Source organism: Rhizobium sp. N324 (assembly GCF_001664485.1).
Lineage (GTDB): Bacteria > Pseudomonadota > Alphaproteobacteria > Rhizobiales > Rhizobiaceae > Rhizobium.
Window position 1 is genome coordinate 4006726 of sequence record NZ_CP013630.1, and the last position, 57671, is coordinate 4064396.

The 57671-nt window shown below is 62.4% G+C and carries 48 protein-coding genes and 1 pseudogene (2 of these 49 only partly in view); 28 read left to right on the forward strand and 21 right to left on the reverse strand.

Features of this window, described 5'->3' with window-relative positions; genetic code table 11:
* The 11 genes from AMK05_RS19345 to AMK05_RS19395 form a co-directional block, all read left to right on the forward strand.
* Positions 1 to 612: the 3' portion of a transglutaminase family protein gene (locus tag AMK05_RS19345; RefSeq protein WP_064840719.1), read on the forward strand. Its footprint begins 2715 nt before the window's first position; only the last 612 of its 3327 coding nucleotides appear in the window; the start codon falls outside the window, past its left edge; the stop codon is at positions 610 to 612.
* Between the two features lie 30 nt (positions 613 to 642).
* Entirely contained in the window at positions 643 to 3060 is a 2418-nt protein-coding gene (locus tag AMK05_RS19350; protein ID WP_064840720.1) for a circularly permuted type 2 ATP-grasp protein, read from the forward strand.
* Between the two features lie 5 nt (positions 3061 to 3065).
* Positions 3066 to 3944 carry a transglutaminase family protein gene (locus AMK05_RS19355; RefSeq protein WP_064841450.1) on the forward strand — a complete coding sequence of 293 codons (879 nt, stop codon included), beginning with the start codon at positions 3066 to 3068 and terminating at the stop codon, positions 3942 to 3944.
* A 183-nt stretch (positions 3945 to 4127) separates the two neighbouring features.
* Positions 4128 to 5285, forward strand: a complete 1158-nt coding sequence (locus AMK05_RS19360) for a VWA domain-containing protein (RefSeq protein WP_442966242.1) — start codon at positions 4128 to 4130, stop codon at positions 5283 to 5285.
* A 274-nt stretch (positions 5286 to 5559) separates the two neighbouring features.
* Positions 5560 to 8022 (forward strand): glycogen/starch/alpha-glucan phosphorylase, encoded by a 2463-nt coding sequence (locus AMK05_RS19365; RefSeq protein WP_064840722.1) that lies wholly within the window; start codon positions 5560 to 5562, stop codon positions 8020 to 8022.
* Positions 8019 to 10226 carry a 1,4-alpha-glucan branching protein GlgB gene (glgB, locus tag AMK05_RS19370; RefSeq protein WP_064840723.1) on the forward strand — a complete coding sequence of 736 codons (2208 nt, stop codon included), beginning with the start codon at positions 8019 to 8021 and terminating at the stop codon, positions 10224 to 10226. Before AMK05_RS19365 ends, glgB begins: the two co-directional genes overlap by 4 nt.
* Before the next feature lie 18 nt (positions 10227 to 10244).
* Positions 10245 to 11507, forward strand: coding sequence for a glucose-1-phosphate adenylyltransferase (gene glgC, locus AMK05_RS19375; protein ID WP_064840724.1), 1263 nt, complete (start codon positions 10245 to 10247; stop codon positions 11505 to 11507).
* Positions 11508 to 11510: 3 nt separating this feature from the next.
* Positions 11511 to 12953 (forward strand): glycogen synthase GlgA, encoded by a 1443-nt coding sequence (gene glgA, locus AMK05_RS19380; protein ID WP_064840725.1) that lies wholly within the window; start codon positions 11511 to 11513, stop codon positions 12951 to 12953.
* A gap of 6 nt (positions 12954 to 12959) precedes the next feature.
* Positions 12960 to 14591: an alpha-D-glucose phosphate-specific phosphoglucomutase gene (locus AMK05_RS19385; protein ID WP_064840726.1), complete on the forward strand. Its 1632-nt coding sequence runs from the start codon at positions 12960 to 12962 to the stop codon at positions 14589 to 14591.
* 12 nt (positions 14592 to 14603) lie between these two features.
* A complete protein-coding gene (gene glgX, locus AMK05_RS19390) occupies positions 14604 to 16583 on the forward strand; it encodes a glycogen debranching protein GlgX (RefSeq protein WP_064840727.1) in 1980 nt (659 codons plus the stop codon).
* An 89-nt stretch (positions 16584 to 16672) separates the two neighbouring features.
* Positions 16673 to 17161 (forward strand): MaoC family dehydratase, encoded by a 489-nt coding sequence (locus tag AMK05_RS19395; RefSeq protein WP_064841451.1) that lies wholly within the window; start codon positions 16673 to 16675, stop codon positions 17159 to 17161.
* 15 nt (positions 17162 to 17176) lie between these two features.
* Here the strand turns inward: AMK05_RS19395 and AMK05_RS19400 are convergent.
* From AMK05_RS19400 to AMK05_RS19420, 5 genes and pseudogenes are all read right to left on the reverse strand, one after another.
* Positions 17177 to 17576, reverse strand: a pseudogene (locus AMK05_RS19400) (VOC family protein).
* A 47-nt stretch (positions 17577 to 17623) separates the two neighbouring features.
* Positions 17624 to 18172 (reverse strand): sarcosine oxidase subunit gamma, encoded by a 549-nt coding sequence (locus AMK05_RS19405; protein WP_064840728.1) that lies wholly within the window; start codon positions 18170 to 18172, stop codon positions 17624 to 17626.
* Positions 18165 to 21158, reverse strand: a complete 2994-nt coding sequence (locus AMK05_RS19410; protein WP_064840729.1) for a sarcosine oxidase subunit alpha — start codon at positions 21156 to 21158, stop codon at positions 18165 to 18167. Before AMK05_RS19410 ends, AMK05_RS19405 begins: the two co-directional genes overlap by 8 nt.
* On the reverse strand, positions 21155 to 21496 hold the full coding sequence (locus tag AMK05_RS19415; RefSeq protein WP_064840730.1) for a sarcosine oxidase subunit delta: 342 nt from the start codon (positions 21494 to 21496) through the stop codon (positions 21155 to 21157). The genes AMK05_RS19410 and AMK05_RS19415 overlap by 4 nt, the downstream gene beginning before the upstream one ends.
* A gap of 109 nt (positions 21497 to 21605) precedes the next feature.
* Complete coding sequence (locus AMK05_RS19420; RefSeq protein WP_064840731.1) at positions 21606 to 22859, reverse strand: sarcosine oxidase subunit beta family protein; 1254 nt, start codon at positions 22857 to 22859, stop codon at positions 21606 to 21608.
* Between the two features lie 295 nt (positions 22860 to 23154).
* Here AMK05_RS19420 and AMK05_RS19425 point away from each other — a divergent pair, with 295 nt between their 5' ends.
* Entirely contained in the window at positions 23155 to 24177 is a 1023-nt protein-coding gene (locus tag AMK05_RS19425) for a FecR family protein (RefSeq protein WP_064840732.1), read from the forward strand.
* 6 nt (positions 24178 to 24183) lie between these two features.
* Here AMK05_RS19425 and AMK05_RS19430 read toward each other — a convergent pair whose 3' ends face one another.
* Positions 24184 to 26355, reverse strand: a complete 2172-nt coding sequence (locus AMK05_RS19430; RefSeq protein ID WP_064840733.1) for a CHASE2 domain-containing protein — start codon at positions 26353 to 26355, stop codon at positions 24184 to 24186.
* Positions 26356 to 26572: 217 nt separating this feature from the next.
* On the opposite strand from AMK05_RS19430, the gene AMK05_RS19435 reads away from it, so the two are divergent.
* The 5 genes from AMK05_RS19435 (at position 26573) to AMK05_RS19455 (ending at position 32033) form a co-directional block, all read left to right on the forward strand.
* The gene (locus AMK05_RS19435) at positions 26573 to 28192 is read left to right on the forward strand and encodes an adenylate/guanylate cyclase domain-containing protein (RefSeq protein ID WP_064840734.1); all 1620 of its coding nucleotides are present in this window, start codon (positions 26573 to 26575) and stop codon (positions 28190 to 28192) included.
* 175 nt (positions 28193 to 28367) lie between these two features.
* On the forward strand, positions 28368 to 28580 hold the full coding sequence (rpsU, locus tag AMK05_RS19440; RefSeq protein ID WP_003585885.1) for a 30S ribosomal protein S21: 213 nt from the start codon (positions 28368 to 28370) through the stop codon (positions 28578 to 28580).
* Positions 28581 to 28715: 135 nt separating this feature from the next.
* Positions 28716 to 29582, forward strand: coding sequence for a tetratricopeptide repeat protein (locus AMK05_RS19445; RefSeq protein WP_064840735.1), 867 nt, complete (start codon positions 28716 to 28718; stop codon positions 29580 to 29582).
* Between the two features lie 255 nt (positions 29583 to 29837).
* A complete protein-coding gene (locus AMK05_RS19450) occupies positions 29838 to 31490 on the forward strand; it encodes a sensor histidine kinase (RefSeq protein WP_064840736.1) in 1653 nt (550 codons plus the stop codon).
* Between the two features lie 60 nt (positions 31491 to 31550).
* Positions 31551 to 32033 carry a DUF992 domain-containing protein gene (locus AMK05_RS19455; RefSeq protein ID WP_064840737.1) on the forward strand — a complete coding sequence of 161 codons (483 nt, stop codon included), beginning with the start codon at positions 31551 to 31553 and terminating at the stop codon, positions 32031 to 32033.
* Between the two features lie 52 nt (positions 32034 to 32085).
* Here AMK05_RS19455 and AMK05_RS19460 read toward each other — a convergent pair whose 3' ends face one another.
* The 6 genes from AMK05_RS19460 to AMK05_RS19485 all read right to left on the reverse strand — a co-directional run bounded on the left by AMK05_RS19460 (position 32086) and on the right by AMK05_RS19485 (position 38912).
* On the reverse strand, positions 32086 to 33483 hold the full coding sequence (locus AMK05_RS19460) for an NAD(P)(+) transhydrogenase (Re/Si-specific) subunit beta (protein ID WP_064840738.1): 1398 nt from the start codon (positions 33481 to 33483) through the stop codon (positions 32086 to 32088).
* Between the two features lie 7 nt (positions 33484 to 33490).
* Positions 33491 to 33889, reverse strand: coding sequence for a proton-translocating transhydrogenase family protein (locus AMK05_RS19465; RefSeq protein ID WP_007631757.1), 399 nt, complete (start codon positions 33887 to 33889; stop codon positions 33491 to 33493).
* The gene (locus AMK05_RS19470; protein ID WP_064840739.1) at positions 33889 to 35037 is read right to left on the reverse strand and encodes a Re/Si-specific NAD(P)(+) transhydrogenase subunit alpha; all 1149 of its coding nucleotides are present in this window, start codon (positions 35035 to 35037) and stop codon (positions 33889 to 33891) included. The genes AMK05_RS19465 and AMK05_RS19470 overlap by 1 nt, the downstream gene beginning before the upstream one ends.
* A gap of 201 nt (positions 35038 to 35238) precedes the next feature.
* Entirely contained in the window at positions 35239 to 35463 is a 225-nt protein-coding gene (locus tag AMK05_RS19475) for an aa3-type cytochrome c oxidase subunit IV (protein ID WP_049734747.1), read from the reverse strand.
* Between the two features lie 249 nt (positions 35464 to 35712).
* The gene (locus AMK05_RS19480; protein WP_064840740.1) at positions 35713 to 36465 is read right to left on the reverse strand and encodes an N-acyl amino acid synthase FeeM domain-containing protein; all 753 of its coding nucleotides are present in this window, start codon (positions 36463 to 36465) and stop codon (positions 35713 to 35715) included.
* A gap of 143 nt (positions 36466 to 36608) precedes the next feature.
* Entirely contained in the window at positions 36609 to 38912 is a 2304-nt protein-coding gene (locus AMK05_RS19485; RefSeq protein ID WP_064840741.1) for a putative bifunctional diguanylate cyclase/phosphodiesterase, read from the reverse strand.
* A gap of 327 nt (positions 38913 to 39239) precedes the next feature.
* Between AMK05_RS19485 and AMK05_RS19490 the strand changes: the two genes are divergently transcribed.
* Both AMK05_RS19490 and AMK05_RS19495 read left to right on the forward strand, forming a co-directional pair.
* Positions 39240 to 39779: a TRAP transporter small permease subunit gene (locus tag AMK05_RS19490; protein WP_064840742.1), complete on the forward strand. Its 540-nt coding sequence runs from the start codon at positions 39240 to 39242 to the stop codon at positions 39777 to 39779.
* Positions 39780 to 39798: 19 nt separating this feature from the next.
* Positions 39799 to 41289 (forward strand): TRAP transporter large permease, encoded by a 1491-nt coding sequence (locus AMK05_RS19495; RefSeq protein ID WP_064840743.1) that lies wholly within the window; start codon positions 39799 to 39801, stop codon positions 41287 to 41289.
* Positions 41290 to 41376: 87 nt separating this feature from the next.
* Here AMK05_RS19495 and AMK05_RS19500 read toward each other — a convergent pair whose 3' ends face one another.
* Positions 41377 to 42483 carry a TRAP transporter substrate-binding protein gene (locus tag AMK05_RS19500; protein WP_064840744.1) on the reverse strand — a complete coding sequence of 369 codons (1107 nt, stop codon included), beginning with the start codon at positions 42481 to 42483 and terminating at the stop codon, positions 41377 to 41379.
* A 292-nt stretch (positions 42484 to 42775) separates the two neighbouring features.
* On the opposite strand from AMK05_RS19500, the gene AMK05_RS19505 reads away from it, so the two are divergent.
* On the forward strand, positions 42776 to 43555 hold the full coding sequence (locus tag AMK05_RS19505; protein ID WP_064840745.1) for a gamma-glutamyl-gamma-aminobutyrate hydrolase family protein: 780 nt from the start codon (positions 42776 to 42778) through the stop codon (positions 43553 to 43555).
* Between the two features lie 35 nt (positions 43556 to 43590).
* Here AMK05_RS19505 and AMK05_RS19510 read toward each other — a convergent pair whose 3' ends face one another.
* The 3 genes from AMK05_RS19510 to AMK05_RS19520 form a co-directional block, all read right to left on the reverse strand.
* Positions 43591 to 44547 carry a 2-hydroxyacid dehydrogenase gene (locus AMK05_RS19510; protein ID WP_064840746.1) on the reverse strand — a complete coding sequence of 319 codons (957 nt, stop codon included), beginning with the start codon at positions 44545 to 44547 and terminating at the stop codon, positions 43591 to 43593.
* Positions 44548 to 44575: 28 nt separating this feature from the next.
* Positions 44576 to 45598, reverse strand: coding sequence for a LacI family DNA-binding transcriptional regulator (locus AMK05_RS19515; RefSeq protein WP_003590238.1), 1023 nt, complete (start codon positions 45596 to 45598; stop codon positions 44576 to 44578).
* 119 nt (positions 45599 to 45717) lie between these two features.
* Positions 45718 to 46230, reverse strand: coding sequence for a MarR family winged helix-turn-helix transcriptional regulator (locus AMK05_RS19520; RefSeq protein WP_064841452.1), 513 nt, complete (start codon positions 46228 to 46230; stop codon positions 45718 to 45720).
* Positions 46231 to 46315: 85 nt separating this feature from the next.
* On the opposite strand from AMK05_RS19520, the gene AMK05_RS19525 reads away from it, so the two are divergent.
* From AMK05_RS19525 to cysE, 5 genes are all read left to right on the forward strand, one after another.
* Entirely contained in the window at positions 46316 to 47101 is a 786-nt protein-coding gene (locus AMK05_RS19525) for a creatininase family protein (RefSeq protein ID WP_064840747.1), read from the forward strand.
* A gap of 147 nt (positions 47102 to 47248) precedes the next feature.
* Positions 47249 to 48352 carry a CobW family GTP-binding protein gene (locus AMK05_RS19530; RefSeq protein WP_064840748.1) on the forward strand — a complete coding sequence of 368 codons (1104 nt, stop codon included), beginning with the start codon at positions 47249 to 47251 and terminating at the stop codon, positions 48350 to 48352.
* Complete coding sequence (locus AMK05_RS19535; protein ID WP_064840749.1) at positions 48352 to 49341, forward strand: WD40 repeat domain-containing protein; 990 nt, start codon at positions 48352 to 48354, stop codon at positions 49339 to 49341. The genes AMK05_RS19530 and AMK05_RS19535 overlap by 1 nt, the downstream gene beginning before the upstream one ends.
* A gap of 177 nt (positions 49342 to 49518) precedes the next feature.
* On the forward strand, positions 49519 to 49965 hold the full coding sequence (locus tag AMK05_RS19540; RefSeq protein WP_064841453.1) for a GNAT family N-acetyltransferase: 447 nt from the start codon (positions 49519 to 49521) through the stop codon (positions 49963 to 49965).
* A gap of 86 nt (positions 49966 to 50051) precedes the next feature.
* Entirely contained in the window at positions 50052 to 50870 is an 819-nt protein-coding gene (cysE, locus tag AMK05_RS19545; protein ID WP_064840750.1) for a serine O-acetyltransferase, read from the forward strand.
* 71 nt (positions 50871 to 50941) lie between these two features.
* On the opposite strand, the gene AMK05_RS19550 is transcribed toward cysE, so the two are convergent.
* From AMK05_RS19550 to odc2, 3 genes are all read right to left on the reverse strand, one after another.
* On the reverse strand, positions 50942 to 51970 hold the full coding sequence (locus AMK05_RS19550) for a serine hydrolase domain-containing protein (RefSeq protein ID WP_064841454.1): 1029 nt from the start codon (positions 51968 to 51970) through the stop codon (positions 50942 to 50944).
* A gap of 224 nt (positions 51971 to 52194) precedes the next feature.
* Positions 52195 to 52785: a GNAT family N-acetyltransferase gene (locus AMK05_RS19555; RefSeq protein ID WP_064840751.1), complete on the reverse strand. Its 591-nt coding sequence runs from the start codon at positions 52783 to 52785 to the stop codon at positions 52195 to 52197.
* 94 nt (positions 52786 to 52879) lie between these two features.
* Positions 52880 to 54013 (reverse strand): ornithine/lysine decarboxylase, encoded by a 1134-nt coding sequence (odc2, locus tag AMK05_RS19560; protein ID WP_038691369.1) that lies wholly within the window; start codon positions 54011 to 54013, stop codon positions 52880 to 52882.
* A gap of 528 nt (positions 54014 to 54541) precedes the next feature.
* Here odc2 and AMK05_RS19565 point away from each other — a divergent pair.
* From AMK05_RS19565 to AMK05_RS19575, 3 genes are all read left to right on the forward strand, one after another.
* Positions 54542 to 55435, forward strand: a complete 894-nt coding sequence (locus tag AMK05_RS19565) for a LysR family transcriptional regulator (protein WP_064840752.1) — start codon at positions 54542 to 54544, stop codon at positions 55433 to 55435.
* A 130-nt stretch (positions 55436 to 55565) separates the two neighbouring features.
* Entirely contained in the window at positions 55566 to 56207 is a 642-nt protein-coding gene (locus AMK05_RS19570; RefSeq protein WP_064840753.1) for a DUF1007 family protein, read from the forward strand.
* On the forward strand, positions 56201 to 57277 hold the full coding sequence (locus AMK05_RS19575) for a nickel/cobalt transporter (RefSeq protein ID WP_064840754.1): 1077 nt from the start codon (positions 56201 to 56203) through the stop codon (positions 57275 to 57277). The genes AMK05_RS19570 and AMK05_RS19575 overlap by 7 nt, the downstream gene beginning before the upstream one ends.
* A gap of 2 nt (positions 57278 to 57279) precedes the next feature.
* On the opposite strand, the gene AMK05_RS19580 is transcribed toward AMK05_RS19575, so the two are convergent.
* Both AMK05_RS19580 and AMK05_RS19585 read right to left on the reverse strand, forming a co-directional pair.
* Complete coding sequence (locus tag AMK05_RS19580; protein WP_064840755.1) at positions 57280 to 57486, reverse strand: hypothetical protein; 207 nt, start codon at positions 57484 to 57486, stop codon at positions 57280 to 57282.
* Positions 57483 to 57671, reverse strand: the end of a protein-coding gene (locus AMK05_RS19585) for a GNAT family N-acetyltransferase (RefSeq protein ID WP_064840756.1). 507 nt of this gene lie beyond the right edge of the window; the window shows 189 of its 696 coding nt (coding positions 508–696); its start codon lies beyond the right edge, outside the window; it ends in the stop codon at positions 57483 to 57485. The genes AMK05_RS19580 and AMK05_RS19585 overlap by 4 nt, the downstream gene beginning before the upstream one ends.

A 57671-nucleotide genomic window follows, 5' to 3' on the forward strand; every position in this document is an offset into this window, starting at 1 on the left:
GACCTTCGCCAAAACGGCTTCGACGTCAGCCCGGAATGGTTCAAGGCCCAGCTCGAATTCCGCTTCCCCTTCTGCGGCGAAGTCGAATACGAGGGCTCGAAACTGGAACTGCGCCAGGCACTGGAGCCTTGGCACGTCATGGGCGAAGAGGGCGCGCCGGGCGGCACCGTCCGCTACGTCGACAGTTCCGTCGAGCGCCTTCAAGTGCGGCTCGAAACAAGCAATGCGGCGCGCTACACCGTCACCTGCAATGGCCGCACCCTGCCGCTGACGCCGACCGGCACATCAGGCGTGTCGGTGGCCGGCGTCCGTTACAAGGCTTGGCAGCCGGCCTCCGGCCTGCATCCTGTGCTGCCGATCAACACGCCTTTGACTTTTGACATTTATGATACATGGTCGAAGCGTTCGATCGGCGGCTGCATCTATCATGTTGCCCATCCGGGCGGCCGGACCTATGACACCTTCCCGGTCAACGGCAACGAGGCGGAAGCAAGGCGGCTCGCCCGCTTCGAGCCGTGGGGACATACGGCGGGCGGCTATATTCCGCGCGCCGAGACGGGTTCGCTGGAATTCCCGCTGACGCTGGATCTGCGGCGGCCTGCTGGAATTTGAGGCCGGGGGTGAGGGATAGCTCGGGTTTTGATGGGTAAGAGGCCGGCAGTAGAGCGCAGGGAAGAGACCGTAGACCGCACCGGCAAACGTGCGGCCTTCGACTATGCGCCGCTTCCCGACACCGCCGACGAGATGGTTGACAACAAGGGCAGGGTTCGCCCGGTCTGGCAGCATTTCCTCTCGCATCTGAGCGCGATGCCGGAAAAGGATCTTGCCGAGCGTTTCGCCCGCGCCGACCGCTACCTCCGGGATGCCGGCGTCTTCTACCGTGCCTATGGCAGCAAGGGCACCGGCGAACGCGCCTGGCCGATCTCGCATATCCCGGTGCTGATCGACGAACGCGAATGGCAGACGCTGTCGGCCGGCCTCGTCCAGCGCGCCGACCTGCTGGAGGCGATCGTCGCCGATATCTACGGCGACAACCGGCTGGTGGAAGAAGGTGTGCTGCCGCCGGCGCTGATGGCCGCCAATCCCGAATTCCAGCGCCCGCTCGCCGGCATCCGGCCGGCCTCCGGCCATTATCTGCATTTCTGCGCCTTCGAGATCGGCCGCGGGCCCGACGGCAACTGGTGGGTGCTGGCCGACAGGACGCAGGCGCCGTCGGGCGCCGGTTTCGCGCTGGAAAGCCGCGTTGCCACGACCCGGGCCTTCTCGGATATCTATGCCGAAACCCCGGTCCACCGCCTCGCCTCCTTCTTCGGCGGCTTCCGCGATGCGCTGCAGGGCATGAAACATTCGGGCGACGACCGCATCGCCGTGCTGACCCCGGGCCCGGCCAACGAGACCTATTACGAGCACGCCTATATCGCGCGCTATCTCGGTTTCATGCTGCTTGAGGGCGAGGATCTGACGGTCGTCAAGGGCCGCGTCATGGTGCGCACCGTCGCCGGCCTGAAGCCGATCGGCGTGCTCTGGCGCCGTCTCGATTCGGCCTTTGCCGATCCGTTGGAACTGAACCAGAATTCGCATATCGGCACACCCGGCCTCGTCGAGGCGCTGCGCGCCGAAAGCGTGACCATCGTCAATGCGCTCGGCACCGGCGTTCTCGAGACCCGGGCGCTTCTGGCCTTCATGCCGACCATCTGTCGCCGTCTGCTGGGGCAGGATCTGCAGCTGCCTTCGATCGCCACCTGGTGGTGCGGCCAGGAGGAGGAACGCGAGCACGTCGCCAGGAATATCGAGAAGATGGTGATCGGCCCGGCCTATTCCCGCGCCCCCTTCTTCGACGACGACGGCGAATCCGTGCTCGGCTCGTCGCTGCGGGCGACCGCCAAGGATTCCATCACCGACTGGCTGAGTTCGGACGGCCCGAAACTTGTGGGACAGGAGGTCGTGACGCTGTCGACGACGCCCGCCTGGGTGGACGGCAAGCTGGTGCCGCGGCCGATGTCGCTGCGCGTCTTTGCCGCCCGCACGGCGAACGGCTGGCAGATCATGCCCGGCGGTTTTGCCCGCATCGGCTCCGGCGCCGATGTCGCGGCGATCGCCATGCAGTCGGGCGGCGCGGCCGCCGACGTCTGGATCGTCAGCGACAAGCCGGTCGAGCGCCACACGCTGCTGCCGGCCGAGGGCAGCTTCACCCGCAACATGCCGGGCAGCCTGCCGAGCCGGGCGGCCGACAATCTGTTCTGGCTCGGCCGCTACATCGAGCGTGCCGAAGGGGCGCTGCGCATCCTGCGCGCCTGGCATGCGCGTTACGCCGAAGCCGCCGATCCGAGCCAGCCACTGCTCGCCGACGTCTCCGCCTACCTCGCCGCCGTCGATATCGATACTGCCGAACCCGTGCCGGAAACGCTGTTGCGCAACATCGACAGCGCCGTGTATTCGGCGAGCAACATCCGCGACCGCTTCTCGCCGGACGGTTGGCTGGCGCTCAACGATCTCGCCAAGACCGCCCGCCGCTTTCACGTCACCGTCGCTGCCGGCGACGACGCCAGCCACGCGATGACGATCCTGCTGCGCAAGCTCGCCGGTTTTGCCGGCCTGGTGCACGAAAACATGTACCGTTTCATGGGCTGGCGCTTCCTCTCGCTCGGCCGCTATATCGAGCGCGGCCTGCACATGACGCGGCTGCTCGGCCACATGTCCGGCCCGGAAGCGCCCGACGGCGCGCTCGACATGCTGCTGGAGATCGGCGACAGCGTCATGACCCACCGCCGCCGCTACAACGTCAACACGGCGCGGCTGACCGTCACCGACCTGCTGGCGCTCGATCCCCTCAATCCGCGCTCGGTGCTCTTCCAGGTGAACGAAATCCACCACGAGGTCGAGCAACTGCCGAACGCCCTGATCAACGGCCAGATGTCGCCCTTCTACCGCGAGGCGATGCGGCTCCACTCGGGCCTGGCGGTCATGACGCCGGAGGGCATGGGTGCCGAAGTCTATCAGCGGCTCGAACGTGAATTGGAGCAGCTTTCCGATCTGCTCGCCCAGACCTATCTCGGGTGACGGCGATGCTTTACGATCTTTCGCTGCGCATGGGTTACAGCTACGACGTGCCGGCCTCCGGCGCCCGCCACATCATGCGCCTGATGCCGCTATCGCTGACCAACCGGCAACGGCTGGTCGCCGGCTCGATCACCATCTCGCCGACGCCGGACGAACAGTCGCATTTCGTCGATTTCTTCGATCATCCCGCCACCGCTTTCATGCTGCGCGCGCCGCACGAGACGCTCGACATCCGCATGCAGGCCCGCGTCCAGGTGGAAAGCCAGCCGATCGCCGCCGATTTCTCGCCGCTGCTGGCCGACCTGCCGGAGGAAATAGCCGGCATCTGGTCTCTGGCGCCGGATTCGCCGCACCACTTCCTCGGCGACAGCCCGCGCCTGACCCAGACGCGCGAGATCGCCGACTATGCGCGAAGCTGCGCCATGCCTGATCTGACGGCGATGCAGATCGCCTATGCGCTCTGTGCCCGCATCCACAAGGATTTCAGCTACGACGCCGACGCGACGACGGTGGACACGACGCCGATCGAGGCATTCAGGCTGAAGCGCGGCGTCTGCCAGGATTTCACCCACATTATGATCCTGGCGCTCCGCAGCCTCGGCATTCCGGCGGGTTACGTCTCGGGTTTCCTGCGCACCATCCCGCCGCCCGGCAAGGAACGCTTGGAAGGGGCGGATGCCATGCATGCCTGGGTCAGGATCTGGTGCGGCGAGACCATCGGCTGGATCGAACTCGATCCGACCAACGACATCTCAGCCGGCACTGACCACATCGTCGTCGCCTACGGCCGGGATTATTCCGACGTCGTCCCCGTCATCGGCGTGTTGAAAAGCTATGGCGGCCAACGCGCCGTCCAGGCGGTCGACGTAATCCCGCTGAAATAATCCCAAAACTGGAAAAATCTGCCGATTCGTTAGAATTGAATGGACGCCGTAAGGACGACGTAAAGAAGTAGCGACGCCTAATGTAACCCACAGGGTCCATTTCGGGTGAACATGATGAGCACCTTCTCTTTGTACCCCTGCCTGCGTCGCATGTTGAGCGATCGAGGCGGGAATTTCGGTATCATGACGGCTATCCTGCTGCCCGTTCTTGTCGGAGCTGCCGGCATGGCGATCGACTATTCGAATATGGCGCTGTCGAAGCGCGAGTTGCAGGAAGCCACGGACTCGGCGGCTATCGCCGCAGCGACTGCGCTCGCCAATGAGAAGACCGACGAGGCCGGCGCGAAAAGCCTTGCGAAGGATTTTGTCGCCGGACAGATGGCACAGGTTCTTGCGAAGAACTCCATTCAAGGCTCGATCAAGGATAAAACGAACGTCAACGTCACGACCACGGCAAATGGTACAAAGAGCAAGATCTTCAAGGTCGATGTCAACACCTCCTTCGACCTCCCGCTCAGTCCCCTGATGCGCGTCTTCGGTAAGGCGACGCAGACCATCAGCGCGACAAGTAGCGGCGAGAACGGCCAGACCGATACACAAGGCGCACTCTCGATGTATCTGGTCCTCGATCGCTCCGGTTCGATGTCTTTCATAACCGATCAGAAGAAAACGAAGCCGTCGAAATGTGACAACTACACACAAGACAGTTGGCCGGATCCGGACAAAGATTTGAAGTCCTACTGCTATATCCGCAAGATAGAGGCGTTACAGACAGCGGCTGCTGGGCTTTTCACCGAACTTAACAAAGCCGATCCAACGAGCGAACTCGTGCGTGTCGGCGCTGTCTCCTATACGGACAAACAACAAGCGGCCAAAGCGATCAATTGGGGCACTGCGGACGCCGCGAGCTACGTCTCGGCTCTCCCCTATTTGCCGACCGGCGGCACAGATGCGAGTGATGCGCTTGATACGGCCTACAAGGCTCTGAAGTCCTCGACCGAGGGCACCGATACGGAGACCCAGAAGCACAAATCCAAGAATCACAACAGTTTCCAACGATATATTATCCTGATGACCGACGGTGAAATGACGGGCAACGGTAGTTCGTGGAATAGTTCACTTGACAAGGAAGTCCGCGATCTCTGCACTGTGGTAAAAAGCGATGGCATTACCATCTTTACCATTGCCTTCATGGCTCCGCAGAGGGGCAAGGATTTGCTCCAGGCCTGCGCAAGCAGTACCGCGAACTATTATGCTCCCGACAACATGGCCAAGCTGGTCGAAGATTTCGGCGACATCGCCGCAAAGGCTACAAGCTCGATCACCCGTCTGACGAACTAAGTCACGAAGTCGGTGGGGGTCGATACAAAGCCGCGCCGGAACAAACCCGCGCGGCTTTTCGTTATCGCTATCCCATCCATCTGATCGGGAAAAGCGTTTGAAATCAATTCCCTCGAACCCGGTGATTCTGAAGGTTTCGCAAATTTTTCGTTTGCTCAAATCCTTTGTTGCAAGTGCTTAGTAACGATGCATAAACTGTCGTCGGCACAAGCGACAAATCGATTAAATCAGGCATAACATCCTGAAACCAAATTAAAATTGGCGAGATCTGACAATGAATACCGTTTCCAAGCCGATTATTCCCTCCCCCGCCCCGCGCAGCTCGAAGCCGGAAATTCTCGCCGAAGAAATCATCGAACGCCTGACCTACCGCATCGGCAAGGACGCCAAGGTGGCAAAGCCGCACGATTGGCTGACCGCGACGATCCTGGTGGTGCGCGACCGCATCATCGACAAGTGGATGGCCTCCACCCGCGAGGTTTATGCGACCGGCGCCAAGCGCGTCTATTATCTGTCTCTCGAATTCCTGATCGGCCGCCTGATGCGCGATGCCGTCTCCAATCTCGGCCTGATGGAGGAGGTGCGCGATGCGCTCACCTCGCTCGGTGTCGACGTCAACGTCATTGCCGGCCTGGAGCCGGATGCCGCCCTCGGGAATGGCGGCCTCGGCCGTCTCGCCGCCTGTTTCATGGAGAGCATGGCGACGGTCGACGTCCCCGCCTATGGCTACGGCATCCGCTATGTGCACGGCCTCTTCCGCCAGCAACTGGCCGATGGCTGGCAGGTGGAACTGCCGGAAAACTGGCTCGCCCACGGCAATCCCTGGGAGTTCGAGCGCCGCGAGAGCGCCTATGAAATCGGCTTCGGCGGCGCCGTCGAATTCATCACCACCCATGACGACCAGCCGCGCTACGTCTGGAAACCGGCCGAGCGCGTCATCGCCGCCGCCTTCGACACGCCGGCCGTCGGCTGGCGCGGCAAGCGCGTCAACACGCTACGCCTCTGGTCGGCGCAGCCGATCGATCCGATCCTGCTCGATGCCTTCAATGCCGGCGACCACATCGGGGCGCTGCGCGAAAGCAACAAGGCCGAAAGCCTGACCCGAGTTCTCTATCCGGCCGACGCCACCCCGGCCGGCCAGGAACTGCGCCTGCGCCAGGAATTCTTCTTCTCGTCGGCTTCGCTGCAGGACATCCTGCGCCGCCATCTGCAGCAATATGACGATTTCACCTCGCTGCCGGATAAGGTGGCGATCCAGTTGAACGACACCCATCCCGCCGTCTCCGTCGCCGAACTCGTGCGTCTGCTCTGCGATGTTCACGGGATGGATTTCGACCAGGCCTGGGAAATCACCCGCCATACCTTCTCCTACACCAACCACACGCTGCTGCCGGAAGCGCTGGAAAGCTGGGCGGTGCCGCTGTTCGAGCGTCTGCTGCCGCGCCACATGCAGATCATCTATGCGATCAACGCCAAGATTCTGCTCGACGCGCGCAAGGGCAAGAACTTCTCCGATGGCGAAATCCGCTCGATCTCGCTGATCGATGAAAGCGGCGACCGCCGCGTGCGCATGGGCAACCTCGCTTTCGTCGGCTCGCATTCGATCAACGGCGTCTCGGCCCTGCATACCGACCTGATGAAGGTCACGGTCTTTGCCGACCTGCACAAGCTCTATCCCGACCGCATCAACAACAAGACCAACGGCATCACGCCGCGGCGCTGGCTGCAGCAGTGCAATCCCGGTCTCACCGGCCTGATCCGCGAGGCGATCGGCGACGAATTCCTCGACGATGCCGAGAAGCTGCGCCCGCTCGAGGCGCACGCTTCGGATCCGAGCTTCCAGCAGCAGTTCGCAGCGGTGAAGCGCGCCAACAAGGTGGCGCTCTCCAACCTCGTCGCCAGCCGCATGGGCGTCAAGCTCGATCCGTCGGCGATGTTCGACATCCAGATCAAGCGCATCCACGAATACAAGCGCCAGCTTCTGAACATCATCGAGGCCGTCGCGCTCTACGACCAGATCCGCTCGCATCCCGAGCTCGACTGGGTGCCGCGCGTCAAACTCTTCGCCGGCAAGGCGGCGCCGAGTTATTACAACGCCAAGCTGATCATCAAGCTGATCAACGACGTCGCCCGCACGATCAACAACGATCCGTCGGTGCGCGGCCTGCTGAAGGTCGTCTTCGTGCCGAATTACAATGTTTCGCTCGCCGAGGTCATGGTTCCGGCCGCCGACCTCTCCGAGCAGATCTCGACCGCCGGCATGGAAGCATCCGGCACGGGCAACATGAAGTTCGGCCTCAACGGCGCGCTGACCATCGGCACGCTCGACGGCGCCAATGTCGAGATGCGCGACAATGTCGGTGAAGACAACATCGTTATCTTCGGCCTTACGGCGGACGAGGTCTCGAAGGTCCGCAGCGACGGCCACAATCCCCGCGCCATCATCGAGGGGTCGCGCGAACTCGCCCAGGCGCTCTCAGCCATCGGCTCGGGCGTCTTTTCGCCCGATGACCGCAATCGCTACACCTCGCTGATCGACGGCATCTATTCCCACGACTGGTTCATGGTCGCGGCCGATTTCGACGCCTACGCCCAGGCCCAGCGTGAAGTCGATCAGATCTGGACCAATCAGTCCGCCTGGTACACCAAGACGATCAACAACACGGCGCGGATGGGCTGGTTCTCGTCCGACCGTACGATCAGGCAATATGCCGACGAAATCTGGAGAGCCGGATGAAAACGCCGAAAAACGTCCCTGAAGTAACGCTTTCCTGGGAAATTTCGGCAGATGAAATCGCGGCGATCCTTGCCGGCTCGCATTCCAATCCCTTTGCCGTCCTAGGGGTGCACCAGGCAGGCGACGCTTTCGTCGCCCGGTGTTTCATCCCGGGTGCGGAGGAAGTGACCGCCATGATGCTCGACGGCAGCGTCATCGGCGAACTGAAACAGCTCCATGCCGACGGCTTCTTCGCCGGCCTCGTTTCCCTTACCAAACTCCAGCCGGTGCGTTACCGCGCCCGGCGCGGCGATGCCGAATGGGCCGTCACCGATCCTTACAGCTTCGGTCCGGTGCTCGGGCCGATGGACGATTATTTCGCTCGCCAGGGCTCGCACCTGCGCCTGTTCGACAAGATGGGCGCCCACCTCATCAAGCATGACGGCGCCCAGGGCATCCATTTCGCCGTCTGGGCCCCGAACGCGCAGCGCGTTTCCGTCGTCGGCGATTTCAACAATTGGGACGGCCGCCGCCACGTCATGCGCTTCCGCTCCGATAGCGGCATCTGGGAAATATTTGCCCCTGATGTACCGATCGGCGTTGCCTACAAATTCGAGATCCGCGGCCAGGACGGCGTGCTGCTGCCGCTGAAGGCCGATCCCTTCGCCCGCCGCAGCGAACTGAGGCCGAAGACCGCCTCGATCACCGCCGTCGATCTGGAGCAGGAGTGGGAAGACGAAGCCCATCTGAAGCACTGGCGCGAGACCGACAAGCGCCGCCAGCCGATCTCGATCTACGAGGTGCATGCCGCCTCCTGGCGGCGCCGGGACGACGGCACGATGCTTTCCTGGGACGAGCTTGCCTCCAGCCTCATCCCCTATTGCGCCGACATGGGCTTCACCCATATCGAATTCCTGCCGATCACCGAACATCCCTATGACCCCTCCTGGGGGTACCAGACGACAGGCCTCTACGCACCGACCGCCCGCTTCGGCGAGCCGGAGGGTTTTGCCCGTTTCGTCAACGGCTGCCACAAGGTCGGCATCGGCGTTATCCTCGACTGGGTGCCGGCGCATTTTCCGACCGACGAGCACGGCCTCGGCTGGTTCGACGGCACGGCACTCTACGAGCACGAAGACCCGCGCAAGGGCTTCCACCCGGACTGGAGCACGGCGATCTACAATTTCGGCCGCACCGAGGTCGTTTCCTATCTCGTCAACAACGCGCTCTACTGGGCCGAGAAATTCCATCTCGACGGCCTGCGCGTCGATGCCGTCGCCTCGATGCTCTACCTCGATTATTCCCGCAAACACGGCGAATGGATCCCGAACGAATATGGCGGCAACGAGAACCTCGAAGCGGTCCGCTTCCTGCAGGATCTCAACATCCGTCTCTACGGCAATCATTCCAATGTCATGACCATCGCCGAGGAATCCACCTCCTGGCCGAAGGTCTCCCAACCCGTGCATGAAGGCGGCCTCGGCTTCGGCTTCAAGTGGAACATGGGCTTCATGCACGACACGCTGAGCTATATGAGCCGCGATCCGATACACCGCAGGCACCATCACAACGAGCTCACCTTCGGCCTGCTCTACGCCTATTCGGAAAATTTCGTCCTGCCGCTCTCGCATGACGAGGTCGTCCACGGCAAAGGCTCGCTAATTGCCAAGATGCCGGGCGACGACTGGCAGAAATTCGCCAATCTGCGCGCCTACTACGCCTATATGTGGGGCTATCCCGGCAAGAAGCTGCTGTTCATGGGTCAGGAATTCGCCCAGTGGAGCGAATGGAGCGAGGGGAAATCGCTCGACTGGAACCTGCTGCAATATCGCATGCATGAGGGCATGCGGCGCCTGGTGCGCGACCTCAACTTCACCTATCGCAGCAAGCCGGCGCTGCATGAGCGTGACTGCGAGGGCGAAGGTTTCGAATGGCTGGTCGCCGACGACCACCAGAATTCCGTCTTTGCCTGGCTGCGCAAGGCACCGGGCCAGAAGCCGGTCGCCGTCATCACCAATTTCACCCCCGTCTACCGCGAGAACTACACGATCCGCCTGCCGTCCGCAGGCCGCTGGCGGGAAATTCTGAACACCGATGCCGATATTTACGGCGGCAGCGGCAAGGGCAATGGCGGGCGCGTGCAGGCCGTCGATGCCGGCGGCGACATCACCTGCTCGATCACCTTGCCGCCCTTGGCGACAATCATGCTTGAACCTGAAAATTAGTACTGGTGGGAGGAGAAAATGGTAGAAAAGCGTGTTCAGCCACTTGCCCGCGATGCAATGGCTTATGTTCTGGCCGGCGGCAGGGGGAGCCGCCTCAAGGAACTCACCGACCGGCGTGCCAAACCCGCCGTCTATTTCGGCGGCAAGGCCCGCATCATCGATTTCGCCCTGTCGAACGCCCTGAACTCAGGCATCCGCCGCATTGGCGTCGCGACGCAATACAAGGCGCATTCGCTGATCCGCCACATGCAGCGCGGCTGGAACTTCTTCCGCCCCGAGCGTAACGAAAGCTTCGACATCCTGCCGGCCAGCCAGCGCGTTTCGGAAACGCAGTGGTATGAAGGCACCGCCGACGCCGTCTATCAGAACATCGACATCATCGAGGATTACGGTGTCGAATACATGGTCATTCTCGCCGGCGACCATGTCTACAAGATGGATTATGAATGGATGCTGCAGCAGCACGTCGATTCCGGCGCCGACGTCACCATCGGTTGCCTGGAAGTGCCGCGCATGGAAGCGACCGGCTTCGGCGTCATGCATGTCAACGACAAGGACGAAATCATCGCCTTCGTCGAGAAGCCGGCCGATCCGCCGCCCATTCCCGACAAACCGGATTTTGCGCTTGCCTCGATGGGCATCTACGTCTTCCACACCAAATTCCTGCTCGATGCGCTGCGCCGGGATGCCGCCGACCCGAACTCGAGCCGCGACTTCGGCAAGGACATCATCCCCTATATCGTCAAGAACGGTAAGGCGGTCGCCCACCGCTTCGCCAAGTCCTGCGTCCGCTCCGATTTCGAGCATGAGCCCTATTGGCGCGACGTCGGCACGATCGACGCCTATTGGCAGGCCAATATCGACCTGACGGCGATCGTTCCGGAACTCGACATCTACGACAAGTCCTGGCCGATCTGGACCTATGCCGAGATCACCCCGCCGGCCAAATTCGTCCACGACGACGAGGATCGCCGCGGCTCGGCCACCTCCTCCGTCGTCTCGGGCGACTGCATCATCTCGGGCGCCAGCCTCAACAACAGCCTGCTCTTTACCGGTGTCAGGGCCAACTCCTTCTCCAAACTCGAAGGTGCGGTCATCCTGCCGAACGTCAAGATCGGCCGGCGGGCCCAGCTCAAGAATGTGGTGATCGACCATGGTGTCGTCATTCCGGAAGGCCTTGTTGTCGGCGAAGATGACGAACTCGACGCCAAGCGCTTCCGGCGGACGGAAAGCGGCATCTGCCTGATCACTCAACCGATGATCGACAAGCTGGATATCTGACTTATGAAAGTTCTTTCGGTTTCATCCGAAGTCTTCCCTTTGATCAAGACAGGGGGCCTGGCCGATGTGTCAGGCGCCCTGCCAATCGCTCTCAAAGCCTTCGGGGTCGAGACCAAGACCCTTCTGCCCGGCTATCCCGCCGTCATGAAGGTCATTCGCGACCCGGTCGTCAGGCTCGAATTCCCCGATCTGCTCGGCGAGCCGGCGACCGTGCTTGAGGTCCAGCATGAGGGCCTCGATCTGCTCATCCTCGACGCACCCGCCTATTACGACAGGCCGGGCGGCCCCTATGTCGATCCGCTCGGCAAGGACTATCCCGATAACTGGCGGCGTTTCGCCGCTCTTTCGCTCGCCGCCTCCGAGATCGCCGCCGGACTGCTGCCCGGCTGGCGGCCCGATCTCGTCCACACGCACGACTGGCAGGCGGCGCTGACCTCGGTCTATATGCGCTATTATCCGACGCCGGAACTGCCGAGCGTGCTGACCATCCACAACATCGCCTTCCAGGGCCAGTTCGGCCCCGAGATCTTTCCCGGCCTGCGCCTGCCGGCCCACGCCTTCGCCACCGACAGCATCGAATATTACGGCACCGTCGGCTACCTCAAGGGCGGCCTGCAGACCGCCCACGCGATCACCACGGTCAGCCCGACCTATGCCGACGAGATACTGACGCCGGAATTCGGCATGGGGCTCGAGGGCGTCATTGCCAGCCACATCGACAATCTGCACGGCATCGTCAACGGCATCGACACCGATATCTGGAACCCGGCGACCGATCCCGTCGTCCACACCCATTATGGCCCGACGACGCTGAAGAACCGCGAGGAGAACCGCCGCTCGATCGCCGAATTCTTCCATCTCGACAATGACGACGCCCCGATCTTCTGCGTCATCAGCCGGCTCACCTGGCAAAAGGGCATGGACATTGTCGCCAATGTCGCCGACGAAATCGTCGCCATGGGCGGCAAGCTCGTCGTGCTCGGCTCCGGCGACGCGGCACTCGAAGGCGCACTGCTTGCCTCCGCCAGCCGCCATCCCGGCCGTATCGGCGTGTCGATCGGCTACAACGAGCCGATGTCGCACCTGATGCAGGCCGGCTGCGACGCGATCATCATCCCTTCGCGTTTCGAACCCTGCGGCCTGACCCAGCTTTACGGCCTGCGTTACGGCTGCGTGCCGATCGTCGCCCGCACCGGCGGACTGAACGACACGGTGATCGACGCCAATCACGCCGCACTTGCGGCGAAAGTGGCAACCGGCATACAATTTTCACCCGTGACGGAAACGGGCATGCTACAGGCAATCCGCCGTGCGATGCATTTTTACGCGGACCGAAAACTCTGGACCCAATTGCAAAAGCAAGGCATGAAATCGGATGTCTCCTGGGAGAAGAGCGCCGAACGCTACGCTGCCCTCTATTCAAGCCTCGTCTCGAAAGGCATGTGAACTAAAATGAACAAGTCCGTACCCACCACGCCCTATCTGGACCAGAAACCCGGCACGTCGGGCCTGCGCAAGAAGGTTCCGGTCTTCCAGCAGCCGAACTACGCGGAGAACTTCATCCAGTCGATCTTCGATTCGCTGGAAGGCTTTCAGGGCAAGTGCCTCGTCATCGGCGGCGACGGACGCTACTACAATCGCGAAGTTATCCAGAAGGCGATCAAGATGGCCGCCGCCAACGGCTTCGGCAAGGTCATGGTCGGCAAGGGCGGCATCCTGTCGACGCCTGCCGCTTCCCACATCATCCGCAAGTACAAAGCGTTCGGCGGCATCATTCTGTCCGCCAGCCACAATCCCGGCGGCCCGACCGAAGACTTCGGCATCAAATACAACATCAACAATGGCGGCCCGGCGCCGGAGAAGATCACCGACGCGATGTATGCGCGCTCGAAGACGATCGACAGCTACAAGATCGCCGATTTCGCCGACGTCAATCTCGACCGCATCGGCAAAGACGAGCTGCCCGGCGGCATGATCCTCTCGGTCATCGACCCGGTCGAGGACTATGCCGCGCTGATGGAAGAACTGTTCGATTTCGGCGCCATCCGCAATCTGATCAGCCTCGGCTTCCGCATTGCCTTCGACGGGATGAGCGCCGTCACCGGCCCCTATGCCAAGGAAATCTTCGAAAATCGTCTCGGCGCGCCCTTGGGCTCGGTGCGCAATTTCATGCCGCTGCCGGATTTCGGCGGTCATCACCCGGACCCCAACCCGGTGCATTGCAAGGAACTCTTCGATGAGATGATGGGCGATGACGCGCCCGATTTCGGCGCCGCTTCCGACGGCGACGGCGACCGCAATCTGATCATCGGCCGCGGCATCTTCGTCACCCCGTCCGACAGCCTGGCGATCCTGGCCGCCAACGCCAATCTCGCCCCCGGCTATTCCGGCGGTCTCGCCGGCATCGCCCGCTCGATGCCGACATCGGGCGCGGCCGACCGCGTTGCCGAAAAGCGCGGTATCGGCATGTACGAAACGCCGACCGGCTGGAAGTTCTTCGGCAATCTGCTCGACGCCGGCATGGCGACGATCTGCGGCGAGGAAAGCTCCGGCACCGGCTCCAGTCACGTCCGCGAGAAGGACGGCCTCTGGGCGGTGCTGCTGTGGCTGAACATCCTTGCCGTGCGCGGCGAAAGCGTCGCCGATATCGTCACCCAGCACTGGCAGACCTACGGCCGCAACTATTATTCGCGCCATGACTATGAAGGCCTCGACACCGATGCGGCCAACGGCCTGGTGGACAATCTCCGCAGCCAGCTTTCCACCCTGCCCGGCAAGAGCTTCGGCAGCCTGAAAGTCGAAAAGGCCGACGACTTCGCCTATCACGACCCGATCGACAAATCGGTGAGCGAGCATCAGGGTGTCCGCGTGCTCTTTGCGGGCGGCTCCCGCGTCGTCTTCCGCCTGTCCGGCACCGGCACGTCTGGCGCAACCTTGCGTGTCTATATCGAGCGCTACGAGCCGGATTCGACTCGCCACAACATCGAAACGCAGGAAGCGCTCGCCGATCTGATCGCCGCCGCCGAAAGCATTGCCAGCATTCGTGAACGCACGGGACGCGATGCGCCAACCGTGATCACCTGATCCGGGGGGAACATGCGGGGAGAAAGTTCGGCGCAATGCGGCGCGATCGTCTTCGAGACCGGCGTCGAATTTGCCGTGTGGTCGCATCATGCCGCACAGATCGAACTCTGTCTCTTCGAGGATGACGGCAACAGGGAATTCGCGCGGCTGCCGATGGCGCGCGACGGCAATCACGTCCACCGCTTGTTTGTCGACGGCCTGAAGGCGGGCGCACGCTACGGTTATCGCGCCGACGGTATCTACGCCCCCGACAGCGGCCTCTGGTACGATCCCTCCAAACTGCTGGTCGATCCCTACGCCAAGGAGATCGACAGGCCGTTCCGCTACGATCCCCGCCTCGGCGTTTATGGCGAGGACAGCCAGGATCTGATGCCCAAGGCGATCGTCACCACCGATACCCCAGCCGAAATCGGCAAGCCGCTCTTCAAACCGGGCGGCTTCATTTACGAGGTGGCGGTCCGGCCCTTCACTATCCTCCATCCCGATGTGCCGGAGGCTCTGCGCGGCACGGTGGCCGCTCTTGCGCATCCCTCGGTCATCGCGCATCTGAAGCGGATCGGGGTCGATGCCGTCGAACTGATGCCGATCACCGCCTGGATCGACGAGCGCCACCTGCCGCCGCTCGGCCTCACCAACGGCTGGGGCTACAATCCGGTCGCCTTCATGGCGCTCGATCCGCGGCTGGCGCCGGGTGGCATGGCGGAACTGCGCCGGACGGTCGCAGCGCTCCATGCCGAGGGTATCGCCGTCATCCTCGATCTCGTCTTCAACCATACAGGCGAGAGCGACCGTTACGGGACGACGCTGTCGCTGCGCGGCCTCGACAACCTGCATTATTATCGCCACGCCCAGAACAGCCCCGGCGAACTCGTCAACGACACCGGCACCGGCAACACGCTCGCCTGCGATCATCCCGAGGTTCGCCGTCTCATTATCGACAGCCTGCGCCACTTCGTGCTCAATTCAGGCGTCGACGGTTTTCGCTTCGATCTCTCCCCCGTGCTCGGCCGCACCGCGACAGGCTTCGAGCGCGACGGCGGAACGCTGGCCGCGATCCTTTCCGACAATGTGCTCGCCGACCGGATCATGATTGCCGAACCCTGGGATATCGGCCCCGGCGGTTACCAGCTCGGCAATTTCCCCAGCCCCTTCCTGGAATGGAACGACCGGCTTCGCGACGATCTGCGCTGCTACTGGCGCGGCGACCAGTGGAAGACCGGGGCGCTGGCGACCGCACTCGCCGGCTCCTCCGACATCTTCTCCCGCAACGACGGCAAAGGGACGCGCAGCGTCAATTTCCTCGCCGCCCATGACGGCTTCACCCTGACCGATCTCGTTTCCTACGCCGGCAAGCACAATGATGCTAATGGCGAGCACAATCGTGACGGCCACAACGAGAACCACTCCTGGAACAACGGCGTCGAGGGGGAAACTCTCTATCCCTCGATCCGCAAGCGTCGCCGGGACGATGTGATGGCGCTGATATCGACGCTCTTTGCCACTCGCGGCAGCATCATGCTGACGGCCGGCGATGAGGGAGGCCGCAGCCAGCAAGGCAACAACAACGCCTATTGCCAGGACAACGAGATCACCTGGCTGGACTGGAAGGCGCTGGACGAAGACCTCGTCGCCCATACCGCTTTCGTCGCCGGGCTGCGCCGCCGCTTCACGGTCTTCTCCGAAACCGGCTTCCTGTCAGGAAACGGCGATGTCGAATGGCTATCGCTTTCGGGGGAACCGATGACCGTCGCCGAATGGGAAACGCCGTCGCTTTCCACCCTCGGCATGCTGCTTTCCACAGGCGACCTCTCCGCGCGCGGCAGGCAGACCCGGCTTGCCGTGCTTTTCAATCGTTCGGGCGACCGGCAATCCTTCACGCTCCCGTCCGGAACCGAACCGGGCTGGCGTCAATTGACGCCGGATGGAGCCAACAAAGCCGGCGCCCGAGTGACCGTCGAGCCACGCTCCGTCGCCTTTTTCGTAGAAAATTGACCGGCTCTCCCCGCTTGCGCAAATCCTTGTCGCAATCGTCATAAATGCACGATAAGGCTTGGGCCGGCGGCCTATTTCACGAGGAATTCATGGTCACGGAAATTTCACTCTCCGACGTGCGGGGACTGATCGGCATGGAAACAGGCCTTTCGGACTGGATCACCGTCGACCAGACGATGATCGACGCCTTTGCAGGGGCGACAGACGACCATCAGTTCATTCACGTCGATCCCAAGCGCGCAGCCGCCGAAAGCCCGTTCGGCGGCACCATCGCCCACGGCTTCCTGACGCTGTCTCTGCTGTCGGCGATGAATTACAACTGCTTGCCGAGAGTGCGCGAGCAAACCATGGGCATCAATTACGGCTTCGATCGTGTCCGCTTCATGACACCGGTCAAAAGCGGCACCCGCGTCCGCGGCCGCTTTCTGCTCGCCGACGCCCGCTTTCGCGGCGGCGGCATGCTGATGACCACCTATGACGCATCGATCGAGATCGAAAACGAGAAGAAGCCGGCGCTGACGGCAAGATGGATCACCATCATCCAATTCGACCCGAAGGATCGTCCCGAGGACGTTTGAGCAAAACGCCGCTTGCTACTCGGCCGACTTGCAGACGGCTTCGAGTGCGTGCCCGTCCGGATCCATCACGAACGCCGCATAATAGTGTTCGCCGTAGTGAGGGCGTAAGCCTGGACCACCATTGTCATCGCCGCCATGTGCGATTGCCGCAGCATGGAACTGATCGACAGCCTGGCGGCTCGGGGCGGCAAAGGCCAGATGAAAACCCCGGGCCGGCCGGGCGCTGGCCATCCGGCCGATGTTTGATCGCCAGTTTGTCTCCGCCGCCGGGAAGGCCGTAGCCGACCGCCTGTCCCGTCTGCCCCGGCCTGATGTCGTCCCAGACCCTGACATAGCCGAGAGCACCAAGGGCGGCATCGTAAAATGCTACGGACCGCTCGATATCGGAAACGCCGAGGGAGGCATGGTGCAGCATTTACTCATCCCTTGAATGAGGCTTACGCAGCCGGGATCGGTCCGGCCTCAATGGCCGGCATCGTGAGCCGCCTCGTCGAGCAGCCCGAAGACGAAATCCGAGAACGACCGCCAGCACTCCACCCGGAACGTGTCCTTATCGGTGCGCAGAAGCACGATCTCCGCCTTGCCGAGGATCGTCCGCGACGCGGCTCCGACCGAAAAGGAAGACAACGACAGATCCTGCGGGCAGCCGGCGGCAAGCGTTTTTTCCGCACCCGGTCCCGAGACGATGATTGCGAGATTGCGGTGCGAAACGTCGGTCGCCGAATGCACGGCGCTGACCCCGGAAAGCACCGTCATCAGATCGGCGCCGTCCTCGTCGATGACAAGCCATTCGTCCGGCCCGATCCAGAGCACCGATCGGGCGCCGGCCCGCCCCGATGTTTTCGGGACGGTCGGAACGGTCAGACCGAGCGCTTTGGAAAGCGCGGCAAGCGAACCCGCCGGCGCGCGCAACGCCACCCTGCTTGCAGTGGGTGCTACCGTCAGCCGTACCGTTGCGGAGCCGCCGAGGCGGCCGGCAAGCACAGGCTTGCGAATTGCGACATCAGCCATGGATGCGGCCTCCTTCCTTGTCAAAGAACACCAGATCCGTCACCTCGACGGCGATCGTCCGGTCCGGCATCGGCACGTAGAGCGTCTCGCCCATCCGCGCTCGGCCGCCGGCGACGAGCGCGAAGGCGATCGACCGGCCGCAGTTTTCCGACCAGTAGGACGAGGTGACGTGGCCGAGCATTGTCATCGGCTTCGGCTCGTTCGGGTTGGCGACGACCTGCGCGCCTTCCTCAAGCACGAGCTTCGGATCCTTGGTGACAAGGCCGACGAGCTGCTTGCGCCCTTCCTTGACCAGGTCCGGGCGCTGCAGGCCGCGAATGCCGACAAAGTCCTTCTTCTTCTTCGAAACGGCCCAGGCAACGCCCGCGTCATCCGGGGTAACCGTCCCGTCAGTATCCTGGCCGACGATGATGTAGCCCTTCTCGGCGCGCAGAACGTGCATCGTCTCCGTGCCGTAGACGCAGGCGTCAAGCGGCTCGGCATTGGCCCAGACGGCTTCGAGCACCGACTGGCCATAATCGGCCGGCACGTTGATTTCGAAACCGATTTCGCCGGTGAAGGAGACGCGGAACAGCCGCGCAGGCACGCCGCAGACCGTGCACTCGGCAACGCTCATATGCGGGAAGGCCTCGTTCGAGAGGTCGACCCCTTCGACCAGCGGCTCGACGATCGCGCGCGCCTTCGGTCCCTGCACGGCAATGACCGCCCATTGCTCGGTGACCGAGGTCAGCCATACCTTCAGGTCCGGGAATTCCGTCTGCAGGTAATCTTCCATGTGGTGAAGAACGCGCGGCGCTCCGCCGGTCGTCGTCGTCACATGGAAACGGTCCTCGGCCAGTCGCCCGACGACGCCGTCGTCATAAACGAAGCCGTCTTCGCGGGTCATGATGCCGTAGCGGGCCTTGCCCGGCTTCAGCGTGTCCCAGGCATTGGTGTAGATGAGGTTGAGGAACTTCGCCGCATCCGGCCCCACTACCTCGATCTTGCCGAGCGTCGAAGCGTCGAAAATACCGGCCGACTCTCGGGCTGTGCGGCATTCGCGGGCGACCGCCTGGTGCATGCTCTCACCGGCCTGCGGATAGAACCAGGCACGCTTCCAGTTACCGACATCCTCGAAGACGGCGCCATGCGCTTCTTCCCAGTTGTGCAGCGGCGTTTTGCGCGTCGGGTCGAACAGCTCTCCGCGCGAATGGCCGACCAGCGTACCGTAGGTAACAGGCGTATAGGGCGCGCGGAAAGTGGTGAGCCCGACCTGTGGGATCTCCTTGCCGAGCATTTCGGCAGCAATCGCCAGGCCGTGCATGTTGGAAAGCTTGCCCTGGTCCGAAGCCATGCCGTTGGTCGTGAAGCGCTTGATATGCTCGATCGAGTGCATGCCCTCGCGCACGGCAAGGCGGATGTCCTTGGCGCAAACGTCGTGCTGGAAATCGATGAACGCTTTGGCGTTGGTCTTCGGGCCGGCGCCTTCGGCAGCGCCGATCATGCCGCCGGTCCAGTCATAGGCCTGCTCGGCCGAAATGGCGATCTTCTCGCCGCTGCTTCTGCCGGTGGCCTGCGCCATCAGCTCGCCCGCGGCGAGCGATTCCTCGATCGTCCGCTGCAGATCGTCGGTGCCGTTGCAGGCGCCGACCGAAAGGCAGTCCTGCGCATAGGAGCCGGGCAGGAAACGCTGGCTTTCGGCATCGAAGGCCACTTTGCCACGCGACTGCGAGAACAGATGCACCGATGGCGTCCAGCCGGCCGAAACCAGCAATGCGTCGACTGCGATCTTGCGCGGCGAACCGCCGCCGTTGCGCGCCACCGTCATCGACGAGATGCGCAGCCGTCCCGCCGTGTTGATCACCGACTGCCCGGTCAGGACGTCGATGCCGAGCGCACGCGCCTCCTCCAGCACCGCCGCTCCCGGCGCCTGCCTGCAATCGACGATGGCGGCGACCGAAACACCAGCCCGTTTCAGATCGAAAGCCGCCTCATAGGCCGAGTCATGCGCCGTATAGATGCCGACCTTGGTTCCGACAGCGACGCCGTAGTGATTGAGATACATCCGCGCCGCCGAAGCCAGCATGATGCCCGGCCGGTCGTTGTTCGGAAATACCATGTGCCGCTCGATCGCGCCGTTGGCGAGGACCACTCGCTTGGCCCGCACCTGCCACAGCCGCTCGCGCGGCAGATCTTGAGAAGGCTTGGCGATATGATCCGTCACGCGCTCGGCGAGACCGACGAAATTGTGGTTGTAGTAGCCGAAGGCGGTGGTGCGGACCAGCACGTCGACGTTGTCCATCGCCTTCAGCCGCGCCACAGCCTTCTGCGCCCAGGCATAACCCTCCTGGCCGTCGATCGTCACGCCGGCATCGTAGCGCAATGCGCCGCCGACTTCCGCCTGCTCGTCGCAGAGGATCACCTTGGCACCGGTCCCGGCCGCGGCCAGGGCCGCCGAAAGTCCGGCAACGCCGGCGCCGACCACCAGCACGTCGCAATGAGCATAACGGCTGGCATAATGATCCGGATCTTCCTCCGTCGGCGCGACACCGAGGCCGGCGGCACGACGGATGAGCGGTTCGTAGACGCTTTTCCAGGCGGCGCGCGGCCACATGAACGTCTTGTAGTAGAAGCCGGCGGCGAAGAACGGCGACATCAGATTGTTGACCGCGCCGACGTCGAAGGCGAGCGAGGGCCAGCGATTCTGCGAGTTGACGATCATGCCGTCGAAGACTTCCTGCACCGTCGCGCGCACGTTCGGCTGCTTGCGCGCCTTATCGCGGGCGACGTCGATCAGCGCGTTCGGTTCTTCGGCGCCGGCCGACAGAATACCGCGAGCCCGGTGATATTTGAACGAACGTCCCAGAAGATGCACGCCGTGGGCGATCAGCGCCGAGGCGACGGTATCGCCTTCCAGCGCGGTATAGGTCTCGCCGTCGAAGCTGAAGCGCGCGGTTTTGGCCGGCGTCAGGCGCCCCTTGCCGACGATACGGTTCACGCCGCTCATTGCGCCTCTCCTTCCACGGCTTCATATGTCTCGACAGGCGCGTGCTTTTCGGCCTTAGCGCCGATCTCAGGCTTCGGCTCGCCCGCCTTGTACGTCACGATGAACTTGTCGCTCACCGTATCGCGCGCCGCGTTGAAGAAGCGCCCGCAGCCATGAATGTGCCGCCAGCGTTCGAAGATCAGGCCTTTCGGATTGTCGCGCAGAAAGAAATAGGCCTCGAATTCCTCGTCCGAAACCGAGGCGATATCGGCGGGCCGCACGATATGCGCGTCACCCGCGCCGCGGAATTCAAGCTCCGAGCGCTCTTCCTGACAGTAAGGGCAATGGATCAGCAGCATGTGTGATTTCCTTCTCCTCCCCTTCTCTCCAGCGGAGAGAAGGTGCCTGCAAGGCGGATGAGGGGGTGAGCAACGAAAGGAGCGAGCATCTGAGCGACAACACGCATCATCAGTGCGCCACCGCCGCCGCCGCCGCCTCGTCGATCAGCCGGCCGCTGCGGAAGCGCTCCAGCGTCAGCCCGGCGTTGAACTTGTGCGGCTCGTCGCGGGCAATCAGATGCGCGAAGAGATTGGCCGAGCCAGGCGTCGCCTTGAAGCCGCCGGTGCCCCAGCCGCAATTGACGTAGAGCCCGGGAACCGGCGTCTTCGACTGGATCGCCGAACGATCCGGCGTATTGTCGACGATGCCGCCCCATTGCCGCATCATCTTGACGCGCCGGAACATAGGGAAGAGTTCGCAGATGGCGTCGAGCGTATGGGTGATGATCTGCAGCCCGCCGGTTTGCGAATAGGAATTATACTGGTCGGTGCCGGCGCCGATGACGAGCTCTCCCTTGTCGGACTGGGAGATATAGGCATGCACCGTGTTCGACATGACGACGCACGGAAAGATCGGCTTCAGCGGCTCGGAGACCAGCGCCTGCAGCGGGCTCGATTGCAGCGGCACGCGCACATCGGCCATCTTCATGATCGTCGACGTGTGGCCGGCGGCCGACACGGCAACTTTCTTGGCGCCGATGAAACCGCGCGAAGTCTCGACCCCGGTCACGCGTCCATCGGGGCCGCGGCGGATGCCGGTGACTTCGCAATTCTGGATGATGTGCACCCCGCGGTCCGAGGCTGCGCGGGCATAACCCCAGGCGACCGCGTCGTGCCGCGCCGTGCCGCCGCGCCGCTGCAGCGCCGCGCCGTTAATCGGGTAGCGGGCGCTCGCCGAGATATCAAGCGGCGGGCAATAGGCCTTGGCCTGCTCCGGCGTCAGCCATTCATTGTCGATGCCGTACAGCCGGTTGGCATGGATATGCCGCTTGAACGACTGCTGGTCGTGAATATTGTGCGAGAGCATCATCACGCCGCGCGGCGAATACATCACATTGTAGTTGAGCTCCTGAGAAAGCCCTTCCCAGAGCTTCATCGAATGCTCGTAGATCTGCATGCTCTCTTCGTAGAGATAATTCGAGCGGATGATGGTGGTGTTGCGCCCGGTATTGCCGCCGCCGAGCCAGCCCTTTTCGATCACCGCCACATTGGTGATGCCGTGCTCCTTGGCGAGGTAATAGGCCGCACCCAGCCCGTGGCCGCCGGCGCCGATGATAACGACGTCGTATTCGGCGCGCGGCTCAGGCGAAGTCCACTGCTTCTCCCAGCCCTTGTGGCCACGAAGGGCCTCCCGCGCCACGGCAAAAACCGAATATTTCCGCATCCGCCTTCTTCTCCTATAGGGCAAGGGCTGTTCTCCGCGCCCATACAAATCGCAAATCCAAATGCGGCACAACGGTTCTTTTGCGACAGCCAAATGCTTTGCTTTTGACACTGAGCGACATGATGCCGAAAACTGCGCGGTTTTCGCAGACAGCGCGCGGCTTCCGAGGCTGTTCGGCGGGATGAAGCAAAACCGGCCTTCCTTGGGGCCGCCGCACGGCGCTAATCCAAGTGGGCGAGAAGACAAGCAGTTACTAAAATGTTAATTCACCCCATGTTCCCGGGGTTCCTGTATCATGTGGGGTCGGCGTTCATTACTCCAGGCGCTTTGCATTGTGGTTGCCGTCGCGCAACCGGCACTCGCCGCCGAGCCGGTCGGCCAGGCTGTCGTTATCAAGACGGAGGTGACGGGACAGAGCGGCCCCATCGAAGTCGACACCAGCGTCCATCGCAACGAACGCATCAAGACCTCCCCGTCCGGACTTGGCCAGTTCCTGTTTCGTGACGGCACGAAGCTCGCGGTCGGCTGGGGCTCGTCGGTCGTGATCGACAAATATGTCTTCGATGATTCCCAATCGGTCAAGAAACTCACCATCAGAGCGGCAAAGGGCACGTTTCGCTGGGTGAGCGGCAGTTCCAATTCCTCCGCCTACCAGATCCTCACACCCGCCGGCACGATCGGCGTGCGCGGCACCGCTTTCGATTTCTATGTCGGCCCCGATGGCACGACCGCCGTCGTCCTGTTGAACGGCGCCGCCCGGTTTTGCGGCCCGGGCGGCTGCCGGCAATTGCAGCAACGCTGCGATTGCGTGGTGGCCAAGCCGAACGGCAACATGTCGGCGGCACGCCGGGTGGATCCGAGCATTCTCGATACGCTCGGAAATCCCCGCGCGCTCCCCTTCCTCTCCGGCAATCAGCGGCTTTCAGGCGGCATCGGCATGCTCGGCGGCTGCAACATGGCGTCAGCCGCGCCGGAGCGAAAAGACAGAAAACCGCCGCCGCCGGCGATTGCGCCTGTGCCGCAAAGGCAGAATCCGCCGCAGAGGCAAGCCGAGCCACAGAAAGAGCGGCCGAACAAGCCCGACAAACCGCATCATGACAAACCGGATCATGACAGGCCGCATCACGACAAGCCGGATAGGCCCGACAAGCATGATGGCCATGGCCGGCATGACAACGACGGCAAGCCGGGAAATCATGGCGAGGATCATCGAGACCATGACCGCCATCATGACGGAGACCGCGATCGCGATCATGATCGTGATCATGACAGAGACCGGGCCAACGACAGGGGCCGGAATTTCCATCGCGGACGCTGAAGTCCCTCAGTCGGCGGCGCTCTTTTCGCTCCCCTCCGGCGCCTCGCGAAAATGATCGGCCCTGCCGGATATGCGCTGGTAGAATTCCGCCAGAGCGCCGGTCACCTGCACCGCCCTGAGCTTGACGGCACCGATCAGTTTCCGGCTGTTCCGCGAATGTGATTGCAAGGCCTCCATCAACTGCCTGTGAACGACCTCTAGCGCAGCGAATTGCTGAGATGCCGCGACCCGCTCATCACCGACGACGGCAAGGATCTGCGTCCGGCTGCTTTTTCCCTTGAGCGGTAGGGCGCCGGCCTCGATCAGCGCCATCCCCTGCACCGACCTCGCCGTGCTGTCGGAGATGAGGATATCGAAGCCGACCTCCTTGCAGCATGACTCGATGCGGGCCGCGACGTTGACGGCATCACCGACCGCCGAATAGTTGAAGCGTGTCTTGGCTCCCATATTGCCGACGCAGGCAAGACCGGTATGGATGCCGATGCCGATCCCGACCTGTTGTCCGGGTCCGAAGCCGAAGGCGTCGCCGGCGTTCAATTCGGCGAGCGTCTCGCGCATGGCAAGCGCTGCGCGGACAGCCTTGGTTTCATGATCGGTCACATCGACGGGCGCATTCCAGAACGCCATGATCGAGTCTCCGATGAACTTGTCGAGTGTGCCCTCATTGGCCACCACATGGCGGCTCAGCGCATCGAGCAGCGTATTCAGGAAGGCAACGACGTCGGTCGGCGCCAGCCGCTCGCTGATCTCGGTGAAATTCCGGACATCGACGAACATGACCGTCAGTTCGCGATCATCGCCGCCGAGGCGCAGGGCATCGCGGGTGTGCTCGATACGATGGAGCAGCGATGGCGAAAGATAATGCCCGAAGGCGCGCCGCACCGCCCGCCGCTCCCGGTCGATCACCAGGATCCGGAAGGACGTCGCGGCAAAATGAATGATCGATCCGCTGACGATCGGCGCCAGCGGATCGAAAAGAAGCCCGGCATAGAGAAAGGAGAGCCAGGAGGCCACGAGTGCCAGTGCCGTAATCAACAGGCCGCAGATCAGCGCGACGGCAGGGCTGACGAAGGTCGTCACCACGACGAGCAGGCATCCGAGCACGGCAATCGTCAGGATTTCCAGTCCGTCCGCCCAGTCGGGCCGTGACAGGAAATGGCCGGAAAGCATCTGCTCGACCGCCTGGGCATGCAGCGAAACGCCGGGCACGTTCTCGCCGAGCGCCGTGACGCGGATGTCCTGCAGGCCGGCCGCCGAAGTGCCGACAAAGACGATGCTGCCGTCGATGGCGGCCGCGACTTCGGGAGAGGCGCCTTCGGCCGCAAGCACCTGCCGGGCGGATATGTACCGCTCGGCCCGGTCGGGGCTGACATAGAGCCAGAGTTCGCCCGCCGCCGTCAGCGGCACGACGAAATCGCCGATCTTCGCCGATGTCATGATGCCGGCGCGATCGGGCGCGCCCGACAGAACATAGGTCGACGCCCCCTGCGCGACGCGCAGCGCCTCGATGGCGAGATTGGGATAGAGCTGTTGGCCGTCGGTCAAAAACAGCGGAACCGCCCGCACCACCGGCGAGGGATTGCCGGGATTGAGGCTGATATGGCCGAGCCCGGCCGCATTCGCCTCCAATTGCGGCCTGAGCGGCGTCGAGGCGCCGAGATAGGGGGGAGCCGAGACAGGGCTTTCGCCCGTGAAGGCGAAACCCGCTTTGACAGGCGGCCGATAACTGCCCTCATTGGAAAGGCCAAAGCCGAGCACGACGGGCTTCTCGGCAATCGACCGGGCGAATATCTCGTCATTGTCAGGCAGCTTCTCGGCAAGTGACGGATCGACGCCTGCGGCCTCGCGCACGACATTGCGCGGCGACAGCCGGTCCGGCTCCGAGAACAGGATATCGAAGGCGATGGCGGAAGCGCCCATTTGAGAAAGCCGGTCCACCAACAGGGCGAGCCGGTCCCGCGGCCAGGGCCATTGTCCGAATTCGCGCAACGAGGCCTCGTCGATATCGATGACTCGGACTGGCATCGGCTCGAAGGTCCTTGGAACCAACCGCTGATATTCGTCGAAGGTCACACCGCGGATCAGCTTGAAAATCCCGGGATCTTCCGCCCGCAGGATCGTGAGCAGCGCCACGATCACCAGGCCGATAACGACACCGAATTGCTGGACTCGCGTCATGATCTCACCGGGTGTCCCCTCCACGGCCCGCAGAGTGGCCCGCACCGGCCTGCAGGCTACGCCGCTTTCGCTCCAAACGCCATTCGGACATGCCGTGGCGGTCCTCTCTTTCAATGGGCCGCGCTACACATCCGGGTTAGACCGGCTTTTGGCTATATGCAGGGCTTCGATCTTGCCGGGCAGCCGGCGAAATGTTCTTGTAGCAGTCGAAAATCGAATGCCTTCCAGAGAAGAACGAGGGGTCGCCGTGATTTCCGAAACCGCCGCGCGCCGGAGCGGCTATTGGCTGATTGTCGTCGTGCTGGCAATGCTCGCGGGATTGCCGCTGGCCGTTTGGCTCGATATCAGCGATCTCTCGGGAAATACCTTGCGGCGTCAGGCGCGCGACATGAGTTCGCTGATATCGAGCATCCGCGCCTATTATTCCGCCAACGTCGTGGGCCGTGTTCTCGCTGCCCACGCCAGCGGTGCGACCGACGGCACGACCGTCTCGCACAACTACGCCAATATACCAGGCGCCATTCCGCTGCCGGCGACGCTTTCCCTGGAACTCGGCGACGTCATCAAGGAGCAGCAGGCCAATATCACCTACCGATTCGTCTCCGACCTGCCGTTCAAGAGCCGCGCCTCCCACGAACTCGACGAATTCGAGAACAAGGCTCTCGCCGCGCTGCGCGCCAATCCGCAGCAAACTCTGAACGATCTCACCCGTGTCGGCCTGACCGACACCTTGCGGTTCATCACCCCCGTCGTCATGGGCCAGGCCTGCGTGGCCTGCCACAATAGCCATCCGGAAAGCCCGAAGACCGATTGGAAAGTCGGCGATGTGCGCGGCATCCAGGAAGTCATCATCCGGCAGCCCTATGCCAGCAACGTCTTCGCCTTCAAATACCTGCTCTGCTATTTTCTGTTCGTCGCCGTCATCGGCATCAGCTTTATTCTGCTGCAGCGGCAGCAGGCGAGCGCGATCCATAGTGCCAACCAGGATCTGGAAGCGGCGAACGAGTTCCTCGCCAGCGTTTCCCTGAAGATCTCGCGCTATCTCTCGCCGCAGATCTACAAGAGCATCTTCTCCGGGCAGAAGGATGTGGTGGTCCATACCGAGCGCAAGCGCCTGACGATTTTCTTCTCCGACATCAAGGATTTCACCGCCACCACCGAGCGGCTGCAGCCGGAAGCGCTGACGGAGATGCTCAACGAATATCTGACGGAGATGTCGAACATTGCCCTGGAACATGGCGGCACGGTGGACAAGTTCATCGGCGACGCGATGCTGGTGTTTTTCGGCGACCCGGAAACCAAAGGTCCGGAAGAGGATGCCAAAGCCTGTCTGCGCATGGCCGTCGACATGCAGCGCCGTCTCGGCGAACTCAAGGACAGATGGCGCAGAAACGGCACCGAAGAGCCTTTCGTCGTCCGAATGGGCATCAACAGCGGTTATTGCAATGTCGGCAATTTCGGCAGCAGCGACCGAATGGACTATACGATCATCGGGGCGGAGGCCAATCTCGCAGCCCGGCTGCAATCGATCGCCCAGGGCGGACAAATCGTCATCAGCTACGAAACCTATGCGCTGGTCACCGAAATCGTCGACGCGCACCCGCTGCCGCCGATCACGATGAAGGGCATACAGCGCGAGATCGTGCCCTATGCGGTGGATGGGCTGACGCTAGGGGCCGACCATAAGAGCCGCGTGCTCAGCGAACACTTGTCGGGCCTCGACCTGCATCTCGATATGAGCCGGCTGGAGCCGGCCGATCGCCTCCGGGTCAGAACGGCTCTCAAGGAGGCGATCGCAGCGCTGGACGAAACCGCGGCCGAGACAGCCGGATCGTGACCGGATAGGGTCAATCGCGATTTTTCCACCCGCTTCCCATATCCATCTGGACTTCCTATAGCCGATCTGCTATCTCGCATCACCAATCGCAAGGCTGCGGCCGCGCGAACGTTATATTTTTGCCCACTGGCGCTGCGCCGCCGCAGGCATCACCAACCAAAGGAACGTGATTCTCGTGCAGGTACTTGTCCGCGATAACAATGTCGATCAGGCTCTCCGCGCTCTCAAGAAGAAGATGCAGCGCGAAGGCATTTTCCGCGAAATGAAGATGCGCGACTACTACGAGAAGCCGTCGCAGAAGCGTGCACGCGAAAAGGCCGAGGCTGTTCGCCGCGTTCGCAAGCTGGCCCGCAAGCGCGCCCAGCGCGAAGGTCTGGTCGCACGCTGAGCGTTGCCGTCGTTTTTTCGACGTTTTCAGATGCATTGTGGCGGGGGCGATGGGTTCGCCACCGCCTTTTTTAGTTTGCCGCTGAAGATCGCATATCCCGGTATCGGATATGCCGCATGGGGAAAGCGAGCCCGAATGGCTGTCAACACCTTCAATCCGTCCCGCGCCTGGCGCCTGCAGAAAACCGCATTCCTGCCCGCTTTGGCGATGGCCGCAATGTTCGGCCTTGCCGGCTGTGAGACGACAAACACCACGGATGCCGTGATCCGCATCGACAAGGCGCAGGGTTCGGAAGAAAATATCGCCTCGCTAACGGCTGTCATCAACGCCAATCCCAAGGACCCCGAAGGCTACAACGTCCGCGGTTCCGCCTATGGCCGCGGCGGCCAGTTCCGCCAGGCGCTGAACGATTTCAACACTGCATTGCAGATCAATCCTCGGTTCTTCCAGGCCTATGCCAACCGCGCCCTGGTCTATCGCAATATGGGCCAGCAGGCCCAGGCGATCAGCGATTACAATGCCGCTCTGCAAATCAATCCGAGCTACGACGTCGCCTATATCGGCCGCGGCAACGTCTATCGCATGGCCGGCCAGGACGACCAGGCCTTCAACGATTTCGACAAGGCGATACAGCTCGGCACCACCGATGGCCGCGCCTATCACAATCGTGGCCTGATCTACCAGAAGCGCAATCAGCAGGACAAGGCGATCGACGATTTCTCGAAGGCGATCTCGCTCGCGCCGAATTCGCCCGAGCCCTATAATGGCCGCGGCATTTCCTATATCGCGCTGAACGACAACGACAACGCCTTTGCCGACTTCAACCATGCGATCGAACTCAACGGCAACGTCGCCGAATCCTGGGCCAACCAGGCGCTGGTTTACGAGCGGCGGGGCGACAAGGCGAAGGCCGCCCGGTCCTATCGCCATGCCGTCGGCCTTGATCCCAAGTACCAGCCGGCCCGCGATGGCCTCACCCGCGTCGGCGCCTCAGCCGGCTAAGGACGCGAGACGGGCGGCCGAAATATCGGCCGCCGCACGGGCCTCGAAACGACAGACCGAAAACCTGCCTTCGGCCTCGATGACATATCATAGTATGTTGCAACCTGCTCCTGCTCCACCTAACATGGCGCTGCTTCGATAGCCTGCTATCGGGCGTTCGAACCATGTTGAGGGCGGCTTGCGAGAGATGCGGATCTTTGCTTTCCTGACCGCTCGCGAAAACCGTTGCCCGCTGCATGCGATGTGGCGCAATAAATGAAAATCGTCGCACTGTTCTTTCCCAAGGCCTCGATCGGCACCTATCTCGTCGCCATGGCGGTGGCGATCGCACTGCCGATCTTCGCTTTCGTAACCCTGCTGCTGCTGCAGCTTGAGGACAATCAGCGCTCGACGCTGAGGCGCGAGACGGCCCAGGATGCGGTCGCCCTGTCGCGCATCATCGACCGCCAGCTTCAGGACATGGCAACGACGCTGCGGCTGCTTTCGAGTTCGCCGGAACTCGAAGACGGCAATCTCGCCGCCTTTCACCAGCGCACGGAAACCGCCCTCAGAGACAATTCGCTGTTCGTCATCGCCGTCGACCGCATGGGTCAGCAACTCTTGAATACGCGCCGGGCGTTCGGCACCCCGCTCGGCGAGATAGCGAATATCCCGGCCCTCCAGGAAGTCATGACCACCGGTCGCATCGAGGCCTCCGACGTCTTTCGCGGCCGCACCAGCGGCGACTGGGTCTACAACGTTACCCTGCCGCGGAAGAACGATCCGGTCGCAGCCCTGATCATTACGCAGGACGCCAAGGATCTCGGCAAGCTGGTGACCACCGAGGGCCTTGCTCCTGGCTGGTCGGCCGCCGTCATCGATCAGAGCGGCCATGTAGTTGCCGCCACCGGCCCCGCCAATCTGGAACCCGGCACGCCCTTCGATCCACGCATCCTGCCGGCGTTCACCGCTTCGCGCGGTGTCTTCCAGGACGAGACGATCCTGCCGCACATGCTGCTCGGTTATTCCAGAATTCCCGGTTGGTCGTGGAAAACAGTGATCTGGGGACCGATCGCCCAGGCATCGATCCTCAGCACCTGGCGTTTCCTCATCATCGGCGGCGTCGCCCTGGTGCTCGTCGCCGTGCTCGGCGCCTATGCCGTGGCGAGGCAGGTTCGCACCACCATCCGCGATATCGCCGAAATGGCCAACCGCATGGGCGAAGGCCATATCGTCTCGCCGGTCGAGACCAGTGTCATCGAGGCAAACCAGGTGGCGATCGCCCTTTCGAATGCCTCCTTCGATCGCAGCCAGACCGAAGACCGGCTGCGCTTCGTCATGCACGAACTCGTCCACCGCACCAAAAACCTTCTGACGCTGGCCCAGGCCATGATGCGCCAGCTCGCCAAACAGGCCGATAGCGTCGAGACCTTCCAGGCCGCCGTCGCCGACCGCCTCGAAGGGCTGGTGCGGTCGATCGAACTTCTGACCAGCGAGCAATGGGGAGGCGTATCGCTGCGGCGGGTTGTCGACATCCACCTGCAGGCCTTCCCGCAATCGCGTGAACAGATCGAAATCACAGGCAAAGATTTCGTTCTGAAGCCGGATGCGGTGCAGAACCTCGGCCTTGCCTTGCATGAACTCGCCACCAATTCGGTGAAATATGGTGCGCTCTCCGTCCCGCAAGGCCGTGTCCGCTTCGAATGGCACGATGTCAGGGAGGAGGACAAGCCGGATGCCCTGCTCCGCTTCACCTGGGAGGAGCGCGGCGGCCCGCCTGTGGTAGAACCGACCCGCTCCGGCTTCGGCACAACAGTCATCAAGGCCCATGCCGCCTCCGCCTTCCGCGGCACGGTGCAGGTCGATTTCCGGCCCGAGGGACTGCTGTGGGTGCTCACGGCCCAGCGCGCCACGCTAGAGCGGGAATAACTCCCGGAACAATCGCCACCTCTACCCGTTTCGAACAGGTCGTTCCCAAGGAGAAAGACCATGTTCAAGCAAACGATGATCGCAGCCGCAGCTCTGGCAGCCGCTGCCTGGGCAAATCCGGCCGGCGCGGAAAGCTATGTCACGCTCGGCCGCCTGGTCTGCGGATCGGATGGCGGCCAGGGTCTGATCATCACTTCGCAGAAGAACCTGATCTGCACCTATACGCCGGCATCAGGCGGTGCCAAGGCCGTGTATGCCGGTAAAATCGAGAAGTTCGGCCTCGACATCGGCCAGACCGGCAAGAGCGTGATGATCTGGCAGGTGCTGGCAAAAACCGGCACGGATATGCCGCAATTCGCGCTGGCCGGCGAATATTACGGCGTCGGGGCGGATGCGAGCATCGGTGCCGGCGCCGGCGCCAAGGTGATCGCCGGCGGCACCAACAAAGCATTCATGCTGCAGCCGCTGAATGTCCAGGCCCAGGAGGGGTTGAACCTCGCCATCGGGGTCGAGAAGATGACGCTCGTGCCGGGCGAGGTCTGACGGCACGGAACGACGTCAATCGAACAGCCGCCCGGGGGCGGCTGTATCGGCGTCATCCATGCGTGATCGCCTTGTTGATATCCTCGGTCATTTTCTTCGCGTCGCCGAGCAGCATCATCGTACCATCCTTGTAGAACAGCGTATTGTCGATGCCGGCATAACCCGAGCCGAGCGAGCGTTTGACGAACAGGCAGGTCTTGGCCCGGTCGACGTCGAGGATCGGCATGCCGTAGATCGGCGAGGTCTTGTCGTCGCGCGCCGCCGGATTGGTGACGTCGTTGGCGCCGATGACATAGGCGACATCGGCCTGGGCAAATTCCGAATTGATATCCTCGAGTTCGAAGACCTCGTCATAGGGAACATTGGCTTCGGCGAGCAGCACATTCATGTGGCCAGGCATGCGCCCGGCGACCGGGTGAATCGCATATTTCACCTCGACGCCGTTCTTCTTCAGATTGTCGGCGAGTTCGCGCAACGCATGCTGGGCCTGGGCGACCGCCATGCCGTATCCCGGCACGATGATGACCTTCGATGCATTGGCCATCAGATAGGCTGCATCCTCGGCCGAACCGAGCTTGACGGTCTTGTCTGAAGTGTCGGGCCCGCCGGATGCCGTCTCGCCGCCGAAACCGCCGAGGATGACGGAGACGAAGGAACGGTTCATGCCCTTGCACATGATGTAGGAAAGAATGGCGCCGGAAGAACCGACAAGCGCGCCGGTGATGATCAGCGCCAGATTGCCGAGTGTGAAGCCGATGCCGGCCGCAGCCCATCCGGAATAGGAATTCAGCATCGAGACGACGACCGGCATATCGGCGCCGCCGATCGGCACGATCAAGAGAACGCCGAGCGCCAGCGACAGCGCCACGACGGCCCAGAAGTCGAAATGGCTTTCGGTGGCGGCAAGCCCGATGATGAACAACACGATCAGCACCAGCAGGGTCGCATTGATCACATGCCGATAAGGCAGCAGGATCGGCTTGCCGGACATGCGCCCGTCGAGCTTCAGGAAGGCGATAATCGAGCCGGTGAAGGTCAGCGCTCCGATCGCCACGCCGAGGGCCATCTCGACGCGCGCCTCGGTGTGGATGTGGCCGATCTCGCCGATGCCGAAGGAGGCGGGGGTATAGAGCGCCGAGGCCGCCACCAAGACGGCGGCAAGGCCGACCAGCGAATGGAAACCGGCGACGAGCTGCGGCATCGAGGTCATGGCGATGGTGCGGGCGACATAGGCGCCGACGCTGCCGCCGATGGCAAGGCCGAGGATGATCAGCACGAAGCCACCGAAATTCGGCGTCGCCAGCACCAGCGTCGTCAGGATGGCGATGCCCATGCCGATCATGCCGTAGAGATTGCCCCTACGGCTGGTGGCCGGATGCGAGAGACCCCGCAGTGCCAGGATGAAGAGAACGCCGGAGACGAGGTAGAGGAAGGCTGCGATATTGGTCATCGGTTCCTCACCGGTCCTTCTTGCGGTACATCGAGAGCATCCGCTGCGTCACCAGGAATCCGCCGAAAATGTTCACCGAGACGAGCACGAGCGCCACGAAGCCGAAGCCGGTCGCAAGCCCGCTTGTCGAGATGCCGACCGCCAGAAGCGCGCCGACGACGATGACGGAGGAGATCGCATTGGTGACGGCCATCAGCGGCGTATGCAACGCCGGCGTCACCGACCACACGACGTAATAACCGACGAAGATCGACAAGACGAAGATCGCCAGCTGGAAGACGAAGGGATCGATCGCCCCGCCAGTCGCAGCACTGGCCGCCTCAGGTGCATGGGCCGCCGCGGTGACAACGGCGGTCACCGCCTGGTCGAGCTGCTCCAGCGCTCTGTCCATTGCTTCACTGGCCATCACAGATCTCCCTTCTTCGCGCCGCCGAAGGCGGGATGAACCACGTCGCCGGCGTAGGTCAGCATCGTCGCTTTGACGAGCTCGTCGTCGAGGTTGACGACGACGCTTCGGCTTTCCTTGTTGACCATGGTCTCCAGGAAGGTGACGAGGTTCTTGGCGTAGAGCGCCGAAGCGCTGGCCGCGACCCGGCCCGGCATATTGGCGAAACCGATCACCTTGACGCCGTCGACATCGGCGATCTCGCCGGCGACGACGCCCTCGATATTGCCGCCGCGCTCGACGGCGAGGTCGACGGCGACCGCGCCAGGCTTCATCGCCGCGAGCATGGTGCGCGAAACAAGCCGCGGCGCCGCGCGGCCGGGGATCAGCGCTGTGGTGATGACAATATCCTGCTTGGCGATATGCTCGGCCACGAGTGCGGCCTGCTTTGCCTGATAGTCGGCGGACATTTCCTTGGCATAGCCGCCGGCCGTTTCCGCCGCCTTGAACTCCTCGTCCTCGACGGCGATGAACTTGGCCCCGAGCGAGGCGACCTGCTCCTTGGCGGCCGGGCGCACGTCGGTGGCCGAGACCGCAGCACCCAAGCGCCGCGCCGTCGCAATCGCCTGAAGACCGGCGACGCCGGCACCCATGACGAAGACCTTGGCGGCCGGCACGGTGCCGGCAGCCGTCATCATCATCGGCATGGCGCGGTCATAGATCGCAGCCGCCTCGATGACCGCCTGATAGCCGGCGAGATTGGCCTGGGACGACAGCACGTCCATCGATTGTGCACGGGTAATGCGCGGCATCAGCTCCATGGCGAAAGCCGAAAGGCCGGCGCTTGCCAGAGCCGCGATCGCTTCGTCATTGCCGTAGGGATCCATGATGGCGATGACGACGGCGCCGCTTTTATAGCCTGAAACTTCCTGTTCGCTCGGGCGGCGCACCTTCAGCACCACATCGGCGGAGCCGGCATCGGCAAAACTGCCGATCCTGGCGCCCGCCGCCTCGAACTCTGCGTCCGGAACGCGCGACGCAGCACCGGCACCGGCTTCGACGACGACATCGAAGCCGAAGCTTTTCATCTTTTTCACGGTCTCGGCGGAGGCCGCGACACGCGTCTCCTCGCCCGCAATTTCCCTTGCAACGAAAACGATATTGCCCAACTGCCCCCTCCTCCGGGTCAGCCAGACCGCCGCAGGCTTCCCTGCGCAGGCCAAGCACCTAAAGCATGTCGCGCAAAACTGTCCGGCGGTTCTGCGATAACGATATGCGAGAAAATAAAGACCTGAAGCGCGAGCAGCGAATCGGAACGATCGCGACGCGCTTCAGTCACAAGCTTCGGCGAAGCCTTCCCTTTGCCGCGATCAGCGGACCAGGAAGACGCCGGCAGCGAGAAGAATGATGAAGACGAAGAGGCCGCCGAGAAGGCCGGCGCCGCCGAAGAAACCTGCGGTCATCGCAAGCAGCAGGACGATGAGAAGCATCGAGCCGTATTTCGTGGCGGTAATGAACATGTCGTAGGTCTTTTCATGTTCCTTGTAATCCATCGGCGCGCCGGTCTCGACCGGTCCGGTATGATGTTCGGCCATAAATATCGTCTCCTGAAATGCCTCTGCGCTGCCTGATTCCCTCGCTGGCGAGGGAAGTCCCTGCCTGCAGGAATTACACAATGACAGGCGAAAGCGCAATGCATGAGAATGCCGCAGCGACGCGCGGAAATGTGCAGCGATTCCTCGCAACGACATGCTATCTATCCGGGCGAAAACACGAGGGGCGACGACGTGATTGTCATCGCCCCTCATTGTTTTCACTCAAATCTCTCCGCGAGAGAACAGAAATCAGAGCGGCAGGTCGGTGCCGAGTTCGCCCTGCGGCACGAAGCGCGCCGTCGGAATGATGGTGAGCGGCGGCAAGGTGTCGTTGGGATTGCGCGAAAACATCATGCGCTGCTCGCTGGCGCTGGAGATGAAGAAGGGATAACGCGTCAACAGCTTGCGCCCGACCTCGATCACGTTCGTCGCCATCAGCGTCATGTCGATCCCGTAATTCTTCGCCAGCCGGCCGGGCACGACCGTGTCGGCATAGAAGACCCGCTTGTAGAAGGCCGCATGCGGCGGCCGAACGAACTGCAGAACCCGGTCCGCACGGAAATACGCCGCCGCGACGATGGTCGGCCGCAGCGTCAGATAGGGAACCCAGGGCAGATCGGCGGTGAGTTCGGGGTCGGCCGCGAAACGCGCCGGATCGATCAGCGTCAGCCCCGCATCCAGAAGCTCATCCATCGCCTCGGGAAAGGCGCCGCCTGATTGGCTGAGGCGGTGCTCCGGTGTGACATAATGAACCCGGATGGTGCTGACCAATTCCCCATAATAATACAGGCCGAAAATATAGGCGTGGCCGTCGAAATCGCTGTCGTCAAGCAGCCCCTTCGGAGCGAGCGCGAGCACGTCGTGGGCCTTGTAGGCCTTGTAGCGCAGGCGTTCTACCTGCTCCATGTCTTCGCTGCTTTCGACGCGGCGATACTCGACATGGTCCAAAACTTCCAAAATTTTCGCGCTGAAATCGCTACGCTTGAACAGTGTCTCTGACATTTTCCCGATCCGCTCGTTAACGGATCATTAATCATATGCCGACGAGATTTAGGCAAGGAAATCCGATAATTCGGGCCGTTTATAAAGTATTAAGGTTAACGGTGCGGAGAATTGTCAGTGCAAAAGCGGCCGATGCGGATCGCTTAGGCGACCTTGCTGCGCCGACGCTGAACGGGGCGGCGGCCGATACCCTGCTGCAACAGCGGGATATTCTGGGAAGGCACGGGCTGCGAGAAAACATAGCCCTGTACGAGGTCGGTGCTGCGATGTTTGTTGAGCAGGGCGAGCTGCTCTTCGGTCTCGACGCCCTCGATGACGATCTTCAGCCCCAGTTCGCGGGCGAGATGGACCGTGCCGCGCAGGAGTTTGAGGCGGCGGGTATCCTCGACGATATTGCGGACGAAGGAGCGATCGATCTTGACGATATCGAGCGGCAGCGTATCGAGATAGCTCAGGCTGGAGAAGCCGGTCCCGAAATCGTCGATGGCGATGGTGATGCCGCGGGCCCGGAGTTCAGCCAGGATGGCGCGCACGGCCGCCGGCTCGTCGATCAGGCAGCTTTCCGTGACTTCGAGATGCAGCCGCGCCGCGTCGAGGCCGGAATGGGCAAGCGCATCGGCGACCACCTGAAGAATGTCGGCATCCCTGAGATCGCGCGCCGAGAGGTTGACCGAGACGGCGATATGATCCGGCCAGTTCATGCATTCGCTGCAGGCCTTGAACAGGACGAAGCGGGTGATGTCGGAGATGATGCCCATATCCTCGGCGAGCCGGATGAAGACATCGGGCGGGATCGAGCCCTTCTCGGGATGCACCCAGCGCGCCAAGGCCTCGGCGCATTCGATCCGCGAACCGTCGGCCCGGAACATCGGCTGGAAAACCAGATGCAGCGCCTGCGCCGAAACCGCCTCGCGCAGATCCGCCTTCAGCTTCTGCTGCTCGATGTAGCGGCCGTCCATTTCCCGCTCAAAGCCGGAGATGCCGCCCTTGAAGCGGGACTTGCTTTCGAACAGCGCCAAATCCGCCTTGACGCTCCATTCGTCCATGGCGAAGGCGGTGCTTTCGAGGATGGCATAACCGGCACTGAGCGAAACGAGGAAGGTCAGCTCATCGACCTCGTAGTGGCCCTGGATCGCCGCATGCACGCGGCGGATCTCGATGTCGAGTAAGCCCGGCTCTTTCGCATGCGGGAAGAACAGGATGAACTGGTCGCCCATCAGCCGGCCGAGAATGGCGTTGCCGGAGGCCTGCTTGATGCGGGCGGCGATAGCACAGAGCAGATGATCGCCGGTGACATGGCCGCGCATGTCGTTGACATGTTTGAATTCATCGATATCGAGAACCATGAAGCCGAGCGGCCCGGACTTTCTCGGATGTTTGGCGAGATACTCCTGCACCAGTTGCCCGAAATATTGCCGGTTCGGCAGGCCGGTGAGCGCATCGAAGCGGACCATGTGCATGATCTTCTGCTCCGCCTTCACCCGGCTCGACACGTCCTCAAAGATCAGCACGGCGCCGCCGTCGGCCCTTCGGCTGGCGGAGAATTCCAGCGACAGCCCTTCGGGAAAATGAATGAGCGTGCGCGACAGATTGCCTTCGGCGACCTGTGTGAGCTGGCGCAGGATGAGCTCCGGCTGCGAAGCGTCCATGAAGCTGTAGCGCGCGCCGTAGCGCAGCACGGCGCCGAGATCGCGGTCCTTCAGCCGCTCCGGCGCGCCGATCTTCAGAAGCTCGCAGGCCTTGCGATTGACGACCTGGATCCGGTTTTCGGCATCGACCATGACCAGGCCATGCGGCATGTTGTTGAGCGCCGTATCGAAGCGGTCGGCGATGATGGTGATTTCCCGGCGCGCGATGACATTCTCATAAAGGAACTCGCGCACGCCGTTCGCCATGGCCCGCGTCGTCAGCCAGAAGGGAATGAGGAAGATCGACAGCAGACCACGATAGAAATCCAGTGCCATCAGGCTGCAGACGATCATCGGCAGACAGCAGGAGAAGGTCTGCAGGTCGACCGCAAGCCGCGAACCGTAATTGCGGCCGACGACGGAAACCATGGTCGCCATGGTCACGGCAATGCAGGCAAGTTCGGCAAAGGAATCGTGCACGACGAAGATGGCGTAGCCGCTGGCAAGGCCAAGCAGGGCGGTGGTGCAGGCCGCACCGGCGACCAGTATCCGCTCCCAACGCTCGATTCCGTCGTGCGACAGGCTCTCCTTGTCGACACCATCGAACTGCCGGAAGATGACCATGCGAATGCAGAAGACCAGGAGGAAAGCGGCGGCCAGCAGGATGTAGACGAAGGACAGGGTCTTGGCGGCGACGGCAAGGCAGGTTGCGACATGCACGATCACGCCGGCAAGAAGCGTCATGCGGTTCCCGGAAAGGGAGCTCACAAACGACAGATACACATCTAAAGGGACCCTGTTCGGGTTATCTGGCTTCATCCACACTTTCCCTGTGCGCGGGAATTCTAAGCCGAACCCTTTAAAAATTGATTTCAATGGAATCAAACATTTGGTCAAATTTTCTAAAACCAGAGGATGAACCGCACAGCTTACACGCGTTAATGCAGCCTCCTGGCGAGATTATTGAAATTTTTTATCCACGCCAGGGTTGTCGAATTATTACATGGTCACACGGCCCGGTCGGCGCATCTAAGACTATACTCCAAGCCGAGGCATTTATCCTTCCAATTTCGAAGGCCGTGGTCTACATCGATTGCAAGAGGGAAAGCTGCCGGAAAAACGGCAGGGCAAGAACAAGGGAAACGAATGTCGGGACTTCTGGCGGCAAGCCGGCTGATCGATTCGGTCAGTCGGATCATGGGCAAACTTTCCGAATATATGGTGCTGTTCTGCTGTCTGATCAGCGCCGGAAACGCCATCGTCCGCTACGCCTTCAATTACAGTTCGAACGGCTGGCTTGAGATCCAATGGTATCTCTTCGCCTTCGTCGTCATGCTCGGCGCCTCGCATGCGCTGCGCAACAACGAACATGTCCGCGTCGACCTAATCTATGGTGCGGTGTCCGACAAGGCGAAGATCTGGATCGACATCGTCGGTCTCATCCTGTTCCTCATCCCGGTCTGCGTCTTCCTCACCTGGCTCTGCTGGCCCTTCTTCACGCTGTCCTACCAGCAGGGGGAAATATCGGGCAATGCCGGCGGGCTGATCCGCTGGCCCGTCAAGCTGGTCCTCGTCGCCGGCTTCGGACTGTTGTCTCTCCAGGGGCTGTCCGAGCTGATCAAGCGGATTGCCGCCCTCACCGGCCATATCAGCATCGACACGACATACGAAAAGCCGCTGCAATAGCGCCTCGGGAGGAACGGATTTGTTTGATTTCGGTATCATTCCGCCGGCGATGTTCCTGGGCATGGTCATCTTCATGCTCTACGGCTTTCCGGTCGCCTTTTCGCTCGCCGCCGTCGGCCTGTTTTTCGGCATTATCGGCATCGTCACCGGCCATTTCGGCGAAGTCTTCCTGCAGGCGCTGCCGCTGCGTTTCTTCGGCATCCTTTCCAACGACCTGCTGCTCGCCATCCCCTTCTTCACCTTCATGGGCGCGGTGCTGGAGCGCTGCGGGCTGGCCGAGGATCTGCTCGAAGGCACCGGCAAACTCTTCGGCGGCATACCGGGCGGCCTTGCCTATGCCGTCATCCTCGTCGGTGCGGTGCTCGGCGCCATCACCGGCACGGTCGCCGCCTCCGTCATCACCATGGGCGTGATCTCGCTGCCGATCATGCTGCGCTACGGTTACAACCCGCGCCTTGCGACCGGCGTCATCGCCGCCTCGGGCACCATCACCCAGGTGATCCCGCCCTCGCTCGTGCTCGTCGTTCTCGCCGACCAGCTCGGCAGGTCGGTCGGCGACATGTATCTCGGCGCGATCGGCCCCTCGATCCTGCAGGTGTCGATCTTCGTGCTCTTCATCCTGGTGATGTCGATCATCCGGCCGAAATCGATGCCGCCGCTGCCGAAGGAAGTGCGCGGCGACTTCAACTGGGCGCTGCTCGCCAAAGTGCTGATGGGCATGGTGCCCTCGATCGTGCTGATCTTCCTGGTGCTCGGCACGATCTTCATGGGCCTTGCGACGCCGACGGAAGCTGGGGCGCTGGGCGTCGTCGGCGCCATGGGCCTCGCTGCCATGAATCGCCGCCTCACCTGGCCGCTGATCCGCCAGGCAATGACATCGACCACCCACATCACCTCCATGGTGGTGATGATCCTGATCGGCTCCACCTGTTTCAGCCTGGTCTTCCAGGGTATGGACGGCTCGCGCTGGATCGAGCACATGCTGTCGGGCCTTCCCGGCGGCCCGGTCGGCTTCCTGATCTTCGTCAACCTCTTCATCTTCGTGCTCGCCTTCTTCCTCGATTTCTTCGAGATCGCTTTCATCGTCATCCCGATGCTTGCCCCCGTCGCCTCCCATCTCGGCATCGACCTGATCTGGTTCGGCGTGCTGATCTGCGTCAACATGCAGACGAGCTTCATGCATCCGCCCTTCGGCTTCGCGCTGTTCTACCTGCGCTCGATCGCCGGCAAGGACGTCAAGACCTCGGATATCTACATGGGCGCCCTGCCCTGGGTCGGCATGCAGTTGATCCTGGTGGCGATCGTGATCTTCTGGCCGCAATCGGTGACCTATTGGCTGGCTCACGGCCCGAAGGTCGACCCGAACTCGATCAAGATCGAGGTCCCGGGCTTCGGTGGCCAGCTCGGCCTGCCGCCGCTGGGCGGCGGTGGCAACGGCGCGCCGCAGATCCCCGGCCTGACCCTGCCGCCACTCGGCCTGCCCGGAGCGCCGCCGCCGCCCGCCAAATAACTCGCCAAATAACCGGCCAAAACAAAACCCCGGATCAAGCGCTCCGGGGTTTTGTCATGCGTTGATGTCATGCGTCGATGGAAGCCCTCAGAGCTTTCCGGCCCGCTGCTGGATCATCATGAACGTATCGAAAGTGTATTCCGAAAGCTGCATCCAGAGATAGGCGTCCCGCTTGAAGGCGGTCTGGTCGTCGTAGATCTTCTTGAAATACTGGTTAGTGCCCGAGATTTCGCTGTAGATGCCGGTCGCTGCCTGGAAGCAGGCTTCCATGATCTCCTGGCTGAACGGGCGCAGCGTCGCACCTTCCGCAACGAGCTGCTTCAGCGCCGTCGGGTTTTTCGAGTCGTACTTTGCCAACATGTTGGTGTTGGCGAAGGCGCAGGCATCGGTCAGCGCTGCCTGATAGTGCTTCGGCAGGTTGCTCCATTTCTCAAGGTTGAAGAAACCATGCACCGTCGGGCCGCCTTCCCACCAACCGGGATAGTAGTAGTACTTGGCCACCTTGTGGAAGCCGAGCTTCAGATCGTCATAGGGCCCGACGAACTCAGCCGCATCGATCGTGCCTTTCTCCAGCGCCGGATAGATGTCGCCGCCGGCGATCTGCTGCGGGATGACGCCGACCTTCTCCATGACGCGGCCGGCAAGGCCGGCAATGCGCATCTTGACGCCCTTGAGGTCGTCGAGCGTATTGATTTCCTTGCGGAACCAGCCGCCCATCTGCGCGCCGGTATTGCCCGCGGGCAGCGCATACATGCCCTGTGTGGCATAAAATTCATTCATCAGCTTATTGCCGTTGCCCTCGTAATACCAGGCATTGGTCAGGCGGCTGTTCAGGCCGAACGGAATGGCCGTTCCGATAGCATAGGTCGGGTCCTTGCCGACGAAATAATAGGAGGTGGTATGGGCTGCCTCGACCGTGCCGGCGGCGACCGCATCGACGGCCTGCAGGCCGGGCACGATTTCACCGGCCGCAAAAGGCTGGATCGTGAAATTGCCGTCTGTCGCCGCGGCGACATGCTTGGCGATATCCTCGGCACCGCCATAGATCGTATCCAAGCTCTTCGGAAACGACGACGTCATGCGCCACGCGATCTTCGGATTCTCCTGCGCGATCGCAGGCGCTGCCAATGCCGTTGCGGCGACCGCACCGGCGCTGGCGGTTCCCGCCTTCTTGAAAAACGAACGACGATCCATCAAAAACCTCCCGTATGGATGGCACTGCGCGGCCAATCTTCACCCCACCCGCAGCCGGCGCAAACCTAAGCATGGCGGGGGCCGCGATTCAAGCTTTAGTCTATTAGCCTTTGGCATCAGGACGGCAAGAAGGCAATGCGGGTGCGCCTATCAAAATCAGCGGCTTAGCGGCGACCCCGGAGCCACCGGGCCGCGTCCGCCGTATTTTGGCCACCCGGCGCAGCCAAGCGTTGACTTCAAGACCGTTCTGGCGCCAAAAACAGCAAGCACGAAGATTTTTACCGGGGTCGATATGACAAAACCGATCGTTGCCATTCCTGCCGATATCCGCAGCTTCGACGGCGCGACCTGGCATGCCGTGCAGCATCAATATGTGAGTGCCGCCTTGAACGCGGCCGGTGTCATGGCCTTCATCATCCCCGCTTTCGAGGCAGGCTACGATACCGACGCGATCCTCGACCGCGTCGACGGCCTCCTGGTTTCCGGCTCGGCCAGCAATGTGCATCCCTCGCTTTACGGTGCCGAGGTCAATGACCGGGACGGTCCCTTCGACCCTGCCCGCGATGCCACCAGCCTGCCGCTCATCCGCCGCGCCATCGATCGCGCCATCCCGCTGCTCGCCATCTGCCGCGGCATCCAGGAATTGAACGTCGCGCTCGGCGGCTCACTGGCAAGCGAGATCCAGGAACAGCCCGGAATCTCGGACCACCGCCGGCCGGAAGGCGTCGACCGCGACGCCATGTACGCCATCCGCCAGAGCGTTCACGTCAAGGAAGGCTCGTGCATCGCAGGCATCCTCGGCCCCGGTGAGGTTAGTGTGAATTCCCTGCATCGGCAGGCGATCGCCAGGACCGCGCCGCGCCTGCAGGTGGAAGCGATCGCCGAAGACGGCACGGTGGAGGCGGTCTCCGTCATCGACGCCAAGGCCTTCGCCGTCGGCGTGCAGTGGCATCCGGAATATTGGGCCGAAACCGACAAGCCTTCGAACCAGCTGTTTCAAGCTTTCGGCGACGCGGTCCGCGCCTACGCCGCCGGCAAGCTGCCGGTCACCCCCGTGCAGGCGATCGCCTGACGGTGCGACGCCGGCGAAGCTGAAATCATGCCGCTTTAACGCTTCTGCGGCGTCTCCGGCACCGGCGTCAGCGCAGCACCTTTCTCGAACCAGGCGATCAGATTGTCGGCGACGAGGTCGGCCATCGCATTGCGGGTCGGCACCGAAGCCGAAGCGATATGCGGCAAGAGCACCGCATTGGCCGGTTCCAGCAGGCCGGCCGGCACGGTCGGCTCGTCATAGAAGACATCGAGTCCGGCCGCTCCGAGCGCGCCGGAGGCAAGCGCTGCGCTCAGCGCCTCCTCGTCCACCGTCCAGCCGCGGCCGACATTGACGAGAATGCCGTTCGGGCCGAGGGCTGCCAGAATATCGGCATCGATCGTCTTGTGCGTCTGCGGCGTCTTCGGAACGATGGCGACCAGCGTATCCACCGCTTCCGCCAACCCCTTCAGCGTCGGGTGATAATCATAAGGTGCATCGGCATGGCGCGACCGCGTGTGATAGCTGATCTTCACCTTGAACGGCTCCAGCCGCCTGGCGATCTCAAGCCCGATACGGCCAAGGCCATAGAGCCCGACATGGCGGCCCTTGAGCGAGAAGCGCGACAACGGATAGGCCGTGCCCGGCTTCCAGTTGCCCGCCCGCAGCCAGGCTTCGGCCCGCGGCAATTCGCGCACGGTGTTCAGCAGCAGACCGATCGCCGTATCGGCGACTTCGTCGTTCAGCACATCGGGCGTATTGGTGACGACGATGGCTTTCTCGGCGGCACGCTTCACGTCCATGCCGTCATAGCCGACGCCGAAACTGGCAATCACCTCGACGCCAGGCAGCTGGTCCATCCACGCACCCGGGAAAGCACCGGAGACCGCAACGCCGCGGATGCGGCCGACGGTCTCGGCGTCGAGCGCAAGTTTATGCTCGCGCGCAACGGCGATAATGTCAAAACGATCCTTCAGCCTTTCGAGAACGCGCTCGTGTATCTTCCCGGGAACGAGAATGGCGATGCGGGACATGGCTTTTCCTCTTGGATGCGGTCTTGGTTCAGGCGCGGGGCCGATGGGGGCTGGTGGACTGGCGGATGCGCATTTCCGGTTTGATCAGATGCATGCCGTCAGGCTCGTGGCTGCCGGCAAGCCGGTCGAGCAGCGCCCGCGCCGCCAGGCGACCGACCTCGGTCTGGCCGTTCCAGACGGTCGTCAGCGCCGGCGTCGCGATCGACGCCTCCTCGAGATCGTCATAACCGGTGACGGAAATGTCGCGTCCGGGCACCAGGCCAGCACGGGCAATACCGTTCATCAATCCGATTGCCACGAGATCGTTCCAGCAGACGGCCGCCGTCGGCTTCTGCGGCAGCGAGAGGAAATGGACGGCGGCCTCGAAGCCGCCCTGTTTCGAGCGCGGGCCGGGAATGCGCAGGTTCGGGTCGACCTCGATGCCGGCCTTACGCAGCGCGTTGACATAACCCTGGTAGCGGTCGCGGCCGGTGGAGGTCTGGTCGGTGCCGCCGATCATCGCGATCGAGCGGTGGCCGAGGCCGATCAGATGGTTGGTGGCGAGCGAAATGCCGTAGCTGTCGTCGCCGCGATAGGTCGGCAGGTCCTGGCCTTCCATCGAACGGGCGACCAGGATCGCCGGCATGCCGTTTTCTTCCGCCAGCTGCACGTCCTCAGGCGGCGTGCCGATCGCCGGCGACATGATGACGCCGTCGCCGCCGAGCTGCAGGAGCGTCTCGATGAAGGTGCGCTGCTTCTCGACATTGTCGTAGTGGTTGGAAAGGATGAAAGTGTGGCGGCTGCGATCGAGTTCGCTTTCGATCGCCTTCAGGATTTCCCCATAGAAGGGGTTCATGATGTCGTGCACGACGACGCCGATGATACCGGAGCGCGAGGTGCGAAGGCTGGCGGCGCGGCGATTGTAGATATAGCCGAGCGCGCGCGCCTGTTCCTTGATCTTTTCCCGGGTATTGCCGGCGACGAGCGGACTGTCGCGTAAGGCAAGCGATACGGTCGCCGTTGAAATGCCGAGCGTTTCGGCGATCGTCGAAAGCTTGATCTTCTGGACCACGTGTCCTCCTCCAGGCAGCACGCAAGACAGCAAGCCCCCGCCGGAAAACCGGCTCGGCCCCTTAAAATGTTTAATTAAAAGATTTAACCGGCGGAGGCAATTCGTCTTTCAGGGAAATTTCACTCTTCGTCCGGTTCTTCGACATGGAGGGCTTCGGCCTGCAGATTGCCGTCGATCGCCTTCAGCAGCCGGACGAGATTGCGGATTTCCTTTTCGGAGAATTCCTGCGTCGCCAACCTGTCGCAGGCGGACGCCGCCATCTCGATCGCCTGCACGCTGCCGCGGCCAAGCTCGGTGAGATAGACCTTGGTGAGACGCGCATCCTCGGCATCGGGCTTACGCTCGAGAAAACCCTGCGCCTCCATGCGGCCGATCGTGCGCGTCATCGTCGGCGCCTTGACGCCGAGCTTCTGGGCAAGGCCGCCGGCCGTCATGCCGTCGCTCTCGGCCAGCGAGAGAATGACGCCGTCCTGGCCGGCATAGAGACCGCTTTCGAGCAGGTTGCGCGACAGCACCGTGCGCATGGAACGAGCCGCCTGGGTGAGTGCCGGGGAGAGGTCGACGAGCGTATACTCCGTCTGGTCCTTCTTCTTGGACTTGTTCTTCTTGCCGTCCTTATGCTTCTTACCCATAGCCATCCCTTTGATCTTTAAGCGCCGGCGCCGCTGCGATATGACATTGCCCAGGATCTCGTCATAAACAAGAGGCAACGACCGGATGATGACGCCTTCGCCCCGCTTCGACGACAGCGGCCCGGCCTCTGTCCGCGGCGGCCGCCCGATCGCCGTGCTGCCGCTCGGCGCTCACGAACAGCACGGACCGCACCTGCCCTTCGAAACCGACACGCTGATTGCCGAAGGCATTGCCGGACGATTGCAGGTGGCCTTGCCGGCCGGCCTGCCGGTCACCTTCCTGCCCGCCGAATCCGTCGGCTATTCCATAGAGCATATGGATGTTGAAGGAACGAAGACACTCGCCTTCGACGAAGCGGTCAACCGCTGGCTCGGCATCGCCGAAAGTTTGGCGAAGCAAGGAATCCGCAAATTGGTGATGCTGAACGCCCATGGCGGCAATTCGCCTCTGACGACGATCGTCGCCACCGAGGCGCGGATCCGGCTCGCCATGCTGGCGGTGGCGACGAGCTGGACCCGCTTCGGCCTGCCGGATGGCGTGATATCGCCGGAGGAAAAGGCGATCGGCATCCATGGCGGCGATATCGAGACGTCGGTGATGCTGGCGCTTCATCCCGGCAAGGTCGATATGGCGAAGGCGGCGGATTTCCCCTCGCGACAGAGCGAATTTGCCGGGCGCTTCAAACATCTGCGCGCCTACGGGCCGCACGCCTTCGGCTGGAAGATGTCGGATCTTAACCCGCAAGGCGCGGCGGGCAACGCCGCAGCTGCGACGGCTGAAAAGGGCGAAGCGCTGATTGCGCATGCGGTGAAGGGGCTGGTGGAACTGCTGGAGGATGTCGATGCCTTCGACGTCACGCAACTAAAATGAAAGGGTGATCTGCACCGGGCGAATGGTGTGATCTTATAACATTATAAAACCCTTTGAACTGCCGCGCCCATGCCATTATATGAGACCAACCGTTTGAAGCAGCCGATCTGAAACCGCTCGGCCGCACGCCTAATCCTAGAGGTTCTCATGACCGACGCGATCTCCACCCAGAAGCCCATTCCCGTCACCGTGCTCACCGGTTATCTCGGCGCCGGCAAGACGACGTTGCTCAACCGCATCCTGTCCGAAAATCACGGCAAGAAATATGCGGTCATCGTCAACGAGTTCGGCGAAATCGGCATCGACAACGACCTGATCGTCGAGTCTGACGAAGAAATCTACGAGATGAACAATGGCTGCGTCTGTTGCACGGTGCGCGGCGACCTGATCCGCGTCGTCGAAGGCCTGATGCGCCGTCCCGGCCGCTTCGACGGCATCATCGTCGAAACCACCGGCCTTGCCGATCCGGTGCCTGTCGCCCAGACCTTCTTCATGGACGATGACGTGCGCGCCAAAACCGAGCTCGACGCCGTCATCGCCCTCGTCGACGCCAAGCACCTGCCGCTGCGGCTGAAGGACAGCCGCGAGGCCGAAGACCAGATCGCCTTCGCCGACGTTGTCGTCATCAACAAGAGCGACCTGGTGACCCCGGAAGAACTCGATGTGATCGAGGACATCGTCCGCGCCATCAACCCGGCCGCCCGCGTCTACAAGACCAGCCGCTCCGGCGTCGACCTCGCTCGCGTGCTCGATCAGGGCGCCTTCAACCTGGAGCGTGCGCTCGAAAACGACCCGCATTTCCTCGAGCAAGGTCATGACGACCATGTCTGCGGCCCGGACTGCGATCACGACCACCACCATCACGACCATGACCACCATCATGATCACCACGGGCACGAGCATCATCACCATGGTGCCCATCAACATGGTGCCATGTCGGCGATCCACGATGTAACGGTGCAGTCGGTATCGCTGCGCGGCGGCCAGATGAACGCCGAGCGCTTCTTCCCCTGGATCCAGAAGGTCACCCAGACGCAGGGACCGGACATTCTCCGCCTCAAGGGCATCATCGCCTTCAAGGACGACCCCGAGCGTTATGTCGTCCAGGGCGTGCACATGATCATCGAGGGCGATCACCAGCGGCCGTGGAAGGAAGGCGAGAAGCATGAGAGCCGTCTCGTCTTCATCGGCCGCGATCTCGACCGCGAGAAGCTCGAAGCTTCCTTCAAGGCCTGCGAGGCAGCCGCCTGATGCCGGCTGTTGCACCGCTTGATCTCGACGGCCACGTTCTGGCCGTCGAATTTTTAGGTGATGTCCCCTTCTTCGCCAGCGCCAACGGCACGTTTCACCGGCTGGATGGCGGCGACAGGGTTTGCGAAGCCCACCAGGGCATGCTCACAGCCATCCGCGATCCCTATAGCGAGAGCCTGATTTCGGGCGGCGAGGATGGCAAGGTGCTGCGCATTACTGCCGATGGCAGCGTCAGCGAGCTCGCCACTGCGCCGCGCAAGTGGATCTCGCAGGTCGCGGCCGGCCCGCAAGGCGCCATTGCCTACTCCTACGGCAAGAGTTCCCTCGTGCGCCTTGCCGACGGGACGACCAAGGAATTTGCCGAGGAGCGCACGGTCGAGGGCCTTGCCTTTGCGCCGAAGGGCCTGCGCATCGCGGCCGCGCGCTATAACGGCGTGTCGCTGCACTGGATCGGCATGACCGCCAAGCCGGTCGACCTCGAATGGAAGGGTGCGCACACCGGCGTCACTTTCTCGCCCGATGGCAATTTCCTCGTCACCTCGATGCAGGAAAACGCGCTGCACGGCTGGAAGCTCGACAGCAAGCCCGGCTCCGAAGCCCGCCACATGCGCATGACCGGTTATCCCGCCAAGGTGAAATCGCTCTCCTGGTCGATCAAGGGCAAATGGCTCGCTTCGTCAGGCGCGCCGGCGGCGATCGTCTGGCCCTTCCAGGGCAAGGACGGGCCGATGGGCAAGGCGCCGCTCGAGCTCGGCACCCGCGCCAACATCATGGCAACCGCGGTGAAATTCCATCCGCTCGAAGATATCCTCGCCATCGGCTTCATCGACGGCATGATTCTCGCCGTACGCATCGCCGACAGCAAGGAGGCGCTGCTGCGCCGCCCCGGCAAGGGCGCGATCACGGCGATGAGCTGGAGCAAGAACGGCAAGCTGCTCGCCTTCGCCTCCGAAGCCGGCGATTGCGGCGTCATCGATATTTCGGCTTGAGCCCTATTGCCGGCTAGACAGGATGATTTTAGGCCCGTTTGGCCTAAAATCTGAATCCTGTTCTCAATTAAAGAGTTAGAGCATGATGTCGTCCGAAAACCGCTCACACTTTTCGGCATCATGCTCTAGGACGACATCGTGACGGAAGCGGAAATCGTGGCACTCGGCGCCGACCACATGCAGGCAGCCGCAAAGATCAGGCGCGTGGCGCTGTGGCAGCGGCTGCCCTGGCTGCCGGATCTGCATACGCCTGGTGAAGAAGAGCATTACTGGCGCAGGCATCTGTTGCCGAATTGCACGATCCTCGGCGCCGCCACGGGAAACCGGTTGATCGGCGTCATCGCCTATGGCGACGACTGGGTAGAGCAGCTTTACGTTCTGCCCGACTTCCAGGGCATGGGCATCGGCTCCCTGCTTCTCGGCTGCGCCAAGGAGGAGATGGATGAAATCAGGCTCTGGACGTTCCAGCGTAATATCGGCGCCCGCGCTTTCTACGAGCGGCACGGTTTTTCCATCGAGGAAGAGACCGACGGCGCCGACAATGAGGAAAAAGAACCTGATGTGCGCTATCATTGGCGTCGGCTCCCGGAGCTGACGCCTGGCCTGCGACCGTCTGGCGGCTAAAATCAGGGCTTGCCAAACGCCTTGCCCGGGCAAAACATCAGTCCACGCAGGCTTGGTCTGCGCAGTCGCAGGCAGAGGAAACGGGAATGCCGAAATCGACCGGCCTTGGTCTGGCCGCGCAACAGCCGCAGCCCTTGGACAATGCATTCGTCTGGGCGGTGATCCGCGCCGAGGCACTCGAGCTTGCCGCGCGCGAACCGATCCTGCAGCGGCTGCTCGCCGCGCAGGTCACGGCCACCTCCGGTAGCAACGAGATCATCGCCGGCGTGCTCGCCGCCCGCCTTGCTGCGGCGCAGGTTGAAACCGGCGATTTGTTCGATCTGATCCTGTCCACCCTCAACGACGATATCATGCGCAAGATCGAGGCCGATCTCGTCGCCGTGCGCCAACGCGACCCAGCCTGCACGACATTCCTGCACGCCCTCCTCAACCTGAAGGGGTTTCATGCGCTGCAGACGCACCGCATTGCGCATGCGCTTTGGAACGCCGGCCGGCCGGAAATCGCCACCTGGCTCGCCAATCTCGCCTCGCTGGTCTTCGGCCCGGATATCCATCCGGCCGCGCGGATCGGCGCTTCCATCATGCTCGACCACGGCTCGGGCATCGTCATCGGCGAAACGGCCGTCATCGAGGATGAAGTATCGATCCTGCAGAATGTCACGCTTGGCGGAACCGGCAAGGAAACCGGCGACCGCCACCCAAAGATCCGTCATGGCGTGATGATCGGCGCCGGCGCCAAGGTTCTCGGCAATATCGAAATCGGCGCCTTCAGCAAGATTGCCGCCGGCAGCGTCGTGCTGAAGCCGGTTCCCGAACATTGCACGGTCGCCGGCGTGCCGGCAACGCTCGTGCGCGTCCACCGCGCCGACGAAATCCCGGCCGAGACCATGGATCAGAACATCTAGAACCTTTCCGAGATACGTTTCGCCCGGTCGTAACGCGGCCTGCCGATTTCCGTGATGCACCGGCGCCGTAATCAGGTGGCCCGCACTGCCCCGATAATGTCCGCCAGCAGGCCGTGCAGCAAATCCCGGTATCCGTTTCTCGCGGAGGGACCGCTTTCCTCCGAGGTCATGACGACAGTCAGATCGAGCGACGGCACAATATAGAGCATCTGCCCGCCATAACCCCAGGCGAAATGCACCGGCTCGCCGGCGATCTGCCGGGTGAACCAGCCATAGCCATATTCGTCGCCTGAGAAACGCGAGTTGGTGCGATGCTGCCACGACTGTGAGATCCAGTCGGCAGGCACCACCTGCGCGCCTTCCCGCGTGCGCCCTCCATTACGATAGAGTTCGCCGAAGGCAAGCAGGGACCGGGCGCTCATCGCCATCTGGTTGCCGCCGAGATAGATGCCCTGCGGATCGCGCTCCCATGCGCCGATGCGGAAACCGTCGACCGGGCCGAGCCATTCCTGTGCCAAGGCCAGTGTCGACCGCCGGCCGACCTTGGTCAGAATAGCCGACAGCAGATGCGTGGACGCGGTGGAATAGAGCATCTCCCCGCCGGGCTGATCGACGAAAGGCTGCGAGAGCGCAAAACGTACCCAGTTGCGCGAGGAGACCCAGCGGCCGTAATTCGGCCCCGACATGCGGTCGAGCCCAGCCTGCATGGAGAGCAGATGACCGATGGTGACATCGTTGATGCGCGGGTCCGGCGTCGCTGGGAGATCGGCCGTCAGGATCGCGGCGATCTTCTGATCCGGCCCTTTCAACAGGCCTTTGCCGATGGCGATGCCGACCAGTGCCGAAATGATCGACTTCGAGGCGGATTTGATATTAGTCGGTTCCGACGGCGAATGACCGTGGAAACCGCGTTCGGCAAGCACCCGTCCGCCGCGCGCGGCGATCACCACTTTGAGCGGCCGCATCGCCGGATCAGCAGCGGCCTGATCGAGACGCGGATCAAGCCCGATGCCGGCGCGGGCCACGCTCTGGGCAGCGGCCGGCGTCGTTGCGGCAAGCGGCAGACAGAAGAGAAGCAGCAGGGAGACAACGCGGATCATGGAGCGCAAGATAGGATATTGCGGCGGCATGTTCGCGGGACGGCGGCGCTTTTCACGCGATTGTGTTGCCAGGGTTGCCGAGCATCCCGGTTACCGCGCACCGTGGCATCCGAAGAACAATCCGCGCCGCAACCATGGCAGGCCGCCTGCCCCATGGTCAAGCGGCGCGGATATTGCCGGCCGGGGTAAGGACGTTCAACCCCGGCCAGCCGATCGGCATAGCCTCAGGCGGCGCGGCGCACCGGCGCGCCGGCCAGGATGCGCCCCGAGGGGACGATCATGCCCGCCGCACCGTCAAGCCAGCCTTCCGTGAGCTCGAGCGCCAGAAAGCGCGAGCGTTCGAACGGACCCGGCATGACAAGATGCCGAGCTTTCTCGGCAAAAAAGCCGAAACGCTCGTAATAGGCGGCATCGCCGACAAGCAGGACGGCGCCATGCCCGCGCTTCTTGGCTTCGAGGATCGCCGCGCGCATCAGCGCCGAGCCGATGCCCTTGCCGCCGTGACGGGAATCGACGGCGAGCGGGCCGAGCAGCAGCCCATCGATCGGCGTGCCCTCGTCGTTGACGCCGGCTTCGATGTTCCAGAGCCGCACCGAGCCGATGACATGGCCGTCGCGATCGCGCGCGACCAGCGCCAGGCCCTCGGCCGGAACACGGTTGCGGCGGATCTTCTCCGACGACTTCTTGCGGCGGTCGGCGCCCATGACCCGGTCGAGCAGGTTTTCACGGGCGACGACATCCGACGGATTTTCGGCGTCGATGGCGAAAGTGGTGGGCGCAAAGAATGCGCGGACAGAATCAAGAACAGCGGCCATCTTGGCCTCCCGTACCCAATACCGTTATCAGCGGCGATGAAGGAAAATTGTGAAGTTGCCGCCCCGGTTGGTTACGGGGCCGGCGGAAACGGCCCTAGATGACGTAGGCCTTCAGCGGCTCGAAGCCGTTGAAAGCGACCGCCGAATAGGTCGTCGTATAGGCACCGGTGCCTTCGATCAGGACCTCGTCGCCGATCGAAAGGGAGATCGGCAGCGGATAGAGGTTCTTTTCGTAGAGCACGTCGGCCGAATCGCAGGTCGGGCCGGCGATGACGCAGGGCTCCATCTCGTCGCCGTCGTGCTCCGTGCGGATCGGATAACGAATGGCTTCGTCCATCGTCTCGGCGAGACCGCCGAACTTGCCGATGTCGAGAAAGACCCAGCGCGCATCGTCATTGTCCGACTTCTTCGAAATCAGCACGACCTCAGCCTTGATGACACCGGCATTGCCGACCATGCCGCGGCCCGGCTCGATGATCGTCTGCGGGATCTGGTTGCCGAAATGCGTGCGCAGCGCCTGGTAGATCGACTTGCCATAAGCTTCCGCGGACGGAACGTCGCGCAGATACTTGGTGGGGAAGCCGCCGCCCATGTTGACCATCTGCAGGTGGATGCCCTGCTTGGCAAGCGAGACGAAGACGCGCTTGGCATCGGCGAGTGCGGAATCCCAGGCATCGACCTTGGTCATCTGCGAACCGACATGGAACGAGACGCCGTAGGACTGCAGGCCGAGCTGATGGGCGTAGACGAGAACGTCGACAGCCATCTGCGGAACGCAGCCGAACTTGCGCGACAGCGGCCATTCAGCACCTTCGCCATCCGTCAGCACGCGGCAGAAGACACGGGCGCCGGGAGCGGCGCGCGAGATCTTCTCGACTTCCTCGTGGCTATCGACCGCAAAGAGGCTGACGCCGAGCGCATGGGCGCGGGCAACGTCACGTTCCTTCTTGATCGTATTGCCGAAAGAAATGCGGGCAGCGGTCGCGCCGGCTTCGAGCGCCATTTCGATTTCGGCAACGGATGCGCAATCGAAATTGGAGCCGAGGCCTGCGAGCAGCTTCAGCACTTCAGGGGCCGGGTTGGCCTTGACGGCGTAGTAGATGGCGCTGTCCGGCATGGCGTGACGGAAGGCATGGAAATTGTCGCGCACGACGTCGAGGTCAACCACAAGGCAGGGACCGTCGGGACGTCGGGTTGCGAGAAAGTCGCGGATGCGCTGGGTGGTCATATCGTTCCCTCTTCCAGTTCCAGAGCTCCGGCATCAGCCGGAGGACAAAGGGCATACGAGAACTCGCATTGGAACCAGCCGGTGGAGACCCCGGAACCATAGCAAGCGCTCGATGCGCGGATAGTGAACCAACGCCGCGATGCGGTGTAAGTTCGGCTTTGTCTGCCATGGATTGGAGGGAGAATCCCAACCGCACTTCCGGCAATGATGGTGTGCCTCTTCAGTAACCCCCGCTGATGGAAAGCAGGGAGAGAACAAAAAGGCCCGCACCGTCGTTGCTTCAGGCGTCCTCGCATTTTCCGGTTGGCCGGAATAGCGACTGGAGGGGTTAATTCCAGGTACCTTACCGATTTCCTCACCAATTCGAGGGTTCGGCGGACACCCATGGGCACGTGCGACTTTGGGCTGAGGTGGAGATAAGAATATTCGCCTTCATAATCAAGCGTTTTTTTGATCTCGGGGTCAAAAAAATAATTGAACAGGAAGAGCCGATTTGTTCAACATTCCCAAACAGCTTGAGGGATATTCATGGATACCTTGACCCGCATACGTGCCTTCATCGATGTCGTCGAGGCCGAGGGCTTTTCCGCTGCCGCCAGGCGCACCGGCCGTTCGAAGGCGCTGCTCTCCAAATATGTGCGCGAGCTGGAAGACGAGCTCGGCGCCTTGCTGCTCAACCGCACCACCCGGCAGTTCTCCATGACCGAGGCCGGCCACACCTATTACCGCAGCGCCTCGGATATCCTCAAGGAGATCGACAACCTCGCCGACCTCGTGCGCGAAAACAATGCGCAGTTGAAGGGACGGCTGCGCATATCCGTGCCCCGCACCTTCGTCGATGCCGATGTCGGCCAGTCGCTGATCGATTTTTCCAGGGAGAACCCGGATCTTTCGCTGGAGATTGCCGCCGACGACCGGTTTGTCGACCTGATCGAAGAGGGCTTCGACGTGGCGATCCGCATCAGCAAGCTTGAAGATTCCGGCATGATCGCCCGCAAGATCTCCGATTTCCGCGTCCATCTCTGCGCCACCCCCGATTTCCTCGAGCGCCATCCCGATCTTGCCCATCCGAGCGACATTTCCAACGTTCCCTTCATCGTCGATACGAATTCGCGCACCCAGGCGAGCATCCGCTTCCACAATCCCGACAACACCTCCTTCGCCGTCGCTGTCTCCGGCCCGATGGAGGTCAACAGCCCGCATGCGACATTACGCGCCGCCCTTGCCGGCATCGGCATCGCCCTCATCCCCGACTTCATCGCCCGCAAGCCGATCGAGAGCGGCGAACTGGTGACGCTGTTCAACGATTATCTCCCGACCGACCGCGGCATCTACGCCGTCTATCCGCACCGGCGCTACCTGCCGGCCAAGGTCAGGATCTTCGTCGATTACCTCAACAGCTGGTTCAAGAAACATCCGTAGCGCCGCCCTTGCGGCTGCGACATCGCGCCCCGGCCCAACCTGCGGCTATCTGAATCCGGCACGGAATCCGGTCCCAATTCCGTCCCAATTTCTGGCAAGAAGTCAGGATCACGAACAGGCAGCGGATTAGATGAGATATTCGACGATACTGATGGCCGCGCTTGTTTCACTGGCGCCGGCCGCCGCTCTTGCCCATCCGCATATTTTCGTGGAGGCCCGCCTCGAGGTCGTGGCAGGCAAGGATGGCAGCGTCGAGGAACTGCGCAATGTCTGGCGCTTCGACGAGGTTTTCTCCTCCTCGGTCGTTATGGATTTCGACAAGAACACCGATCTGAAGCTGGAGCCGAACGAGCTCGCCGAGGTCGGGAAAACGGTAGAGCAGTCGCTTGCCGAATATGATTACTACATGAACCTGACGATCGACGGGAGGAACATCACCGTTCAGAAGCCCGACATCATCCATGTCGATTACAAGGACGGCCAGCTGCTGATGTTCTTCGCGGTCAAACCGGTGGAGAAGATGCCGCTGAAAGGCAGGCTCAGCTTCGGCGTCTACGATCCGACGCTCTATACCTCGATCGACTTTCCCAGCGACAACGAACTGGCGATCGTCGGCGACGGCTTCAAGACCTGCAAGCATCAGGTGGTGCGGCCGGATGCCGACCAGGTGATCTCGCAGAACAAGCAGTCGCTGACCGACGCCTTCTTCAATGACCCCACCGGCACCAACATGTCCAAACTCTTCGCCACCCGGCTGGAGGTCACATGCTGACGAAACGCCTGCCGTTCATCCTTGCCGCCTCGGTCTTGGCGCTTCTGGCGGCGGCAAGCCTCGCCCATGCGCAATCCCCGCTCGGCATCGGCACGGCGGAACCGAGCTTCCAGCCGACCGGCGGGCCACTCGCACCGCTTTTGCTCTATGTGAATTATGAGCAGCAGGCCTTCTACCGGGCGCTGACCGATGCCTTGAAGGCGATGCGCCAGGACCCGTGGCAGTTGGCCTCGCTGATCGGCCTTTCCTTCGCCTATGGCGTCTTCCATGCCGCCGGTCCCGGTCACGGCAAGGCGGTCATCTCCTCCTACATGATCGCCAACGAGGTCGAGCTGAAACGCGGCGTGGTGATTTCCTTCATTTCCGCCTTCATCCAGGGCGTGGTGGCCGTGGCGCTGGTCGGCGGCGCCTGGCTGGTGCTGCGCGGCACCGGCATCACGCTGACGGCTGCGACCCATGCGATGGAGATCGCTAGCTTCGTCATGGTCATCCTCTTCGGCGGCTGGCTGCTGTTCCGCAAACTGCGCGCGATGGTGGGCAACATGCCGCGCCGCCGGCTGATGGCGACGTCAGCCGGTCCGGTCAGCATGATGCTCGACTGGAAGGATAATGCCGCCGAACGCCAGGCCTATGCCTTCAACGGCAAGGCGCAATCCGTCGAAGCCGGCCATACTTTCGTTCCCGGCATGGCCTGCGAGACCTGCGGCAATGCCCATGTGCCGGATCTCGCCTTGCTCGCCGGCGACAAGTTCAGCGCCCGCGAGGCCTGGTCGGCGATCGTCGCCGTCGGCCTTCGCCCCTGCTCCGGCGCTTTGCTGGTCATGACCTTCTCGCTGCTGAACGGGCTCTATCTCGGCGGCGTGCTGTCGGTCGCCGCCATGTCGCTCGGCACGGCGATCACCGTTTCGCTGCTTGCCACCCTTGCCGTGACCGCCAAGGGTGCCGCCGTCCGTCTCTCCGGGCGCGGCTCAGCCGCCTCGGTCTGGATCGGCAACGCCATCGAAATCCTCGGCGCCGTGCTGGTTATCATGATGGGCGCCCTGCTGCTCGGAGCGTCGCTGCAGGGATAAGTCTACTTCCCTTTGCTGCGCTGATAGCGCGCCCGCAGCCAGAAGACCGCGAAAAATGCCATGATCAGGCAGACGCCGACGGCGATACCCAGCGCCGGCGAGAAATTGCCGATCCACAGAACGATGGTCGGCAGGAAATAGAGGACGAGGCCGGCGCCCAGCAAGATGATGGCGGCGGCGGTTGCCTGCGAGCGGCTCTCGGGGCTCATACGAGCCTTTCCTTCTCGAGATCGGCGCGAATATCCTGCAGACGGCGGATCTGGTTGCCGGCGGCGTCGAAATTCTCCGGCGACAGCCAGGCCTCGAAGGCATCGTTGAGCAGAGGCCATTCACTGTCGATCATCGAGAACCAGGCGGTGTCGCGGTTACGGTGTTTGGAAATCATGTGCTGGCG

Excerpts from the sequence above, each read along its gene's own strand:
- AMK05_RS19465 (WP_007631757.1), bottom strand. The coding sequence starts at position 33,889 with ATGGCCAGTGAAGCAATGGACAGAGCGCTGGAGCAGCTCGACCAGGCG.
- AMK05_RS19575 (WP_064840754.1), top strand. The coding sequence starts at position 56,201 with ATGCTGACGAAACGCCTGCCGTTCATCCTTGCCGCCTCGGTCTTGGCG.
- AMK05_RS19385 (WP_064840726.1), top strand. The coding sequence starts at position 12,960 with ATGAACAAGTCCGTACCCACCACGCCCTATCTGGACCAGAAACCCGGC.
- glgC (WP_064840724.1), top strand. The coding sequence starts at position 10,245 with ATGGTAGAAAAGCGTGTTCAGCCACTTGCCCGCGATGCAATGGCTTAT.
- AMK05_RS19540 (WP_064841453.1), top strand. The coding sequence starts at position 49,519 with ATGCAGGCAGCCGCAAAGATCAGGCGCGTGGCGCTGTGGCAGCGGCTG.
- AMK05_RS19505 (WP_064840745.1), top strand. The coding sequence starts at position 42,776 with ATGACAAAACCGATCGTTGCCATTCCTGCCGATATCCGCAGCTTCGAC.
- AMK05_RS19365 (WP_064840722.1), top strand. The coding sequence starts at position 5,560 with ATGAATACCGTTTCCAAGCCGATTATTCCCTCCCCCGCCCCGCGCAGC.
- AMK05_RS19500 (WP_064840744.1), bottom strand. The coding sequence starts at position 42,483 with ATGGATCGTCGTTCGTTTTTCAAGAAGGCGGGAACCGCCAGCGCCGGT.
- AMK05_RS19475 (WP_049734747.1), bottom strand. The coding sequence starts at position 35,463 with ATGGCCGAACATCATACCGGACCGGTCGAGACCGGCGCGCCGATGGAT.
- AMK05_RS19555 (WP_064840751.1), bottom strand. The coding sequence starts at position 52,785 with ATGGCCGCTGTTCTTGATTCTGTCCGCGCATTCTTTGCGCCCACCACT.
- AMK05_RS19445 (WP_064840735.1), top strand. The coding sequence starts at position 28,716 with ATGGCTGTCAACACCTTCAATCCGTCCCGCGCCTGGCGCCTGCAGAAA.
- AMK05_RS19525 (WP_064840747.1), top strand. The coding sequence starts at position 46,316 with ATGATGACGCCTTCGCCCCGCTTCGACGACAGCGGCCCGGCCTCTGTC.
- odc2 (WP_038691369.1), bottom strand. The coding sequence starts at position 54,013 with ATGACCACCCAGCGCATCCGCGACTTTCTCGCAACCCGACGTCCCGAC.
- AMK05_RS19580 (WP_064840755.1), bottom strand. The coding sequence starts at position 57,486 with ATGAGCCCCGAGAGCCGCTCGCAGGCAACCGCCGCCGCCATCATCTTG.
- AMK05_RS19510 (WP_064840746.1), bottom strand. The coding sequence starts at position 44,547 with ATGTCCCGCATCGCCATTCTCGTTCCCGGGAAGATACACGAGCGCGTT.
- AMK05_RS19565 (WP_064840752.1), top strand. The coding sequence starts at position 54,542 with ATGGATACCTTGACCCGCATACGTGCCTTCATCGATGTCGTCGAGGCC.
- AMK05_RS19415 (WP_064840730.1), bottom strand. The coding sequence starts at position 21,496 with ATGCTGCTGATCCATTGCCCTTACTGTCAGGAAGAGCGCTCGGAGCTT.
- AMK05_RS19350 (WP_064840720.1), top strand. The coding sequence starts at position 643 with ATGGGTAAGAGGCCGGCAGTAGAGCGCAGGGAAGAGACCGTAGACCGC.
- AMK05_RS19490 (WP_064840742.1), top strand. The coding sequence starts at position 39,240 with ATGTCGGGACTTCTGGCGGCAAGCCGGCTGATCGATTCGGTCAGTCGG.
- AMK05_RS19455 (WP_064840737.1), top strand. The coding sequence starts at position 31,551 with ATGTTCAAGCAAACGATGATCGCAGCCGCAGCTCTGGCAGCCGCTGCC.
- AMK05_RS19570 (WP_064840753.1), top strand. The coding sequence starts at position 55,566 with ATGAGATATTCGACGATACTGATGGCCGCGCTTGTTTCACTGGCGCCG.
- glgB (WP_064840723.1), top strand. The coding sequence starts at position 8,019 with ATGAAAACGCCGAAAAACGTCCCTGAAGTAACGCTTTCCTGGGAAATT.
- AMK05_RS19355 (WP_064841450.1), top strand. The coding sequence starts at position 3,066 with ATGCTTTACGATCTTTCGCTGCGCATGGGTTACAGCTACGACGTGCCG.
- AMK05_RS19450 (WP_064840736.1), top strand. The coding sequence starts at position 29,838 with ATGAAAATCGTCGCACTGTTCTTTCCCAAGGCCTCGATCGGCACCTAT.
- AMK05_RS19395 (WP_064841451.1), top strand. The coding sequence starts at position 16,673 with ATGGTCACGGAAATTTCACTCTCCGACGTGCGGGGACTGATCGGCATG.
- AMK05_RS19420 (WP_064840731.1), bottom strand. The coding sequence starts at position 22,859 with ATGCGGAAATATTCGGTTTTTGCCGTGGCGCGGGAGGCCCTTCGTGGC.
- glgX (WP_064840727.1), top strand. The coding sequence starts at position 14,604 with ATGCGGGGAGAAAGTTCGGCGCAATGCGGCGCGATCGTCTTCGAGACC.
- AMK05_RS19360 (WP_442966242.1), top strand. The coding sequence starts at position 4,128 with ATGACGGCTATCCTGCTGCCCGTTCTTGTCGGAGCTGCCGGCATGGCG.
- AMK05_RS19410 (WP_064840729.1), bottom strand. The coding sequence starts at position 21,158 with ATGAGCGGCGTGAACCGTATCGTCGGCAAGGGGCGCCTGACGCCGGCC.
- AMK05_RS19425 (WP_064840732.1), top strand. The coding sequence starts at position 23,155 with ATGTGGGGTCGGCGTTCATTACTCCAGGCGCTTTGCATTGTGGTTGCC.
- AMK05_RS19430 (WP_064840733.1), bottom strand. The coding sequence starts at position 26,355 with ATGACGCGAGTCCAGCAATTCGGTGTCGTTATCGGCCTGGTGATCGTG.
- glgA (WP_064840725.1), top strand. The coding sequence starts at position 11,511 with ATGAAAGTTCTTTCGGTTTCATCCGAAGTCTTCCCTTTGATCAAGACA.
- AMK05_RS19550 (WP_064841454.1), bottom strand. The coding sequence starts at position 51,970 with ATGATCCGCGTTGTCTCCCTGCTGCTTCTCTTCTGTCTGCCGCTTGCC.
- AMK05_RS19520 (WP_064841452.1), bottom strand. The coding sequence starts at position 46,230 with ATGGGTAAGAAGCATAAGGACGGCAAGAAGAACAAGTCCAAGAAGAAG.
- AMK05_RS19485 (WP_064840741.1), bottom strand. The coding sequence starts at position 38,912 with ATGAAGCCAGATAACCCGAACAGGGTCCCTTTAGATGTGTATCTGTCG.
- AMK05_RS19435 (WP_064840734.1), top strand. The coding sequence starts at position 26,573 with ATGCCTTCCAGAGAAGAACGAGGGGTCGCCGTGATTTCCGAAACCGCC.
- AMK05_RS19460 (WP_064840738.1), bottom strand. The coding sequence starts at position 33,483 with ATGACCAATATCGCAGCCTTCCTCTACCTCGTCTCCGGCGTTCTCTTC.
- AMK05_RS19530 (WP_064840748.1), top strand. The coding sequence starts at position 47,249 with ATGACCGACGCGATCTCCACCCAGAAGCCCATTCCCGTCACCGTGCTC.
- cysE (WP_064840750.1), top strand. The coding sequence starts at position 50,052 with ATGCCGAAATCGACCGGCCTTGGTCTGGCCGCGCAACAGCCGCAGCCC.
- AMK05_RS19535 (WP_064840749.1), top strand. The coding sequence starts at position 48,352 with ATGCCGGCTGTTGCACCGCTTGATCTCGACGGCCACGTTCTGGCCGTC.
- AMK05_RS19405 (WP_064840728.1), bottom strand. The coding sequence starts at position 18,172 with ATGGCTGATGTCGCAATTCGCAAGCCTGTGCTTGCCGGCCGCCTCGGC.
- AMK05_RS19480 (WP_064840740.1), bottom strand. The coding sequence starts at position 36,465 with ATGTCAGAGACACTGTTCAAGCGTAGCGATTTCAGCGCGAAAATTTTG.